A 57,671-nucleotide genomic window follows, 5' to 3' on the forward strand; every position below is an offset into this window, starting at 1 on the left:
GACCTCCATGATCTCTCCCGGTTTTCTTCGGATACGCAGAGTTGCCTTATATTTATCCGCATACCGGCTATAGTGCCGCAAAAAACTCCGATAAGAATAAGGGACCTTGTTGCTGGCCCTACACTTAGCCTCATATTCATGATGCAGAAGAGAAAGCGTCACATGGGGCTTGGACAACTCAGCATGAATCCAGTCAAAGTTCATGGGCTGGCGACCTGAAGCTTCCAAAGCCTTTTCAGGAAACAGAAAATCTTCGATCCATTGATCCGTCATTTCATCTTCCAAAGGGCAGAGTAGTCTTTTTTGCTCGGCCAACTGAATAATCTCCGTAACTTTTTGACGAGAGTTGTTAATGGCAATTAAGGAATGTAGCATTTGGCAATTAGCAGATTATAATAAGTTCAATGCACGGCTTTATATGGAGAGGCGGATGCAGTAGGCTGATAGGCCGTGCAAAACCAATGTGCCTGCAGCTTTTGCAGTAGCACTGTATCCGCAGAGGCTCCATGTCAAGCCATTTATGATATTTAACAAATGAGAATTATAAAATTAATTGAATTGCCGAAACATGCATTTTCTAATTGCCGAAAACAGAGAGTTACCGGTGCTTGCGGCAATGCTTCTAAAACTTATCCCTTCATCATGAAGTTCCAATATCCTCCGATAATAGATCATAAAAAAACACCTCCTATAAAAATGGATTTGTCACACCTGCGGTGTGCCCACTAATTATACAGGAGGTCTCGATTGGTAAATAGGCTTGTCATTTATTGGTACAATCGTTGGCATTCAGTGGTAAAAAACACGGCGTTAGTGGTACATTCTATTGGCGGTAATCAGAATTCAAATCGTTGACGCTTTTATCTGAACGAAGTGGGATATAAAGCGCGTTTTTCGCGGCCTTGGCTCGAGCCGCAAACTTGCTTTTATCTGAACGAAGTGGGATATAAAGAGGGGATATCCGACAGCGCATGGATAAATTGTCGGCTTTTATCTGAACGAAGTGGGATATAAAGGGGGAGGTGTATTGATCATGGCTGCACTGGCCGGTTATCCTTTTATCTGAACGAAGTGGGATATAAAGTCAATCAGCAAATTATGATCGTTGCCATCTTGGCACACTTTTATCTGAACGAAGTGGGATATAAAGAAAAATGGTTCAAGATACGTTTCATGGTCCGGAAAATACTTTTATCTGAACGAAGTGGGATATAAAGTCGCAAGGACAGACAGACAAACTCGGTGTCCCTGTCCCTTTTATCTGAACGAAGTGGGATATAAAGAATCTTTACGGTTACCTGGCTCTTTGCCTGTCCGCCTTTTATCTGAACGAAGTGGGATATAAAGGTTGTCCGACGTTAGATATATCGAGCTTCAGCGGGATCCTTTTATCTGAACGAAGTGGGATATAAAGGAAAAATTTACGGGCGATCCTTTGTCGGGTTGGGACTTTTATCTGAACGAAGTGGGATATAAAGACGCGAAAGAGCGGGGTGTCCAGACAGGTGAGGCATTCTTTTATCTGAACGAAGTGGGATATAAAGTAAGTCCGTGTCCTTAGGCTAAAACTATATATTTTCCTTTTATCTGAACGAAGTGGGATATAAAGGCGAAAATGCGGCCATCTTTGACCTCAACGGAACGATCTTTTATCTGAACGAAGTGGGATATAAAGTTATTTATGGACTGATGGGCGTACTGGGCACTTATCCTTTTATCTGAACGAAGTGGGATATGATGATAATCATTTATTGAAAATATCTGTCAATATTGTCGATAATTTTAGTGTGATTTTAGTCGGTTAGGCATGTGTAACGTGCAAAACAAAAGTCCACCTGCTATGCAGGTGGAACAGCAAACAAAACGTTATTGCAATTTAGCATTTATTTTTAGTCGTACAACTTTTTTTACAAATGGCATAATACTAAACGTGAAGTCTGCTTGGGTTCATCCAGGCCACTTTTCCTTTATGAATAGCTTTAACTACAAGAAATTCGTCTCAGTCCTGAATTTTCCCATTTCTTTTGTGAACCGAAGCCCTTGCTCTTCATCATAAGGAAAATCAATGATCTTGTAGAGCAAATAATCGCCGAGTTTAATATCATCAACAAAACGGTTAAGCTTTACAGCCTCCTTGCAACGATAAATTGGTATGTCCACAGTTAAATCCTGTATTTTATTTTGGATATCCATGCGCGCTTTCATTAATGTTTCACGATTTTCGGACATTTTTCCCTTGTGAAGTGTTTGCTTGTATTGCTCCTCCCACGTTTCAACATCAGTTTGATGGGCACGGTAAACTTGGTAGGGAATAATTGTTTGGTTAAAAATTTCACGCAAATTTTTAACGACGTGATCCTCTTCCTCGAAAGGAGCTTTGTTTTTTAAATGGGAAATATATTCTTTTAAATCTTTAAAATATCTGGATTCGCGAAGATTGGCAGTCGTATATGTTTCGGAAATCAGCCGCATCTTATCAGATTCTGTCATAATCTTTGGAGCGCAGTCTGTTGCAAATGCAATCAGTGCCTTTTTTGACAGCTTAAACATGTCAATATCGACGACACTGCGCTTTCCGGAATTTATCCCCGACGGATAATCTTCCCCGCCAGTAAAAATGATCACATTTGCTTTAGTTGCATCAGTAAGAACCCGATTTCGAAAAGTCCGTCCCATACGCTGAAACAGGCTGCTCAAGTCAGAAAGTTCGGTATAGAGTGCATCAAAATCTATATCGACACTGGCTTCAACGACCTGTGTTGTGATCCAGATGCAACGCGATTTAGTCGTCAACTTTCCATCGTTCAATATTCTTTCTTCCAGCTTCGAGCGATCGCTCTTTATGAAACGGCTGTGAAACAAATGAACCTCCCTGTTATTCAGTTCTTGTTTATTCATTTTCTTCAATTCCTGATACAACGCTTGTGCCCTTTTAACCGTATTAACGATCACTAATATTTTGTCCGCTGAGTGATCCTGCACAATCGTTTCGATACTGATCGGTTTATCAACTACCTGAATGCAGTGGCGGATCATAGGTTGGCCATCCTCTTGTTTATAAAAAGGCAGATCCGGCATCTTAAACGGTACTGCCAAAGCCTTGAGCTGATCTACCACAAACGGTGCAAGGGTCGCCGTCATAATCGTAAATTTGCCGCCCATCTCGCTGATCTCTTTCAAAGCTATCAAAAGACAAGCCAGCATTTTGGGCGAATACATCTGAATTTCATCGACAATAAGCTTTGAATAAGCCAGTATTGCTAATTTTTGCTCGAAACCTGGCTCCTTGAAAACAAAATCTAAGATTTGATCCAGAGTGCAAACTGTCAGCGGCATCGACCATTGTCTTGTTTGTTCATAATAATCTGTTGTATATACATTTTTTTCAATATATTCATGTCTTGTATCCGAGTGTAGCAAGCCAACCGCTGCATAATTCAATTGATCCTGACCTTTAATTCGCTGGTAGATGGCATTAATCGAAACACGCAGCGGCAATGTAAAAAAGCCTTTTGCCTCGCCAAGCCAGAGCAATGCTCCTTCGGTTTTACCAATCCCGGTTGATGCCACAATAATATTATTATCTTGTCGATGTGCCTGCATATAGTCTTGTAGCTGATTGGGATGGCTGTGAAGGACTCTATTGAAATAATCTTTCAAGTGCTTTTTAAGGCCTCCGGGTTTTTGCTCAACGGCAATTCCCGCACTTGCTGCATGATCAATTTTGTTTAATAAGCCTTTGACCATGATATATTCCTTATCCGCCATCCGATCATCTGTATAGTTACGAAAAAAAGCACTTGGTGAATTTATCGGGAACGGCTCTAGTCCCTGAACACTAAATTCCTGATTGATCGAGCGAGTCAATGCATCAATATACTGATACATATCTTCTTTAATTATTTTTGATAGATCCATGCCATTTGGTTCAAGGCGTGTGTGATGATAGAATACAGCCTGTGTCAATACCTTCCTTGCTCTCTCGTTTTCAATCTTCTTCAATGAAATCAGAGCGCAACTGAGATAACCATGATTTATTTCCTGCATATGTGGAAATTGATCTTTCAGTAATTGGTCATTTTTTCCAATCGCTTTTAAAATTTTGTTTTGAAATTTCGTGTTCATTTTGCCTAGATCGTGGTAGAAGCAGGCCATTTTCAGTAACGACCAATCTAAGTTGGGGATGTTGGGATAAATTTTTTTTAGACGGCCAAACTCATTGAGCAAATCGATCGTATGCGCTGCAATCGTTTGCTGCGGATTTGATTTAGCAAGAAATAGATTAGGCAAAAGGTATCATCTCCATAAAAAATAGGAGGCAAAAGCTGCCTCCTGGATTCATGCAATAAACACAGGGATCAGGTCCTGATCGACCAGCAATTCATTGCCTTCATAAAATTCTTTTCCGGCACTGGCATGCTCAACCGTCACCGTTTCCCAGCGGCGTTGGTAAACGTTTTTTCTGATTTTTGCTCTTTCATAACGGCGATTAATTTGGTATAAAGTTTTATTTTTGGACTCCCCCTCAAAAGGGATATAGGCGTCGTTTTTCAGGAAGAAACTATCTTCCAGTTCTTTTTTCTGAATAGTAACCCGTTTGACTTGATCGATCCGCACAATATCCTCCCGTCGCCCGAGTGAAAGGTATTCACCAGGTTTAAGAAAAGCCTGAAGAATAGTATCGAAATCCTCATCTGAAGGAATCAAATGAATAATCAAATAGACATCTGTCAGCAGTTCGGTAGTTGTTATCCCGCGTGTTATGCCATAGTCGCGATTATCCGCAGTTGAATGAAGGCGGTAAGTATGCCTGGGCGCCTCATAACTTGCACCCGCAAACTCATACCGCGTGTTGAGATCATTCACTTTTGAATAATAGTTACCTTGGACACTGATTCCCATATTGTGATATTCAGTAAATTCACAGATGCGGTGAACCATTCCCGAGATAGTTGAATAGGGGGGCAGCGGATACGTCTCTCTCAGTTGAAAACTGGCCGGTTGCATGTAATTTACAAGATTTTGATAAAGCTTGATTCGAATCCCTTCCATGCATATCACCTGTTATTCATAATAATGACGAACCGATTCATTGATGGTTCGAAAAAACTGACCGATATTACCAGCACCGAGTTGTTCTTTAATTTCATTGTCATTGGAGAAAATACCCTCCACAAAACCACAGACAGTTTCCGCTTTGATAGTATCGTCCAGAGCCAGTACATCCCGCAACGTGCTTACGTTCAGCCGATTTTTCTGCAGTTTTACACGATTTTCAAAAAAAGGATTTTTGATCTCATAAACACCACCGATGGCAAAAACAGGCGATAGATTTTCCCGTCGTCCTTTGATGTCCCGATAAAGAAATTTAAGAGTGTCGACAAGAAGTTGCACACGTCTTGATTTTTCCTCTACTGAAATCTCAACGTTGTCATTCCGGTCGATTCCGACTTGGTCCAGATCAACTGTCAGGGTATAGGTGTAAAAAGAATGATGAATTTCACTTTGAGCGATATTGCCGCCCTTTTTCTGATCTTCACTCTGATTAACGGATTGATTATACCGATCCAGCAGACCTTTATTCGTCAGAAAATCCGTATCGGCTTGAAAACTCTCCAGTGCAACGGCATTTGAAAGTCGGGCAATAGCCGCACGTGTTTTCGTTTCTTTGCTTGTCTTCATATAGCCGAACAAGTCAATTTCCGGATAATCGGCAATCGTCGCATCCGGTGCAAATTGTATAACGGAGCCGTCTAGGTTAAGCGGCGTATTGTCGGCCCCCATTTGCTGAATGATGTTGTAACGAAGGGCCTGACGGGAAATGTAGGTGTAGCTTTCTCCGGTTCCTCTTGTTAATTTTTTCAACGATGTCACATTACCGACACCTTCACCATAATTAGCGCTCTCGGCTTCAATGATAAAGGTCAGCGTTAATCCTTTTTTATCCATTTTCAGTCCTCCTCTTCTTTTAAGCCTCTCCCGGAGCGAAAACCGAGGATAAAGGCATATCCTAATGTTTGCAATTTATCTTCATCGTGCAGGGCATCAGACAATTCAAGCGGAATGATAAGTTCGGATCCCGGTTCGGTATTTTTAACATACAAGTAAGCATTGAAAAATGTATCCATGAAACGGCTCGTGTTCTTTGTTTTCAATGCATTAAGAAGTCGGTAAGTGATCCCTTGAAGTTTATTGACTGATTTGTCCTTAATGTAGACAGTGGCTAATTTCTGTCCAGCCTTGATCATTTGATTAATGACTGGTTTAGGCACATACGACGGTGAATAATCACTCATTTGTTCTCCCCCTCTTTTCCGAATGGAATAAATAAAATCGTTGTTAATATAAATCAGCTGTCGAATGATAAAAGCATTTTTCAATGGCGCAGCCGATTGTTCAGGAATACTGCTGCGATAAATTTTCTGAATTAAATCAAATTGATTTTTGTTGTCATAAAGCCGTTTAAACACTTGCTGATAAATATTGAGATAATCTCCGTCATCGGTTCTGACAACCGCTTTAATTAGCTTGTCCAAACTTTTTTTGTTCCGTTGGATAATCTCCAGCTTGTCTTTTGAAAGGACGTTGAAGGTATAAGGGCGAAGACTATCAGCTGAATTAAATTTGATAATCTGGATATTGTCAATTTCTCGCTTTTCCTGTTCAGCCTTTCCTTGCTCCATCAAATCGATCAGCTGATAATAGCTTCGCAATTCAAGCAGGTTTATCGTTTCATCATTCTGAGCGTTTAGTTCCTTTGCTGTGTCATTCAAACTTCTCATTTGAAATAAATCACTGCTGCTGTTAACCAGATAACCTTGACCTTTAAGAACGGAAAAACCGGCCGGAACGCAGGATAAGATAAAGTTGCAAACCGGGCAGATATAACTTGTACCCGCATTGAGATTCCAGAAATGCGAAGTTTTCCGTGTCATATCAACACCCATTTTATTCAGCCAGGTCAGATCAAAAGCTGCCGGTTTTGATAATTTCTTTATCGGCTGATTGCATGTGAGACAGCAATATTTGTCTTTCTGATGATCTTCTTTTAAATAATTTTTCAATGGATCGATAAAGTACGTTTCATACGCAACAATTGGATCTTGATCTGCAGCGTTTCGATTCAGCATTGATACATTGCTCCAAAACTGATTAATGATCGAATAGGAAACCTGTTTTGCCATTACGAGTTTCCATGTTGTCGAATCAGTCAGCAATTCCAGTATTCTGCCAATTGTTGACAACTCTTCGGAAATTGCCGGTTGAACATCCTCAACCGTTTGATTCTTTTTTAGATTGATTTTTTTTAAAGCCTTTGCAAGAGTCCTTATCTCGATTGCACCATTTACCGCGACCCGATAAGCCGCAACGTAACTGTTGCTGGTTAATTTGGATTTTGCCCAATCGATGTATTTATTCAGCTGATCAATGCCTTCTTTATCCCATTGCCGGCGCTCCAACAACAGATTGCCTTTTTGCTTAATGACATAAGGAGATAAAAAGACTTCGTACCGCTGTTTGAAACTATCAAAATATGCTGTACCAAAATGTTCTAAAACTACTGAATCAATAATCAGCCGATTAGCATTCAAATCAAACGGAAGATCAGCACGATCAAGGACATTGCAGACACCGATAATTCCTGCATTTTCCAACCATGTTCCTCGCGGTATCACGATTTCAGACATGAAATATCACCTCCTATCAATCAATCTTATCCAGAAGACCAAAAAATTGTGATCGTAGACCAATGGCTGTATGATAAAAGAAATTAAGATCGCACGGATCGCCGGACAGCAATAGCTTCCCTGCGTTGGCTGTAAAATAAAGAGGACCGTCAAAATTTTGATGAAAGTTCTCTTTTATCACTACTTTTCGAAGCGCGTGTTTTTCAACTACGAGCGGCTGATACAATGGTCGCCCTAATACAGATAAGACGACCTTGTTAGATATTGTGCTTAATTCTTCAGAAAATCGTGGATCATTTGCTAAAAGAGGTTGACCTTGTTTATCTTCAACTAAAATGGGTGAACAGGTTTTAAACCAAACAAGTGATTTATCGATTCGTTTCTCTCTCAGAAATTCGATTCGTCTCAGTTGCATTGTCGTTCCATTGTGACTATAAATTTGTCCAATGTGCAGAGCATTGAATAAATAAACAATAAAATTTGGATAACGTTCGGTATCCGCCGAAACTGTTAAGTACAGAGTATCGGATGTTATCTGATCATCAACAATACGGATGTTGGGGAAATAAGCAGCCAGTGAAAAGGGCTTTGTCTTTTTTTCCTGTACCACGAACAATTCTTCGTAAAAAGACGGATCTTCTTTTCGAATAGACTCTTTAATCAGAGAAAGCAAAAGCAAGCGATAGGTAATCGGGAAATTTTTAATTGAATAGATCAAACGAGCACGCATATTTTCACCTCTTTTTTATCCATGTATATTGCTTTTAAACAATACCTACACTTTTAATTATGTACAATTTCCAATAAAATGCAAGAGGAATTTAGATATTTCTAAATTATATTATGTTCTCTTTATTTGGAACCGCTTTCATATTTTCAAAACATCTACAGATGGTCAACAATCAGAAAGTCACTGATGGATAATTCGTGATGTCGCAATTTGAAAATTATAGACCCACTATGTTCAAATAAAAAAATAATTTTTTTAAAACAGAAAAAGCAAAATACACTTTATATCCCGCAATCGTTCAGATAACTGTACCTATTTTATTTTAGCAAAATTCGAACATAGATAAAAGATAGTTAAATATTTGATAAATCATATCAAGCTTTACAAGGGAAGTTAACACTTATCAAAGCTATCTTTATTCTGGCATTATTCGACAAATGATATTCACGTTAATCTGCAGCTAGGTGAATGTTTCCCCGAGGAACATCAGGGACTTATAATGAACTAGGGATATCTAAAGCAAAAGGATAGTAAACTTTATGTAGGGAATCAATTAAAGAAGAACTCTTCAAAAAATATTTGTTCGGCAAAAAAAACCCTAATGATAAATTTGATCCAGTAATAGCTCATCATTTCAATGCTGTGGCCAGAAAAATCGGCAACGGTAAGACGCCGGAAAATCATACAGACCTAAGAGAAGCATTCAGGCATCGATCGTCGATACTTTTTCTATATTCAGAAGGAGAGGGTGAAAAAAGAGATATTCCTCCGTTTGTCCGGCGACTGTACTTGGATCATCGCTTTGAAGCCTTTATGAATTGTTGAATCGACGGCCGTTCATGAATCATATGGATTATTTATCCATCCTAAAAAGGTGTTTTGGGAGATGAAGACACACTTTGATAATTAGAAAAGTGATCCGCTTCATATTTTACCAGCCAAAGTAATAGTTCTATTTTCGCACCTAAAAAGTAGAGACTTTAATCGTATTACATCTTATTTTACTGAGAGAAGACAACTTTTAGGCAATTAACTTCAGACAGGGAAAAATCACTGCCTACTTGTTATAATAGAACCTTGAAGCAGGTTATTCATGAAAATAGTTAAGCTCTCAAAAAAACGTTTTGAGATTATAAGAGCTAACCGCAAAGGATCTTGCAAATGGACAAAGAAAAACTTCAGCATTTGCTTTCCGCATACAAGCGACTTGAAAAAGAAAATGCCTATCTGAAACAGCTGAATGCACGATTAATGCACAATGCCGGAAACGCAGAATATGAACCTGCTGAACGCACGGCTGAATCTCTGTCTTCTGAAGCCGTAAAAGATTCAGAATGCATCTCAAGCTATGCATGTTCCAAGGACAAGATAACTCTTTTCAGAAGCCTTTTTCGTGGCAGAGATGATGTATATGCTCTTCGATGGGAATCAAAAAGGGGGCATTCCGGTTACACTCCGGCCTGCAAATATGAATGGCAGCGTCCTATTTGCCTGAAACCGGAAATAGATTGCAGCAAATGCAAAAATAGAACACTTCTTCCGCTGACAGACCAAACAATCTATGGACATCTGAGTGGAAAACAAGTGGTTGGTCTGTATCCGATGTTAAAAAATGAGACCTGCTGGTTTCTTGCAGTGGATTTTGATAAGAAAAATTGGCAGGATGATGTGCGTGCCTTTCTTCAAGCCAGCGGACAACTGGAGCTGCCGTTTTACGTTGAAAGATCGCGATCTGGAAACGGCGCTCATGTCTGGTTGTTCTTTTCTGGGCCTGTACCTGCGAAAACGGCTAGACGTTTGGGCACGCTGTTACTATCCAGAGCTTTAGAACAGAGATATGAGTTAGGACTTGACTCTTATGATCGATTGTTCCCCAATCAGGATACACTGCCAAAGGGAGGTTTCGGCAACTTGATTGCTCTGCCGCTGCAAAAAGAGGCAAGAATGCGGGGAAATAGTGTTTTCGTTGACGAAAATTGGATTCCTTACCCGGATCAATGGCTTTTCTTGTCTTCACTCCGAAAAATAAACGGAGAGGAGTTAGAAGGCTTGTTGTCCGGAAGCAGGCAAAGCAATCAGGAAATTAAACATGAGGCCTGGCCGAAACAATTAAATGTCGAATTTAAAAATGGAATTTATCTTGACATGGCATCCGTACCTTCTTATGTTATGACAGAGATTAGGAAGATTGCCTGCTTTTCAAATCCCGAATTCTTCCGGAGGCAGGCACGGAGAATGACTACCTCAGGAATTCCGCGGATCATTAATTGTACCGATGAAGTTGGGAATGCTCTGGTTATCCCGCGCGGTTGCTTGGAAAAGCTGAAAAGTCTTGCTGAAAAGCATTCGACGGCTTTAAAAATTGAAGATAAGAGGTACTCAGGATCCATGATTGATCCGGTATTCTATGGGAGCCTGACAGCGATTCAGCAGGATGCATTGGATACATTACTGAAAAATGATGATGGGATTCTGGTCGCTGTACCGGGATTCGGTAAGACCGTCGTAGCCTCTGCTTTAATCGCCCGTCAAAAAGTGAATACCTTAATCATCGTTCACCGCCTGCAATTACTGGAACAGTGGATTGAAAAGTTATCTCTGCTGCTGAAGATACCAAAACAGGAAATCGGACAAATAGGCGGAGGCAAGGACAGAATAACCGGAACTATTGATGTGGCGATGCTGCAATCGATAAACCGCAGCAACGGAATAAAATCGTTTGTCACTCAATACGGACAAGTGATCATAGATGAATGCCATCATATTGCAGCCTACAGCTTTGAACAGGTATTTCAGAAGATTCGAGCAAAATATATGCTCGGCCTTACGGCGACTCCTGTCAGAAAGGATGGACTCCACCCAATTATCGAGATGCAATGCGGCCCGATCAGATATAAAGTAAATGCGAGAATGCAGGCTAAGGTGCAATCATTCAGACATCTACTTGTTCCGCGCCAAACTGATTTTACTTCGAAGACAACGGATGCACAGCAACTTTTCAGCGAATTGACAGAAAATGAGAAAAGAAATGATCAGCTTTTTAACGATGTGCTTCAGGCCCTTGAAGAAAAAAGAAAACCGATGCTTATCACAGAGAGAGTTGCTCATGCCGATAGTCTCCGGAAGAGGCTGGATCCCTTTGTAAAGAATATCTTTGTCCTGTCGGGCCAGGGAAGGAAAAGCGAACGTCAACATGAGCTTGAGCTGTTGTCCGATCTGCCGGATGATCAGGAGTGCCTTGTTATTGCGACCGGAAAGTACATTGGCGAGGGGTTTGACGACCCCAGGCTGGATACACTTTTCCTTGCCATGCCGATTTCCTGGAAAGGGACACTTGAGCAATATGTCGGCAGACTTCATCGGGAACATTTGAATAAAAAGGAAGTACGCGTCTATGATTATGTCGACGGAAAAGTCCCGATGCTCCGAAAGATGTTTCAAAAACGTCTCAAGGGGTATCAAGCGATGGGATATATTCCAATGGATCACGCTGCGGACAATAATGAACAAATGAGGCTGTTTTAACAAAAAGAGGCTATTCTAAAGGGATGGCCGCCGATCAGATTCAGATTCGAGAAGTCGGCCGATCCATGTTTTAAGAAATGAGAAACTGCCTCATAGTCGGGAAATCAACGGATGATCTATCCCTTTTTTCTTCGCATGAATCGATCAGACATAAAAACTCCCCTTTAGATGAGCAGATTTTATGATTTCATCTGTCAATCTAGGGGGAGTCTATCACAGTTGAGTAATCAGCCTATGAGACAGCCTCATTTTTTATATATTTCCGATGTGCTTAGGATAGAAGTATCAGGGGCGACGTCTCTATGGCCGGATTACAAATTTTTATCCATATTGAACGTCAGTTTCGACAGCGACATGGCGTCTGTCGTTAATTTCTGCAGCAATTCGCGTGTTTTATTGAGAGCGAGTTCTGCGTTGCGGCTGCCGGCTTCGGTCAGAATGCCGGGGATGCGCTCCTGATCCGCTTGTGCGGCTTCTGCGTCAGTTTGGGCGAGATTGCCCAGGAACCGGCTGTGCAGGTCGTCTTTATAATCTTCTACCTGTTTCAGAAAGGCGTTGTAATGCGGTTCCACGATGACAGGGATCGTTTTGTAAAGCCAGTAGGCCGATGTCAGGCAGAGCTTCCGGGGTGCTGCCGCATAGGCTTCGGGAACGGATGTAATGTTTGTGTAGAAAGGTACATAGGGGCTGAATGTGCCCGCCAGCTGAACCCATTGAATACCGGCAAGATCATCCGGGACATCCGGCCGGATCTGCAGGATATGCGAATCCTGTGTCCGGTTGAGCGAGATAGGGCGGAATGCCGTTTTGTCCGCTTCGCTGCCGGTCCCGAGCGGATCGTAAGGGGTTTCCTGATAGTGGGAGCTCAGAATATAGGCGATATCTTCCACCCCGATTTTCCGGTTGGCTTTGCGGAGAAACGGCAGGTTGTCGGATATCGGATCCTGCTCAATCCCGGGATTTAAATATTTTTGGCCGTACCAAACGCGCGGAGTGTTGTAGTGATGGTCGAAGACGGTTTGCGTGCCGAAAATGTTTCTGAAATGGATTGTATCAAAGCCGGTATTCAGATGATGTTTTTCAATGAAATCGATGAGGGTCGCGGCCGTCATGAAGTTGTCTTTGTCATCAGGATCGATTTCCTGAATCGCCATCTGGTTGGCAACCACGGCGTACGCATCGTCCGGTATGCGCTGAGCGGCCCACTGGTGGCCAGTCGCAATTTCCATGTACCAGACTTCGTTCTTATCCGCGAACAGGATACCGTTTGATTCGGCGGCGCCGTAGGTTTCGACGATCTTTCCGAGCCTTGCGACGCCGTCTCTGGCTGATGTGATGTAAGGCAGGACGACGCTGACCATGCAGTCTTCGGCAATCCCGTTTTCGACGAGCGGGTCGTAACCCAGTACGCGCGGATTGCCATAGATGCTTTCTGTTGCGCTCATCGCCACGTTCTTTTCATTGATACCGGCATCCGGGTACGTCTCGAAACGGTCTTCGCCGTCCGGAATCGTCGTGTAGCGGAATCGCTCCTTCGGCAAGGTGATTTGAAAATGATTGCCGGGCGAGTCGTAGTGTTCCTCCTGATCCAGAATCTCATGCGGGTGGACGGTGAGACGCTTCGGTACAATCACGTCATAGCTGTCCCCGTTGCGGGCGATCATTGTTGAGCCGTCAAGTGTTGCCTTCTTTCCAACCAATACGGTCGTACACGCTCCATGTGTTTTCTGCTGCATAACGAACCCCTTCTATCCATTAGAATCTCGCAAAATCATCATTAAAATCATGAACCTGCTTCACAAATGAAGGATTGCTGAGCAATGCTTATCAGTTATAAGCGGATCATTTTAATAAAAAAAGGCGAATGAAACTCGGTCGCTTATCATTTTAGCACAGAATGGCCTGCCTGAACGAAACGGTCGGCTTACCGGGAAAAAAGTCACAGACGGCAGCCGCATGGATACGATCCGAACGGGGCGTCCTGTCTGGCGCAGAGCTTTTAACGAAGGTATTGCCCGGCGTACGGAACGGCCGTTGGACATTTTAAAACGCCCTTTGCTTCCAGATAAGAGGATCCTGGAATGGTATGACTATCCTCAATATTTCCTGTTTAAGACGCGGCTTTTTTAACACTGCGGAGAAAAAATTTAAAGGATTATCTATAAACGGCTGAACAAGGATACCGCATTCTTTGTCCGCTGCTGGAGATCCGTTCTGCGGCATCTTCAGTATGAACAGTCCCGGCCGTTACCATTCAGGCCGGCCGGTGCCGGTTTTTTACTCCGGAATAGTGGAAACGAATCAGAAAGGGCATGATGCTATTTTAATGAAAGAAACAAACGGCACTCTAAAAAAATGGGTGTGGCGGCTGGCGATGGCAGCGGTTTTAACATCTATACGATGAGCCGGCGGCAGATCGCTGTGCAGCGTGTTTCAACGCTGCAAAATGATTCAAGCGGACTTCAGACGCGATGAAAGCAAAGGCTGAGCATCGCACACGATGCAGCGGGCCTTTCAGGAGCTGTTGACGGGCTGAGGTAAAGGTCCGTACATCCATGAACATCGCACATGATGCAGCGGGCTTTTCAGGAGCTATTGATGTGCTGAAGCAAAGGTCCATGCGTGCGCCGATGTTCCGTGTTTTTCAGATTCCTGATCAATCTTTGAGGCGGAATATCCGACAGGAATCACGATAACTTGGGAAAGGCATGAAAATTTATCCATTATTTAATTGTTTTTTTAAACAGGTTATGACAAAATTTAATCGTACGATAAAAGAAAGGAGGTTCGTCGTCATGTCCAATGTTTCACTGGATAATGCGCTGCTCGCTCTTTTGGCGCAAACACAGGCACCGTCCGCGACTTCGTTGAGTTCGCAGTCCAATAGTACAGCCGGCACTTCTTCTGATTTTGCGAAATTGCTTGCTTCGGCATTAGTGAATGATTCGTCTTCATCCATGTTGAACAGCCTTTCAAGTACAGCCGATAGTACCGACAGTTCAGGCACGGACACCGGCCTGACGGGCGGATTGACTTCCGATTCACTTTCTTCCGGTTCTTCCGATAATCTGCTCTGGGACTTACTGGCTTCAACACTGTCCCAGCCGGCGAGCGGGACAACCGGCTCATCCAATGCGGTGCCTGCTGCCGCAGAAAGCGCATTGAACCTTTCCAATTCGATCGTGTGAGCGCACAGGCAGAAGCCTCTGGAGCAGTCATTGGACTGCCATTCCGGGGGCTTTTGCATTCCGCTCTTATCTCATTAGGCAGGCTTGAACGCCCGTATCTTGTTGTTCCCCTCCTGTGCTGCCTTGGTGAATGGCTTTTTTCGGATCTGCTTCCGGGTGGCGCCATAAACAGCAGCCCGGCCGTCATTGGATCTGTATCCTTTTAGCATGAAAAGATTTCCGGCACATCCACCGATTTTGCTTCTTCCATCTGTCAACTGGATCAGATCGATTTGAAATGCATTTTTAAAATGGGCATTTCCCGCCTGTTTTTATGGATTCAGCCATTTTTCGTTCTTTAAAGAAGATCCGGCTTTGCTGCAGGCGAGTTGTGACGCCCGGGAAGGTCTCCTGCCGGACATGGTGCAGCGTTCAGGCTCGGCCGCCGAAATGCTTTGCAGTAAAAAAATCCCGTCACATTCGAATGAGTGACGGGGCAGGCTGTGCTGAATCAAGGTGTTTCGGAATCGGCTCGTTTACATTTCTGCCGGCTTCAGTTCAGTTCCTGTCTGTCGGTTATTTTTTGCCCGACGATTTTCAGCTGTCCGGGAGCCGTTTCTTTAACCTGATAGTTGCTCTTGAGCGTAAAATCTTTGTTGACGAAGTTATCGTTTTGATCCGTATAGGATTCATTCCAGGCTTCCGACACGTCCATGCTGAATGTGTCCTTTCCGATGTACTGAATGTTCGTAATATCAAAGGACTGGTTCGATTCTGAAATGCCTTGGCTGTTGAATTTTTTCGCGTTGGCAATCTGCATGTTGGAAAAATCGGTGTCTGTTTCGAAATAAGAAGCAAACTCACTCGTGTCGCCGCTCGATACGGCGGTTCCCAGGGCATCGAAGAAGTTGCTGAAATAAGAATTCAGCGTGTTCCGGTTTGTGCCGCTGTCGTTTCTGTCCAGAACGTAAAAATTGTCGGAGCCGCTTTCGTCGAAAGTCAGATCGATGCCGTCGTTTTCCGCCTGGTCAAGCGTCAGACTACTGCCGTCGTAGCTGCTGTCTGAAATGTTTACGGAATCTGTCTGTATCGACTGGCCGTTCACTGTATACTTGGCATAGAATGAAGGACTGTCATTTTCTTTGAAAGGGCCCCACTCTGTAACCTGTGCCAGTGTCTTTCCTGTATCCTTTCCGTTGACGTAAAGTTCCGCATCACTGATATTGCTGCGGACGGGAATATAGATTCCGGAGAAATCCACCTTGACTCCCGCTGAATGAATCGCTTCCTGTACGGACGTGTTCATGCTTGAAGATTTTCCATAAATGGTATAGTAACCCGGAATCACTCCGGCCAGTGTCAGCGTTTCCGGCGAATTGGCCGACGCCTGAGCGGCGGTCTGCGCTTTGCCGACACCTTCAATGCCGACCTGCATCCCTTTTAAATTCGTGATTACCAATGGATGAATCAGATTCGCCCTAATCTGATAGTTATTGAAGATGAAAAATTTCTTCCCGCTCTTCTCAAGATAATAAGGAGAGGAGCTGCCGCTCTGAGTGTCGGCCGATTTAATCGATTGCTGGAATGAATGCAGTACATTAGTATATATGCCGGGCTGTTTCTGAAATAAAGCGAGCATCGCCTTGATTTGAGAATGATCGGCCGGCATATTTCCGTTTGTATGAACGAGTCCTGCCAGCGTATGTACATCCTGGTTCTGTACCGCATTTTTAAAAGCGTCGATGGTCCGCTGCGGATCGGCCATCGTTTTTCCAATGAAAAACAGAGCGCCGACGATCACGATGACGGCGATGATCGGAATATAGATTCTTTTTTTGAGTGTCAGTGATTTGGCTGTATAACGGGTCTGCGGTTCTGCCTCGGCAGCCGCCTGTTCCATGATTTGCGGCGGGGCCGGCTGAACGTGTTCGGCCGATTGGGCCGGGTTAACGGGGAACCCGCAGCCCGGACAAAATTTAGCGTCCTCTTTAAGCGGTGAACCGCAGTGCGCGCAATATTTTGCCATAGATAAGCTTCCTTTCCGTGCGGCTTGGCGAATGCCTGTTTAAAATGGATTAATCGAATTCATAATCTGCTGAATGATGACGATGAGATATTGTTTCAGTATGACAAAGAGAATGATATTATAGACAACCTGGCATGCCGTGATCAGATAAAAAGTATCAAAGCCCGACGGCTTGCAAAAAGAATACAGAGTCATAAAAAATGCGATCTGCAGGCCGATGAGAAGCAGAGAGAAAAGATAGATGTAACTGGATTCAAAGATAAAGGGAAGAATGATCATGGCTGCCGAGACCAGCAGCAGCGGGACGCACAAATGGCCTAAACGGGCAATGATCGACCGATACGTCACCGGAAATTTGGCGATCTTTAAGAATATGAAAATTAAAAGTGCATAAAGAGCAAGATAAGCTGCCATGATCAGCAGTCCCCTGATGAAAAAATTGAATCCGAGCGTCGGGGCGGAGGAAAGAAAGCTGAAATTCAATGTCTGGAAAAGCCGGTTGCCGATAATGACCAGAGACAGCGGGACAAATACGGACAGCAGCACGAGCGTGATTAATCCGTCCCTGAAGTTTTCCGAGAGCCGGCCGGGCGATTTTAACCCATTTTTGACATAGGACCAGTAATTTGAAAAAAGTTCGGTGTTGATCGTGATATCGCCCTTCGAAGCCGTTGCAGCGGTTTGCTCATGAGCCGCGCTTTCCTGATTGTCAAGCGGCCTGCCGCAATGCGTGCAGAACTTTGCCGACTCGTCATTTTCAGTCCCACAAAACTTGCAAATCAAATGAATCAATCCTCCCATCATATACTGTAAATGAATCAAAACTATTATACCATCACAGATCCGTCTCTCTTATAAATTAACAAGATTAAAATTTTATTCTTTTTCTGGAAAAATGATGAAGCGTGCAGATCGTATAAAATCCGTCTCTGAACTTCGGCGCTTTGCCGTTGCTGAGCTGTGTGTGGCCGGCTGGGAATCAGACAGCTTAACGGTGTTTTGACAGACTGAACGGCCGATTCTTCCGGATAACCGATCGTCCCGTTCGGCGGATACTCTGCGGCCTGTCCAGGAGCAGGCCCAATAAAAAAATCGGAGTGAACTTTTCCCGGAGAAAGCTCACTCCTGATTTCGGAACGGTACGCCATTAGCGGCCTTCAGACCCTCAGCCGATTTTCCGATTTTATTCTGCTTGTCTGTGCCCTTTAACCACATTTTAAAAAATTTGAGGACTTTTCAGTCTTGCCCGATCGGGGACCCATTCAGTGAATACCGTTAAGAAACCTTTTATTATTAATGAAGGTTTTCGTCGCCTGCTCCTTTTTCGAAAAGATCGGTTTTATTGTATCGGCGAAATGACTTCCAGGTCCCGCTTGTTCGTGCGCGGGCCGAAGACGCCGATGACGAAGGCGACGATCAGCATCGAAACTGAAATAAAAGCGAAAACGCCGATGACGCCGAAGTGAATGAGCAGCTGGGCGATAATAAGGCCTGAGAAGGCTGAACTCAATCTGCCCCAGCTGTAACTGAAACCGACGCCGGTTGCCCTGAGCCGTGTTGGAAACAGTTCGGCCTGATAGGAATGGTAGATTGCGCTGAACCAGTTATTGAGCAGAGTGATAATCAGGCCGATAACGATGATCCAGAACGGGATGCGCATGAATGAAAAGATTGTTCCCGCGACTGCGATGCCGAGCGAGAGAAGCACAATCAGCCATTTCCGCTCGAAGCGGTCGGAAGTCGCCATGCCGAGCAGCGGACCGAACGGATTGGCGAGCGCGATGATAAATGTGTAGAGCAGGGAATGAACGAGGGTGACGCCTTCGCTGACAAGCAGTGTCGGCACCCAGGATGCAAATCCGTAAAAACCGACGGTCTGAAAAACATTGAAAATAATCAAGGTGATGGTGCGTGAACGGTAGGGCGGTTTGAAGATTTCGGAGAACTTGCCCTTTTCCGTTTCCTTCACGTTGTCGATGATGACAGGAGGAAGGCTTCCTTTTTCCTTGGCAATCTGCCGCTCAATTTTTGCGATTTCTCTTTCAGCCTCTTCCGTTCTGCCGCGTTTTTCCAGCCAGCGCGGCGATTCCGGAATGCCGAGGCGGATCCACCAGATGAAAACGGAGCCGACTCCGCCGATGATCGCCACCCAGCGCCAGCCGTCGATCAGGAAATGCGTCGGCACGAGGAAATAGGAAAGCAAAGTGACGATCGGAACGGCCAGAAAGGTGATAAAATGGGCGAAAGCAACATAAAAGCCGCGATGTTTTGAAGGGGTCAGTTCGCTGATATAGGTATCGATGATGACCAGCTGGGCGCCGACACCCAATCCGGCACCGAAGCGCAGAAGATCGATCCAGAGCTGGTCGGGGGCAAAAGCCATCAGTATGGTAAACAGCGAATAGATGAGCAAAGAGTAGACATATCCGTTTTTCCTGCCGATCCGGTCGCTGATATGGCCGAAAATCGTGGTTCCGAGGAACATCCCGAAGAAACCGGAACCGATAAAATAGGCGAGGCCGGCCGTTGAGATCAGTCCCTGATTGACCAGAGTCACGCCGATGGCCCCGGCGAGAAACAGTTCGTAAAATTCAAACAGGCCTCCTGTTGCGATGCGTGAAATCATTTTCAGAAAAACATTGGAGGCGGGTAAGCGATTCATCCGGTCGGCAACAGTGGGCTGATTGTTAGTGACTGCCACAGTAAAATTCCTCCTTAAGAGCATTATTGTAGGCGCTTTATTGCTTGCACCACTCAATCCTGGATTATTTTCTTTTGATCTGTCCCGTCGGCCGATCATGTTTTCTCGGAATGCCGGCCTGCAGCAGAAAGCTGCCGCCGTCGTGTCCGACAACTTCTTTCATCTCCGCGGACGTCTTCAATAGTTTTTCTAGGTCGATTCCCGTTTCAATTCCTGTTTCGGACAGCATATAGACGAGATCTTCCGTGGCGATATTGCCGCTTGCTCCGGGCGCGTACGGACAGCCGCCGAGCCCGGCCACGGAGCTGTCGAACTCGGTGATGCCCTGCTGAAGCGCGGCGAGGACATTGGCCTGCGCCAGACCGCGTGTATTGTGAAAGTGGGCCGAGAAGACGGCGGCGGGGAAAAGGCTTTTCAATTCGCCGAAATAGGCAAAAACCTGCTGCGGATTCGCCATGCCCGTCGTATCGGCCAGCGTGATTTCCAGGATGCCCAATTCCAGATAAGCGCGGATCAGCCGCTCAACCTGCGCCAGCGGGACGCGGCCTTCGTAAGGGCACCCGAAGGCTACGGATAGCGATCCGCTCGCTTTGATCCCGTTTTTAATGGCAAATTCGGCGATCGCGCGGATCTTTGCCAGCGCCTCGTCGACCGTGCAGTTGGTGTTGGCAAGACTGTGCGCGTCCGATGCCGACAGGATGCATTTTACTTCTCTAATGCCGACGCTTACGGCGCGCGCTGCCCCTCTGACATTCGGGACAAGCGCACGCAGTGCGATCCCCGGCAGATCCCGGACGCGCTCGACAACTTCTTCCGCGTCTTTCAGCTGCGGAATGGCAAGCGGGTGGACGAAGGAAGTCACCTCCATCGCCGAAATGCCCGCTTCCTGCAGCAGATGAATCAGGCGGACTTTATCATCCGTTGCGATCCATTTATCCTCCGCCTGAAATCCGTCGCGTGTCGACACCTCGCAAAGTCGGACCTTCTTCGGCAATCGCATCCGGTTCATCAGATCACTCCTTTTTGGTGAAGCGCTTTCAATGTTTCCCGTGACAGGCCCAGTTCACCTGCAAAAATCTCTTCGTTGTGTTCGCCGAGTTCCGGTGCCCGGTGCCGGACGACGCCCGGCGTTTTGGAAAATTTGGGAACCACTCCGGGCACTTTGATTTTGCCCAGCCGCGGATGTTCCACTTCAACGATGTTTTCCCGGGCCTGGTACTGGGGATCGCGGAAAATGTCCGCAATGCTGTAAATCGGGCTGACCGGTACGCCGTGGCTGTCAAGCAGATCGACGAGTGTTTTCTGATCGTACTGCCGGATCCATTCCGATACGATTTTTTCTACATCGGGATCATGGGCGAGCCGGACCGAGTTTGTGCAGTAACGCGGATCGGCCAGCATGTCTTCGCGTCCCATGACTGCGGCCAGACGGGCAAATGTCGAATCGGTGCTGGTGACGAGCACGACGTATCTGCCGTCCTTCGTTTCAAAGGTCCCGGCCGGACTCGAATGGCCTTCGAGCCCCGGGCTTCGTTCCCGGACCGAGCCGGTCTGGTCATACTCGGCGATCAGAAATTCCATCATCCGGATCATCGGCTCATAAAGGCCGAACTCGGCAACCTGGCCTTCCGGATCGTGATTTTTTTCCTGATAAAAAAGGGCGCTGACTGCCGCAAAGGCTGCAAAGATACCAGCCAGATAATCAAGCAGTGAAAAGGACGGCGTGACCGGCGGCCGGTCTTTGTAGCCCTGCAGATAGGTATAGCCGCTGAAGGCCGTCGCCGGCGTTCCGAATCCGGCCTTATTCCTGTAAGGCCCGGTCTGCCCATAGCCCGACACGCGGACCATGATCAGCTTTGCATTGCTTTTTTTCAGTTCATCGTAGCCGAGCGACCATTTTTCGAGCGTCCCGGGCCGGAAATTCTCGATCAGCACATCCGCCGTTTCTGTCAGTTGTTTGAACAGCTGCTTGCCTTCCTCAGTGCGAATATCGAGCGTGATCGATTTTTTGTTGCGCGACATACCCGGCCAGCGCAGTGTTTCCTTACCGTTCCACGGGCCGACATTCCTCAGTGTATCGCCCCGGCCCGGCAGTTCGACTTTAATAATTTCGGCGCCGAGATCTCCGAGAAGCGACGCGCCGAACGGAGCGGCAATCATTGTTGAGACATCAAGCACACGGATGCCGGTCAAAGGGCCGTTATTTGGCTTCATTTTTCTTCATCCCTCCTTCATACACGAGAATAGAGCGGCGCAGGGCGCTCAAATGATTTTTAACCGCTTCGACGGACAAGGCCTTATTCCGTTTCATGAGAGCGTTCAGAATCGCTTCATGTTCCCGTAAATCTTCGGTCTGTCTTTTTTCTGAAAAAAGCGTCCATTTCCGGATCCGGCAGATCAGATTCGCGTTTGCTTCCATCATCGAGACGAGAATAAAATTGTGCGAGGCCCGCGCGAGAGACAGATGGAAGTTCAGGAACGCTTTTTTTTGTTTATCGGCCGATTCAAAATCGGCGGCCGGATTTTCCAGATCCTGTTTTATAACGGCAAGTTCCTGTTCCGTTGCCCGCGCGCAGGCGAGTTCGGCAACTTTCGGCTCCAGCGCTTCTCTTGCCTCAATGAATTGCAAAACCGCATTTTTTTCAACAATACCGGCTGAATTCAAATGATAGGACATGACAAGCTCCTGATCGCTGTTCTGAATGAACCGTCCGCCGCCCTGCCGTGAAATCACTAAACCGTCCGCTTCCAGTACGCGGAAGGCTTCGCGTACGGATGTCCGGCTGCATCCCAGATACGCGGCCATTTTTCTTTCACTCGGCAGCCGGTCGCCGGGTTTCAGTTTTTTCTCATCGATCAGCTCCTTAATCTGGAAGATGATGTTTTCGTAGACCCGCTGACATTCAACTTCAGAGAAAAACGGCATGTCGACGCTCCTTCCTGTGCCATTGGGCTGCTGGGCGGCCCAATTCAACGTCAATGTATGAGGCAGAACATCGCTTTATGAATGATTTGTGACAAGATGAAGAATGAGCAGGGGAAAATGATGGAGGAAAATTGATGCGGCCGGGCGAAAAAACGATCGGAGTTGTTGAAATAGAGCTCATTTATGCATGCGATATTTCTCGAGGGATGGGACGGCCGCTTTATTCTTAATGAAAAGGAATCCGGCCGGACACGGGAAAAAATGCACGATCGATGCTATAGTAAAAGATGCGAAATAAACCCGCCCGGAATAGCAAGACGGGCAGCCGCAGAAAAAATTTTGCCGGATGCTTCATCTGATTCTCAGGGATTTTCAGAGCAGAGAGCCTCCGATCCGGAGCGATCATGGCCGAATTCGCGCAAGCGCTTCTTGCCATGCTGCGGCCGTCAAGTGCCGTTCGGCTGTTTTTTTGCCTGGAGGCGGGCAGCCGCGGATGTTGAGCGCCCATCTTCGAAATGGGGATGGCGCTGTGCTCCGGTCCGGGAGATGGGCCGAGTCTGGTGGGACGCCCCGCTGTACTTCATACACAATAAGGTCTGAACGGAAAACGGGGATGGGCCTGCTTTGAGTGAGCGGCTGCGATGACGATGGATCTATCTGACGGTGCTGTAAAGCCGGATACCGATTAAGGAGTGATTCAATGGGCCGGATCATGAACGGCAAGACGATGGATAAATGGGCGAGCCGCTTTCCGCTCATCCGGAAGATTGCGGCGATGGATGAGTTGCTGTGGCTGAATCCGGGATATGGGAGGACGCCCGCTTCAATAGCCGTTACAGCGGCGGACGTGGCCGACGCCGAGCGGCGATGGGTCCGTTTTGCCCCATATATTAGAAAGGCTTTTCCCGAGACGGCGAGTGCGAACGGCCTGATTGAATCGCCGCTTTATTCAGTTCCGCGGATGAAGGAATTTTTGCAGGCTTCGTCGTCTGTACCGATTCCCGGACGGCTGATGATGAAGGCGGACAGCGAGCTGCCGATTTCCGGATCGATCAAGGCGCGCGGCGGGATTTATGAGGTGCTGAAAACGGCCGAACGGTTGGCGATCGGCTGCGGTTTGTTGAAAGAGTCGGATGATTACGCGGTTCTTGCAGATGATTCTTTCAAGGCATTTTTTTCAGACTATGCGATTGCTGTCGGTTCGACAGGCAATCTTGGCCTGAGCATCGGCATCATGGCGGCGAAACTCGGCTTTCATACGACCGTGCATATGTCGCGCGATGCCCGGCAGTGGAAAAAGGATCTGCTGCGTGAAAAGGGAGCGGAGGTCAGAGAGTATGAAGCCGATTACAGCACAGCCGTCGAAGCGGGGCGCAGACAGGCGGCAAGCAACCGCCGCTGTCATTTTATCGATGATGAGCATTCAAAAGATCTGTTTGTCGGCTACGCGACGGCCGGCGATCGGCTGAAGAAACAGTTTCAGAAGGCCGGAATTGCTGTTGACGGCGGGCATCCGCTGTTTGTTTTCCTTCCGTGCGGAGTCGGCGGTGCCCCGGGCGGAGTGACATTCGGCCTGAAGCAAGCATTCGGAGAAAACGTTCACGCCTTTTTTGTCGAGCCGACGCACTCGCCAAGCTTTCTGCTTGGGCTGCTGACCGGACTGTACGACCGGGTTTCGGTGATAGATTTCGGACTGGATAACCGTACGGCTGCGGACGGGCTCGCCGTGCCGAAAACGTCCGCGTTTGCCGGAAAAGCGGCGGGGCACCTGATATCGGGCTGCCTGACCGTCTGCGACCGCCGCCTTTTTCAGCTGCAGAAGGGGCTCGCCGATACGGAAAGGCATTGGATCGAACCGTCGGCCGCTGCCGGAATCGCCGGGCCAGATGCTTCTCGGTACGGAATTCGGGAAACATTATCTGCACATCCACCATCTGACTGAAAAGACCGCCGACGCAACTTTTCTCTTATGGGCAACAGGAGGGGGCATGGTCCCGCAAAAAATCCGGGCTGCCGATTATGAAAGGGCCTCCCGGATCTGACCGTTTCGAATAATCACTGCTTAATCCGGAATGTCAGTGTCCTCTTCTTTTTTGCTGACGTATTCATTGGGCACGCCGCTGCCGTCCGAATGATGATTTTTTTCCTGGGCAAGCCGGCCGTTCCGGTGTTCGCCGCTGTTTTCCCGGGATTTGAACTGGCGCTTGAATTCCTGCTCTTTATTAACCATGAGACCTCTCCTTTTTAAAGCTGTCGGATACGTTATTCTTTCATCGAAGAAGCGATTTTATGCATGATTCCATGGACAGAAAGCCGTCAGGCGTTGCCTGATTATATCATCATCGCCGGCGGCAGCCTGTCCTTAAAATTTGCTTGCCGGAATCTGCGTGCGACTGATATAATTGCCTGTATAAAGGAGATGATGGAAAATGAGCAGTGAATCGCAAATGCTGATGCAGGCGATTAAGGAACTGGATGGACATGTCAAGGAAATGAGCGAGGATGTTGACTCCATACGCAGCGACATTAACTCGATGCGCGGCGACATTGACTCGATGCGCGGCGACATTGACTCGATGCGCGGCGACATTGACTCGATGCGCAGCGATATGGATACGATGCGCGGTGACATTGACTCGATGCGCAGTGACATTGACTCGATGCGCGGTGACATTGACTCGATGCGCGGCGACATTGACTCAATGCGCAGCGATATGGATACGATGCGTGAGGAAATAGATTCGATGCACGGCGACATCGATTCCATACACAAGGAACTTGGACAGGTAAAGCTTGAACAAAAGAAAACGAACCAGAGAATCGATGATCTGCGCGACCGTCTGACCGACCAGATCGATCTGCTTCGCGAGGATACGTGGACGACACGCTCGGAAGTCCAGAAGATCAAGCGAAAGGCAAAAGTATAAATCTCTGCCTTCATCAATCCTGTATTCTCCATCCTTGGGTTTTCCCCGAACCCTCTGTTTTTTCGTCTGAATTTTCTCCCGCTTTTTATTTTGAATCTCAAATGCTTAAGGCTCTTAAATAACCGCTGTTTTAAAAAATAATTCAAAGGCAGATTGTATATGCTGCAATAGAAGCAAACAGTTAAACGGTAATCATTTTGATTTTTCGCCAGCGCCTTGTTTAAAATCCGGCCGGCCTCTTTGACGGCGCCGTGTTTTTACGGATGCCCGCATTGCCCGAGCCATAGTCAGGTGTCAACGAGAAAATCACGATACAATAAAAAGGTATCTGTCTCAGCGTCAGGCCGGGGCAGATGCCTTTTTGCAAGTTAGAGCCGATGTAAGTTTTAAAGCAGAAACGTGTCACGGAAGAGTGATAAAAGAATGGATGAACAGGAAAAAAGCTGAATGCTGGTTGCTTTTTTCGGGAGGCCGATCAGGATTTAATAAAATGCCTGCTTTTAACGGCAGCAATTGATCTCAAAATAGGAATAAATTTTCCGAAATCACCAGTCAATTCATTGAAATCTACAATAACGGCTGCAGAATCGGCAGTAACCTGCAAAGAATCAATAAGTGCGAATATGCAGAAAACAGGCAGGCGTTTTTCTCTGAAGGACGCTCTGCCCTCAGTGCCCAAAATAAAAAAGGGAACGTTTCCACTCCCTTTTTATTCCGTTTTCTCTTTTATTCTGCAGTTTCTCTGAATCGTACATTTTATCGAACCGCTTGTCTTGGATACGAAGCCGGACCCGTCAGATGGGCTGCCTGAGACAAGGCCGTTTATTCCGCGGCATCCGCTGTCTGCTCAATAGTGAGTGTTTCTGCGACTTCGATCGCTCCTTTGACTGACTGGGCGATGGTGCAGTTCGGATAAACATGGGTGAACAGTCTGCGAAGCAGCTTTTCATCGAGGCCGTTTCCCTTAATGGTGAAATGAACACCGACTTTTGTGATCGGCTCCGGCTTTTCCTTAGCGGTCTCGCGTTCGGTCTCGATCCTCAGTTCGCCGTAATCGATGCCGCGGTTTGCCAGCAGTCTCTTGAATACAAGGCCGCTGCACGCGCCGATCGCCGTTTCCAGCAGATCGCCCGGTGTGAAATCGCCTTCTTTATTAATATCCATTGTTCCGTGAGGATCCGTCAGTCGGAAACCTTGGCGATTGGCCAGCAGTGTCATGAGTGATTCCCCCTTCAATTTGAAAATATCAAGCCGCCGCCATTTTGTCAAAGGGCGTGCTCCAAATAAAAAAGCGGCGGCCTGTTTGCCAAATAGAACAGTACGACCGCTGTTCGTTCTATTAACTATATACCGTATATACCGTCCGACAATTGTGGCCGGAGATATGCCGGGATCCGGGGTTTCGCCGGACAGCGCCCGAATGGATCCCGGCCAGGCCCATCCATGTTTAATCGAGGCATACCGTTAACTTTTTCAGCTGGATCGCCGATAAAGTAAATGGGTAAAACCGGAATCGTGAAAGTATAGACAGATGAATCACGGTTCCGGCCGAGTTCGGAAAGGACGGATGAGTCATGGCTGTAAAAGACAAAAAGGCGGGATCCCGCCAGGGAAGAATGGATCTGGGCCTGCAGGCGAGGTTTGCGCTGCCGTTTTCAATGCTGATTATTTTGACGGTTATCTTTACTTATATCCTGGGACGCTCCTTCGGCGTGCTTCCGGTGGTCGTACTGCTGCTGATTGTGCTGGTGCTGGGATTTTTTTCTTCATACTTCATTGCGGCTTTCTATTCAAAAAGAATCGACCATCTGAGACAGGCTCTGGAAGAAGTGAAAAACGGCGATCTGAGCGTACGGGTTGATGATCAGGGAAGCGATGAGTTCAGCGCTCTTGCGGCCGGCATCAATCATATGATCGATGTGAACCGCCAGATGATTGAGAACATCACGCATGTTTCAGAAAAAGTGGGCGATGCATCGCAGACTTTAGTTGCCAGCGTTGAAGAGAATACGGCTTCTTCCAATGAAGTGGGTTCGACGATGTCGGAAATTGCGGCCGGAGCCTCCAATCAGGCTGAATTGATGAATAAAAATAAAGAGGCTGCCGATGTGATTGATCAGAAAATGGAAGATATCGCCGGACAAACCGAGCTGATGAAAAAGGGCGCGGAAGAGTTGATTGGGATATCGGAAAGCAACGTACAGTCCGTCGCCAAATTGCGGAGCCATTCGGAACGGACGACGGCTGCGACTGCCGATATTATTGATGCGATTTCTTCACTTGACGGCCGTACAAAAAATGTCGGCAAAATACTGGAAACGATTTCCGAAATAGCCTCTCAGACCAATCTGCTTGCGCTTAATGCGGCTATTGAAGCGGCCCGCGCAGGTGAGCAGGGAAAAGGATTCGCCGTTGTCGCCGACGAGGTCCGGAAGCTGTCCGATCAGACCGATAGCGCGCTGCAGGAGATTTCCGATCTGCTTGCAGGCATTCAGAAAGATACGGAGAATACAGTAACTTTTGCCGGAAATACGAGCAGGGTACTGGAGGAGCAGTATGTCGTTGTCAGCAATTTTGAAAAAGCGGCAAAAAACATTACGCAGGCAGTGAACAGCAACAATGAGCGGATTGCCAGCATCGTTGCATCGGTCGGCGATATGCTGAAAGAAAATAAGGTCGTGAAGAAAAATATCGACGGAATGACCGAGATCAGCGAGCAAACGGCTGCCGGTACCGAAGAAGTGACGGCTTCGATAGAGGAGCAGACGGCGGGCCTGGAACAGCTGTCCCGGCTGGCGGCGAATCTTGAGAACGATGCTGCGGCTCTTCGCAAGGATTTGAAGAAATATAAGCTTTCATGATCAATCAGTCTCAGCCTGTCTATGCGGCTGAGACAGTTACTTTATTTTCCGATATTTAAGAAAATACATAGAAGAAGCGGAGAAGAGTGGGGGAAAAAGCATGAAGAAAGACAGAGAACCCTTTAAAAAGAAGCAGCCGGAAAGTGCGGGAGGCGGGGAAACCCGATCCGAAAATGGGAAAAGAACAAGCGGGGGAGCCGCAGGCTTTTTATCAAAAGGCGGGAAGAATTCCGGGCATTCGTTTTTCGGAAAGCATGTGCCTTCCGGGCAGTTTCTCAATTTCAGCCTGAGAAAACAGCTGCTTTTTCCTTTTGTCACGGTCATTGTGATTTTCGGCCTTTCCGGAGCAGTGTTCAGTTATTTTTATGGGCTGACAACGACGACGAATGACCTGGCGCAATCGACGATGACCCAGCTGAAAACAGTCAATGCGAATTTTTCGACAATATTCAATGATGCCCAGGCGGTGACCGGCCAGGCTGCGCTGAGCGACAGACTGGCCGATCCCAAAGCCAATGCCGATGCGATTAATCAGGATTTTCAGAATGTCATTTCCTCCAACAAACTTTATCAAGCGCTTACATTTGCTTCGGCCGACAAAACGGTGATCCGTGCTCCGCTTTATTTTTACGATAAAAATTATGACCCGACCAAAGATTCCTGGTACAGGCTCGGGGCGCAGGGAAAGGGCCGGTTCGTCTGGACCAACCCCTATGCCGACAATGTCACGCAGCAGAGTATCGTCAGTGTCGCCGAGGCAGTCATGGATCACGGAAAGGTGAAGGGCGTCGTCAAACTTGATTTTTTCCTGCAGACGATCGTCAATCAGATCCGCGGGACGAAATTCGGGAATTCAGGTTATGCGGCTTTACTTGACAAGTCCGGTACATATATATCGGCCCCGAAGAATAATGAGATCGGTGCGAACGTCCGGAAACAGTCGTTTTATCAGAAAATGAATACGATGGGCCGGAGCGGCATGTTTTACGCGACAATCGACGGCAGGCAAAAACTGATCTGTTTTGAAAAAAATCAAACGACCGGTTGGACGCTCCTTGGTGTTATCGATAAGAGCGAAATTTCAAATAAGGCCAATCTGATCGCTCTGCCGTCGGCACTGATTGTGCTGATTATTTTGATCGTTGCCATTTGGCTTACGGATTATCTGTTGAAAAAAATGATCGCCCGCATCAGAAAAATCGAGGAAACTGCCAAACGGATTGAAAACGGAGATCTTACTGTATCCATTCCTGTAAAGGGAAGTGATGAACTGGCTGAACTGACAGGAAGCATAAATCAAATGGCCAGGGTGAACAGAGAAGCCTTCGAAAAGATGAATGAGGTGTCGCGCCGGATCATGGGTGCTTCGCAGACGCTGGTCGCGAGTGTGGAAGAGAATACGGCAGCGACGAATGAAATCAGTGCAACCGTCAATGAAATAGCAAGGGGCGCCTCCGATCAGTCGAAATCCATTGAAGGGAATCTGTCCTCTCTGCAGTCGCTCGTTGATGCGGTCAGAAAAATGGATGCAAGAAGCAAAGAAGTTCTTCTCGGAGCGAATCAGATGGCCGCGTCATCAAAGGAAGGCGAAGAGAAGCTGAAACATCTGTCGGTTCAGTCCAAGGCATCGTCCGATACAACCGGGCAGATCATTCAGGCTGTATCGCAGCTTGAGAAGCAGATCGCCGGCATTAACGAAATTGTCGATGTGCTCGGCGGCATCGCCAGAAGGACTAATCTGCTGTCGCTGAACGCCAGTATCGAGGCCGCGCACGCAGGCGAACATGGAAAAGGCTTTGCCGTTGTCGCCGGCGAAATCCGCCAACTCGCCCGGCAAACCAATCAGTCGCTGAAACACGTGACGGAAATGGTCAAAGAAATGAATGAGCAGACAAATCATGCCGTTGAACTGTGCGAGGAGACGGGCAGGATGGTACAGATGCAGAGTGCGGCGGTCGAGGAGACGAACCGGGCGTTCAGGGAAATCGATCGGACGATTGAAACGAACGTTAAAGGTATTCAGGCCATTGCGGGCGCCATCCGCAAGACGGAGGCCAATATTGAACAGATCAGCGAAGGATCGCAGATGATTGCCTCGACCAGTGAAGAAACGGCGGCCGGTACGGAAGAAGTCAGCGCTTCTGTTGAAGAGGAGAATGCTGCCATGGAAGAGCTCAATAAACTGGCGGGCGATCTGGATCAGCAGGCCGGACTGATGCGGAAAGCGATCGGACAGTTTAAGATCTGAAGGGATAGGGAAGACGGCCGTGTTTTGCCTGGAAAACAGGCATTCATTAAACAAGAACCGTTCTTAACGAATCAGGAATAGACTGAGTGCTCAAATCGATGGATGATCCGTATCACGTATCATGAAATTAAAGAGGGCGTCTTGAAATCGATGTTTCGGTTTCCGGACGTCCTCTTTCGTTATTGGTTGTTTTGAGATTCATCCTGTTCTAGATGGTCCAGTTTCCCTTCCTGAAAATAGGAATGCGCCGCCCGTCCGCTGTTTCGCCGTCGATATCCAGCTGATCGGAGCCGATCATGAAATCGACATGGGCCAGGCTGGCGTTGGCACCTGCTTCGGCAAGCGCTTCTTTGCTCATCTGCCGGCCGCCCCGATAGTTGAAGGGGAATGATGCCCCGATCGCCAGGTGGCAGGATGCATTTTCATCGAAAAGCGTATTGTAGAAAATCAGGTTGGTTTCCGAAATCGGCGAGTGATGAGGGACAAGTGAAACCTCGCCGAGATAATGAGAACCCTCGTCGGTTTCGATAATTTTTCTAAGTGCTTCGCCACCCCTTTCGGCAGCGGAATCAACGATTCGTCCGTTCCGGAATTTAAGAGAAAAATGATCGATCAGATTGCCGTCATTGTTCAGCGGTTTCGTGCTCGCCACCGTACCGTTGACCCCCGTTTTCAGCGGCATGGTAAATATTTCTTCGGTCGGAATGTTCGGCTGGAAGGGCGTCCCCCTGCCGTTTGTCATGCCGCCGCCCGCCCACAGGTGCCCGGAAGGAAGTTCAATGGTCAGATCCGTCCCCGGCGCCTTATAATACAGCTTTCGGAACCGCTTTTCATTAAAATAGTCCAGTTTGTCCGCCAGTGCCTGGATGTGCTCTTTCCAGGCCTGTTCCGGGTTGTCCCTGTCCGTGCGGGTGATTGTAAAAATCTGTTTCCAAAGTGCTTCAATCCGTTCCTTCCTGCCGAGATCGGGGAAGATTTTTGCGGACCAGGCCTCGGTCGGAACGGAGACGATTGTCCAGCTGACCGTCGCACTGATCTTGGCGTCGGTAAATTTTTTGTTTGCGGCGGAGGCTGTCTTCCGGCTCAGGGCCACGCGCTCCGGATCAATGCCCTTCAACAATTCCGGGTTAGGTGAATAGATATAAAGGAAAGCGGCATTGCTGTCTGCCAGTTCACGGTACGTATCGGCGCGCCATTCGGGATATTTTTCAAACGCCTGATCCGGTGCCAGGTCAAACATTGTTCGCGTCACTGCCTCGTCCGACCACTCGACGTAGACATTTTCTGCACCGGCCTCATAGGCCTTTCGCACCGCTTTCCGTGTGAAATCGGGAGCTTCGACGGGAGCAAAAATCATGACGTCCTGTCCCCTCTGAACATTCAGCCCGATCGTGACGGCGATAGCGGCGTAATTGTCAAGCAGTTTCTCGAAATGATCCATGTAAAACCCTCCCGGAAAATCAGTATTCCAAAATGTGTGCAAAAAGCCGCGAAAAAATCTTTTTATGCAGAGACCGTACGCTGCCTGAAACCGTCAGGAAGCATGCCTTCTGAAGAATTCCGGTCTCCTGTTCTGTTCTAAAAAAATATTTCCGCTCTTTTTAACACAAGCTGCCAAATTTCATTTTATCATAGCCAACTCGGGGAAACGACCCGCTCCCTCTTCAATGAAGGCGGCCATCCTTCGGAAAACAGCCTGCACATAGGGGACTTGCCGCCCATTCCCTGCTAAAAACGATCGGGAAAAAATGAAGCAAATTTAAAATTCGGGCGGTCCGAATCCAAGCGTTTGCATAGGATGATAGGGAAATTGACATGGAGGTGATGAAGCGCATGGGTGCCTCAGTTGGATATGGATACGGTTCAGGATTTGCGCTGATTGTTGTGCTTTTCATTCTCTTAATCATCATTGGCGCAGTCTGGGTATATTAATCGTTAAAAGATCCGGCGCGATACAATAAGTATTGCGCCGGTCTGTTTTTTTTTTGGCTGTTTCCCGGCCGGGCCGGTTGGGGGACAGGCCCGGCATGACCCGGACAAGTGCCGCATAGAGTGGAAAAGGGGCTTCGGAGCGGGCGGCGTGCATAAACGCGGACGATAAAGCCGACGAAATACGGAGTCAGGGAGTGTGCTGAATGATAAAAAAGATAATCCGTGTTCTCCAGGTGGCTTCTGCGTTTATTGGGACGATTGTCGGTGCGGGTTTTGCATCCGGCAAGGAAATCGTGCAGTTTTTTACCCAATATCAGGACAATGGGACGCTGGGTGCAGTTTTAAGCGGAATCGTGATCACGCTGGCAGGCACTAAGATGATGATCTATGCCCGGCGGATCGGTGCCTATTCTTTTAACGAATTGGTCATACATATCTTCGGCGATCGGCTGGGAACGGCTATACAGGCGCTTATCTTCTTTGTGATTCTCGGAATCACCGGTGTCATGCTTGCCGGTGCCGGTGCCGTCTTTCAGGAGCAGCTTGGCTGGCACAGGCAGATTGGCATTGTACTGGCATTGGCAGTCGGTTTTCTTTTCTTATCAAAAGGAATCCGCGGCCTCCTGCTGATCAATACACTCGTCGTACCGATGCTGGCGGCTTTTGTGCTGGCTGTTTTTCTCGGACGCGGTATGGTCCCGAATGCGGTCTGGCTGCCTGGAAATATCAGATGGGTCCCCGCCGCCGTCAGCTATGCTTCCTTCAATATATTGACTGCACTCGTCGTTCTTGTTCCGCTCGCCAAGGAAACTGAAGATGAGTCGGTACTCTGGTTCGGCGGCATACTTGGCGGGACGGGCCTCGGTCTGATCCTGATCCTGATCCATTTTCTTCTGCTCGGTTCCCCTGAGTCCCACGGATTCGAGATGCCGATGGCTGAAATCGTCAGGCATTTCGGTCCTCTCATTCATGCCGGATTTGCTGCAGTCGTCTTTGGTGAAATTCTGACCACATTTATTGGAAACATTTTTGGTCTGGCGCGTCAGCTGCGCAGCACATTCCCTTTAATTTCCAATATCCGCACGGCTATGCTGATTCTGTTTGCCGGTGCGTTCCTGATCAGCCAGGCAGGGTACGGATCCCTGATTCGGACGCTCTACCCGTTCTTCGGCATACTCTGTGTTGCTATTATTCTTTATATGCTTTGGATCCGGCTCCCGAAGAAAGGGGGCGGGCGACGTTGAACACGGTTTCCGGTCGGCGCTTTTGTTGGACAGGCAGGGAAAAGATATCGATCTTGGCCGGTGCATCTTGTCTTAGGGCTGATTCATGCCGGCGTGCTGCAAACGGGCGGCTTGCGTCATAAATGCCTTCCGTTTCGGTCCGCGTCCGCCGTTCCGGGTTATAAAATTAGCCGGTATCCCAAGAAAAATCGGCGTTCCTTTTCGCATCGGTTCTTTATTATTGTTCGGAAACTTTACCGCGGATCGCAAAAAATATGAAAGCGTTTTAATGTAAAAGTGAAATTAATTTTACAGTTTTTCAGTTGCAATTTATACATAAATAGCGTATGTTGTTTTTAGCGGATGTGTTGCATTAGGGAAACAAATATTCACCAAGCGAATAGGAGATGATTGAATGCCGGAACGAAGTGATGGGCGAATGCCCGTCCCGCTGGCAGAAGGAAGTAAGATTCTGAACGGCGCACCGCCGGATGGCGGAAACGACCGGTCGCAATCGCTGCAGAAAGTCATCGGGGATGCGAAAGGATGGAAAAAACTGCTGCCGTTTATTGGCCCGGCGTTCATCGCCGCCGTTGCCTATATCGATCCGGGCAACTATGCGACCAATATTCAGAGCGGTTCGCAGTATGGATACTTGCTTCTGTGGGTCGTGATCCTTTCTAATTTGATGGCCATTCTGATTCAGACGCTGTCGGCCAAGATCGGAATTGCCACCGGATATAATCTGCCTGAAATTCTGCGTGACCGCTGGCCGAGAGGCGTATCGATCTTTTACTGGATCCAGGGCGAAATTATGGTTATGGCAACTGATTTGGCCGAGTTCATCGGCGCCGCCGTCGGATTCAATCTTGTTTTCGGTATCCCGATCCTGCCGGCGGCGATCCTGACCGGCTTCTGTACCATTTTAATCCTTGCTTTTCAGGTCAGAGGTTACCGCTCTCTTGAAATGGCTATCGCATCCATGGTTTTCATCATTGTCATTGCTTTCAGCTGTGAAATCGTGTTCTCAGCGCCTGCACTGGCTCCGCTGATGGCCGGATTTGTGCCGCGTTTTCAGGGAACGAACAGTATTTTGCTTGCTGCCGGCATCCTGGGGGCAACCGTGATGCCCCACGCCATCTATATGCACTCGGGCTTGACATCGAAAAGAGTCATTGGCCGGACGCCGGAAGAAAGGAAAAGAATTTTTCACTTTGAACTGGTTGATATCCTGATTGCCATGGTGATAGCCGGTGTGATTAATGCGATTATGCTTGCCGTTGCCGCATCAACGTTTTACGGACACATCGTCATTTCCGACCTGAGTGTGGCCTATCAGCAATTCGGCGCTCTTATTGCACCGGGCGCGGCGATCCTGTTCGGTGTCGGCCTCCTTGCCGCCGGGCTGTCGAGCTCTTCGGTCGGCACGCTGGCCGGCGACATTATGATGCAGGGCTTTATTCACAAACGTATTCCGGTTTTTCTGCGCCGGGTTTGTTCGATGATTCCGCCGCTGGCCGTGATTATTTCCGGGGCAAATGCGACGAGCGCGCTGGTTATTAGCCAGGTTGTCCTGTCGTTCGGAATCGCGCTGGCAATTATTCCGCTTGTCATTTTTACAAACAATAAGCAGCTCATGGGGAATCTGGTTAACCGAAAGATCACGACCGTGCTCGCCTGGATGGTGGCCGCCGTCGTCATTGCGCTGAATATCTTTTTGCTCTATCAGACATTTACCGGCCAATGATCGCCTAATTCGCTGCATCGGCTTCGATTCGACTGTTCCGGCTTTCGGGGCGGATTCGCGCTTCTTTGTCGTTACTTAATAGAAATCAAAATGCAGATTGCGCCGTACGGCGTTTTTTTTTCGCCCGGCATGGGCAAATATTCTTTTCAAAAAGAAGCCGGAATGATAAATTTCCGACTTGTGTCATACGGGCTCCGAGAAGTATAATATAGGTGTGAAAGCGCTATCAATACACGAGGAGTGTGATCAAGATGATCGTAGGTGTGTTTGGTACAGCGTGTATCCTGATTACTGCGGCGGGTGCTGTTTGGTGGGATCGATATCACACAAAGCTACAACAAGAGAAGCGGTATAATTAATCGGATGCCGTGAGCGGCGCCGATTGAAATATCTGAAACTCATGTTCGCAAGGGGGGCATGAGTTTTTGTTATTTTCTGCGGCCGGGAGGCCCTGATAGTCAGGGCTTCCCGGCCATTTGTAGGTAAAGACCGCAGTGCCGGCCGAAACTGCGGGTGATCATTCCGTCATTATCATCATGAAATATTCCGAAGCATTCTTGTGAAACATCTTTGCCGATGAATCGGGGGCATTTGTTCCGTGTATGCCGGATCCTTTATGTGTTAGCGGGCTGATTTGACTATTTCAGCGAACGTATGTTTTATTTTCCAGTTCAATCAGAACAAATATTCGTATATAATAAGAAGAGGGAGGGATTAACGTGAAGACAGGCGATATTGTTGAAATTATCTACCAGGCGAGGAGCGGCGCACTGACCCAGCGGTATGTCCGAATCATCGAAGTGACTGAAACCTATATTAAAGCCTACTGTTTTACTCGCCGGCAAATTCGGATTTTCTCATCCATTCGCATCTTGGCCATGCAGAAAGTAAAAGACGCCTAGTTGCTTCATCTTTAATTTTGTAAACCATCTGATAAATGCCGTCATCGTCAAGCGCGCCAGCCGGTTCCAATGCATCCATTGCGAAGCGTCGGCAGCCTGCAAGTTCCCATTCCGTAAACAGGTCATTTTCCAGAACTTCATTCAGATTAAAATACTTCATTTTATCCAAAGAAACACCTCCTGCGCTTATTATATAAGGTTCCCTTTCGAAAAATGGTTCTAAAATAAAAAATTATTTCTAAATTGCAAAGAGCAAAGTCCGGTTCCATGACGGGTTGGCATGAAAAAAATATCATCTTTTTTTGGACAATATATGAAATAAATTCGACCCGTCTTTTGTCCTTCCGGCCCGTATAAAACCGGGCGCAAATGGGGAAACAGCCGTCCGGCCCGTCTTGAAGGGCGTTATTTTGAGACGGGATCCTGTGTGTTGTTCACAGTAATATCGCAAAGGGCAAATTGACTTTCTGACGGAATGTGACGTAAAATGAAAATTGTGAAGGAAAGACGGCAGGCGGCGGTCTCAACGGTTTAGGTGCGCTTGCCGATTGTACTGTAATGGGCCGTTTCATGTCCAAAATTCTAGCTTGGAGGAATAGGTAATGGTTAAACTGCAAAAGGGCAAGTTTCAGTTTCTTGAAAAGCTGTCCAACGACAAGGGTGTTATTGCCGCTCTTGCTATTGATCAACGTGGTTCTTTGAAAAGGATGATCGGTGCAGCGAAGGGTACCGACGCAACGACTGAAGAACTTCAGGATTTCAAAACGCTTGTATCTCAAGAACTGACTCCTTATACAAGTGCAATTCTGCTGGATCCGGAATACGGCATTCCGGCAGGCAAAAAACGTGATGCAAACTGCGGCTTGCTGACGTCTTATGAAAAGACAGGCTATGATGCAACCACTCCGGGCCGCATTCCCGATCTTCTTCCTAACTGGTCGGCAAAACGGATCAAGGAAAACGGCGGCGATGCGGTCAAGGTACTCCTTTACTTCGATCCGGATGAACCGGACGAAATCAATGACATCAAAAAAGCCTTTGTTGAACGGGTTGGTTCCGAATGCAAAGCGGAAGATATTCCGTTTTTCTTCGAAATTGTCACCTATGATGAAGCGATCAAGGACAAGGCTGAATTTGCAAAAGTTAAACCGCACAAAGTCCTGGAATCGATCAAAGTCTTCACGCAGGAACGGTACGGCATTGACGTACTGAAGCTTGAAGTGCCGGTAGACATGAGCCGTGTTGAAGGTGTCGGCGAAAACGAAGCCGTATATTCTGCGGAAGAAGCCCAAGCATACTTCCGTCAGGTTGACAAAGAAACGACAATTCCTTACATTTGGCTGAGCGCGGGCGTATCGACGGAACTGTTCCAGAAGACGCTTGTTTTCGCTCACGATGCAGGCTCAAAATATAACGGTGTTCTTTGCGGCCGCGCAACCTGGCGCGACGGCGTAGAAGCCTACGGTAAGAACGGCGAAAAGGGTGCCATCGAATGGCTCCAGTCCCAGGGCAAAAAGAATGTTGAAGAATTGAATGAGATTCTTGCTGAAAACGCGACACCTTGGTATGAAAAATTCGGCGGCAAAGACAAGATTGAAGTTATCGGCTGATCGGATGGATTTCTGAAGATATACAACATATGAAGTCAGGTCCGGCAGATCAATTTTCTGCCGGGCCTTTTAGATACAGGCGATCCGGGCCGGAAGAGTTTCCGAAATACAAAATAGATCCGGGTCCGGCATTCAGCGATTCAGGCGTTTCTTTTCCCCGCAGCCATATGTCTGGTCGGGATGTAACATGAATGCGTGAAAGACGCCCCATTTTTCCGAAGGGCGATATAGCCGGCTGAAAAGATCATTTCATATGTGGGCGGGTGTTAAATTCCGGAAGCGCCCGCTCTTTTTTTCCGGCCTGCCGCTTGTTCATCTGAATCATAGCGGGAAGCGGTAGTAGATTGCCGCTTATCATTAGGAAAGGTCGGAAACGCGACAAGTAATGGCCAAAGAATCGACAGTACGCGGGCTGAAATCAATAAGTGCGGATTGGGCAAGGTTTCCGGCCAGCTCCTGGCTCGAAACAGCCGGTGCGCAGCGCCGTGCTTGCCTCACGCGAACTGCTGATTACGGGATTGTGCCTGATTCATCCGCCGCTGCAGGAAGTTTATCGATCGCGGAAATGATAGCGCCTTTCAAGAGAATAGATTGCTGCAGGACGGGCCGATCATCAATGCACGGCACAAGTGACCAATGAGTCAAAGGAATATCTGTATTCTTTTATTCAATCACGAAGCAGGCGCCTTATTAACTGACGGCTGTTTTCGGAGAGCCGGGACGGGCCGATCATGAGCGCGGCGGCATGCGGAACCCGTTTCATGATAGTAAATTAAAAGCGTGGATTTCCTTTATAGAAAAGGGATCCGCGCAGCCATTCCGGATAGAAAAAGTCATTTTTTCTCCGGCCTTCACTTATAATACATTTTTTAACGGCTTGATCCTTATTGATTGCTCAGCTTTTTTTGCACCCTGCCGCCTTAAGCTGGAACAGCCTCCTTAAATTAACGACGAATTCGGAAAGATCGCTGCTGGTCATGATTCCGCGGATGGATATATCGTCGATCAGATGAGCCCCCGCTCCATGGACGAAAATAATGAGCTCCGGGTGCGCTTTTCTGAGCACATTCAGCATGTTGAACACCTTGAACATGTGTGCTTCTTCAGTCAGAGACACTGCAAGATAGCCTGCTTTTTTGCGCTCGATCAGATCGCCGATCATCGCAAGGTTCGCATTTTCTCCGATAAAATATGTTTTCCAGCCGTTAATGGCGAAAAGATCGTTAATCATCTTCATCGGCAGCTGTTCGTTGGCCGAGTCAAAATTGGCGGTAACGGCTTCGCCCATCTCCACTTTACGATCCTGCAGTAATTTGAGCATTTTCCAGTTGAGCAGCGACATAGTTGTCGTCCGGGCAATCGACAGATCGACAGGTTTTAAATCGGTACGTTTTTCAATCTCATTCATTGAACGTTCAAACAGATCAATAAAGACATTTTCAATCCGCTTACTGTCGGACAGTGCATCAAGCAGATCGAGTGCCTTCAGTGCATTGCCGTCAATGATATTTTGTATATAGTCGCTCCAGTTCTGCTTTTCCTGCATCAAGATTTCCTTGCTGTCCCAGCCGATCACGCTTTTTACGGTCAGCGACAAGTCGCTGGGAAGCTGGATCACGCGATTGCGCTCCTGAAGTTTGATTTTCGGCAGAATTTCCGAGCCGTTGCGGTTGAGCACCACTGTTCCGACCTTGCCGTTCGTAAGCAGGACCTGGGTTGCCGGCGGGAAAATGTGCACAAAATTAATGAAAGCGAAACAGCTCTTCAGGTCCAGATTATTGCGCATGCAGTCATTCAGAATAATCTGGATTGCACGGGTCGCCTGCATCGGGCTCCGATAGGATCTTTTCAGAGTCAGCGCGGAATAGACATCGGCTATTGCGATCGATTTCAGGTCGCGGTCCTGTTCAGCGACCGCATAATGATCCGGATAGCCGCTTCCGTTCAGCCGCTCGTGATGGGAACGGACGATTTTGCATGTTTCGGCCGAGAATCCAAGCTTGTTCAGCAGTTCGTACCCCTGCAGAGTATGTTCTTTTATTTGTTCATACTCCCGTTCCGTTAACTTGCCTGTTTTTAAGAGAATAGAACGCGGGGTATAAAGTTTGCCGACATCATGAAGGAGGCAGCCGAGGATGAAGCCCTTCGGCATTTTCATATGGAGGCGCCGGATGAACAGGCTGCAAAGCACGAAGACATCAACGGAATGGATGTAGCAAATCGGATCCCACTGCTTCAGGCTGTCCATCAGCAAGCCCACCGTAGGATTTGAAAAAGTGCGAAGATAAAATGAGCGGAGCCACTTATAGGATGCTTCCGCATGCAGGATCCGTCCGTAGCGCAGTTCATCGGCTATTTCGGACATATCGTTCTGAAACCGTTCAGTCAGCGCCTTCAATTGATGAGCGGTCATTTCCTGCTCTTCGAGAAAGTTTCTGTGAAAAACCGTCGTCTTCCCATTTTTAATTGAAACCTCCTGAACGCCTTTTTCGGAAAGGTCATCAGCAAGGGCGGGAGTGACATAAGTTCCGGAACGATAAAGCACGGATGAATTAATAAAGATATCTTTTGAAAGAATGCAGCCATCCGTTAAATCTGTCACATTAACAACTTTAGTCATGGTGTCGTTCACTCCCAACAAAAATTGTCCCAAATAAAGATTGGGAGGCTCTTCCGGCGGGTCACGAATAAGAGGCGGAAACAGTCTCATGGGTCCGGCCATTTTCGGCCGGAAGAGCAGATGGAAAGGAAGCTCCCGATATAAGGGAAAAGCGGCCTCAATTAATCTGATTTTCTAAAAAACAACGCCACACACATCAGTCATCTTAACAAATGTTGTTTAAAAGTGCACTGTGTATTAATCCACTAATTATCATATCGACAGGCCATAGAAAAAACTTCACAGCAAAAATGTAAAAAAAGTAATTTGCTAATAAAATAGGAAAAACGGCCTATTTTGTGTATGATGATTTTTTACCTTCTTAATTCGAGGGGTTCAATAAAAATAAAGAATAGCCGATAAAAGGGTTATAAGGTGCAAGAGCTGAAGGGATTGACCTACATGGAAATATCTACAGTCATCGGCTTGCTTTTTGGAGTGCTGTCATTATTAGCGGGATTTTTGCTTGAAGGCGGAACGTTCGTGGCATTATTTAAGGTGACCGCTCTGCTGATCGTCTTCGGCGGGACAATCGGTGCCGTGATCGTCAGTTTTCCCGGGAAAACGTTAAAAAAATTACCGTTCATCATAAAATATGCGTTCGTCAAACCGAAGGCGGATACGGGAGCCACGATTGAACAGCTGATCAGTCTGGCCAATATTTCCAGACGCGAAGGGCTGCTTGCCCTGGAAGGAGAACTGGATCAATTCAGCGAAGATTCGTTTATGTCCAACGGCATCCAGATGGTCGTCGACGGCGTTGATTCCGACGTGATCGATGATATCCTGAACCGCGATATCGAACTCTATGAACGGCAGATCCTATCAATGGGACGGATGTTCGAAGCCGCCGGGGGATTTTCGCCGACGATGGGCATTATCGGTACCGTCATGGGCCTGGTCCATGTGCTGGGCACTCTGAGCAACCCGGGCAGCCTCGGACCGGCGATCGCAGTTGCCTTTATTGCGACGCTCTACGGGGTTTCGGGAGCCAACGTTGTTTTCCTGCCGATTTTCAATAAGATTAAAGCAAATCTTGCCGCAGATGTGCTGATCCGGCAGATTAAGGCGGAGGGGATCCTGTCGATCCAGTTCGGAGAAAATACACTGATCCTCCGCAAAAAACTGTTTGCCTTTCTAAGCGAGGAAGATAAGGAGAAAGTGGAAGAGCGGCTCAGAGGCAACGCGAGTGAATCCGAGTGGTCGGAAGGCAATTATCAAGAGGCCGCGAACCATGAATAAACCGCACACACATAATACACATAAAAGAAGACATTTGAAACAAGTGGATGATCATGAAGATCTGGGAAGATGGATGATTACTTATTCCGATCTGATCACTTTGCTGCTTGTATTTTTTATCGTCATGTTTTCGATGAGCTCCATTGAAAATCAGCGTTTCAATGCGCTGGTCTCGTCGCTTAAAGCTTCTTTCCAGGGACAAACCATTCTTCAGAATATGGGCTATCCGGCCACCGATAAGGGACAGACCAGCCCGACGACGGCCGTTCAGCAAAAATCGAATGCCCTGACCGATAAGCAGCAGAAAAACGATAATCAGCAGCTGGACGCCCTTTATCTGAAGCTGAATCAATACATTAAAGCTAACCATCTGAGCCCGGATGTCTCACTGACCAATACGCCAAGAGGGATTCAGCTTACATTGCGCGAGAGCATCCTCTTTGATCTCGGCAAAGCGGACCTTAAGCCGAATGCCCTGCCGGTCCTGCAAAAAATCGGCGGTATACTGGGCGGGGTGCCGAACGACGTCTCGGTCGAGGGTTATACGGACACTACACCGTTTCGAAACAATCACTCGCCTCTCCACTCAAACTGGGAACTTTCGGGAGTACGTGCACAGACGGTCATGAATTATCTGATTCAGAAGGACAAGCTTCCGGCGGAACGGTTCCATTTTGTCGGCTATGGAGAATACAAACCGGTCGCTAAGAATGATACAGCGGCACATAAGGCGATGAACCGGCGCGTCAACATCGTGGTGATCAGGGAGCAGAATGCCAATACCGCCGAATAGAAAACATCCATGGCAAGGCGGTTCCATTGCGAGGTACCGGCGCTGCGGATCCGCTCCGTCATTTTTTTGATCATTTTAATATTTATTCAAAAAAACTATTGCATTTCCCATGAGTCATCTATATGCTTTTTTCAGGTGGACCGATAATAAATAGGCGGAAAATAGTGAAGGTGGATTATTTGAAAAAATTCTGGCTGGTTCTTGTCTCTATTGTTTGTATTGCTGCAATCGTCGGCGGAAATATTTACTGGAATCATAGGCTGGGCCGGATTGCCAAAGCCGATTCGGCGCTGATTGGGAGCGGATCTGTTTCGGCAGGCGACATGAGCGGCACAAACGGTATCGCTGCCAAAAAAGTGAAGGCTCAGATTGCGAAGCTGCCGCGAACGATGCAGGAGGCGGCACAGAAAGCATTGGCGAACAACGGACAGGTCCGGGTTGTAATGATCGGCAGCGAGAATGTCCAGGCTTTGTCCCTGCTTCTGCAGCAGCGGCTGGACAGTTCGTTCGGCAGCCTGTTTTTTAAAGTCACAGCGGTCGATTTGGGTAAGAGTACATCGCTGCAGCTGAACCAGGCAAAGATAGAAAGCCTGTTCCAAAGCAGCAACGGCAATCCGGATGCGGTTATCTATACGCCCCTGCTCTACAACGATGACGGCAAAGTCAGCACGGATGACACAAATTCCGTTACTGCTCTGCTTGAAGAGAAAATCAGGCTGAAGTATCCTCAGGCTGCATTCTTTATTTCTCTGCCCAATTATTCGGCGAATGCGCCGTACATAAATGATCGGATCGATCAGCTCAGCACATATGTCAAAAGTCAGAACCTCGCAACCCTCAATTATCTGCCGAACTGGCCGGGAGGTTCAAAACGGGCCGGTGTCGTTGCAGCGGACGGGCACACAATGAGCAAGGCGGGACAGGATATCTGGCTGAAGGCAATAGGCCGTGATCTCGGCCTGTCTAAATAATCGATTTCTCGGGCCGGCTTGCCTGCTCTTTCAGCGTTGAAAAGCTCGAGGCGGGAAGCCAAAGCAGCGGACGGACGGGCAACCAGTCTTGCGGCCCATTTGATCTGTGCAGATCTGAGGACCGGCCCGTCCGCGGGGTGAAGCGGACCTGAAGCAAAAAAAACGCCGCGGTTCCTTCGAACAGATTGGAAACAGTTTTCCCTTATAGTATCAGAGTCAGGCATGGCTTGATGTTCGCAGATCATGTCCGAAAGACTGTCTCCCTAAGCTGTCTGGGGGGGGGAAGCCGGGATTCACGCCTGCGGCTCCGGCGAACAGATCGGGAACAGCCTTTTTTAAAATGTCAGGCCGGGGAATCGCATGGCACGACGTTCATGAATCTTGCTCGAAAGACTGCCCTTCCATGGCTGCCTGGGGGGTGCAGATGATCTAATCAAACTGTAAAAATCTGTATCTGGCAAACGTCAAACCCCTGGCTGATTGGTTTTGAAAAAACTCGTTTAAAAAATTGCCTGACGGGTATTTTCAGCATAAAAAATACGGAAAAAAGGCCTTTTTTATAAGCAAAACCAATCCGCGTTCACCACCGAGCCGCTCTTTTTATGAGCAGCAGACAATTCAAGCGCTGGGGAAGTGCTGAGCGAGACGCCAAACAAGAGCAATGTTTTCCGCAGTCCGACTCAGATTGGTCTCGGCATGTGCAAGGGCGTCCTCAAGAGAAACAGCACCCGGAACAATGGAAAACAGCGCGTCAATGCCGCCGTGGCGGTAAACGTTTCGGCTGCCGTCCGCCAAGGATCCGGCCAGCGCAATGACAGGAATTTCCGACTTTTTTGCACATCGTGCTACACCGACCGGCGTTTTGCCGAAAAGCGTCTGACCGTCAATTTTTCCTTCTCCGGTAATGACCAGTGAGGCTCCCTGCATTTTTTCTTCCAGCCCGGCAGCCCGAATAACTGTATCAACTCCCGGACAGATCGTCCCTCCAAGAAAGCAGAGAGCGCCGGCCCCCAGTCCGCCCGCCGCGCCCGCGCCGGGCACCCGATCGATCTCGATATCGAGATCTTTCCTCACGATATGAGCAAAATGCACAAGTGCTTCATCAAGTATCCGCACATCTTCCGGCGAAGCCCCCTTTTGAGGAGCAAAGACAGCGGCAGCGCCTTTGCTGCCGGTCAGCGGATTGCTGACATCTGTGGCGATGTCAAACCGCACGTTGGCTATTCTGCTGTCCAGCTCCGATAAGTCGATGGAAACCAGTTCGGCGAGCGCCGCACCCCCCGGGCCGACTGTATAACCCTTGGAATCAAGAAGCTTCGCTCCGAGCGCCTGAGCCATACCGCAGCCGCCGTCGTTGGTTGCACTTCCGCCGAGCCCGAGAATAATGTGGCTAACCCCGCGGTCCAGTGCCACAAGAATGAGTTCTCCGACGCCGAAAGTGGTTGCTTTCAGCGGATTGCGCCGATTGCGAGGAACGCAATCCAACCCTGCCGCAGCGGCCATTTCAATGACCGCTGTATCTCCGCCGCCGAGCAGGCCGAAGAATCCGTTAACGGGTTTTCCCTCCGGGCCGGTTACCTGTTTTTTTATAATCTTTCCGCCCGTGGCGTCGACCAGAGAACGGACCGTTCCTTCACCGCCGTCCGCCATCGGTACTTTAACACATTCACTTTCCGGCCAGACCCGCAGCCATCCCGTTTCAATCGCATCCGCCGCTTGCAGCGCGGTCAGACATTCTTTAAAAGAGTCTGGCGCAATGACGACTTTCATTTTTTGTGTTTGCACATTTCTTCCTCTCTTTCGAAACATTTATCTTGATCTTAAATTGAGATGCTGCTGCTTTTTGCCAGTAAAAAGATAAACTTTTTCTGAATGAACCATCTGATTCAAATCTGAGCATTCAATTATAAAACGGATATCCGTTAGGCCCGCAAAAACCGTCAAACGAAGAGGCCGTTAAGTACTAAAATTGTCCGAATCCTTTCATCTGATAGAGACAGCTGCTCTTTACATGTTAGCATATCTCACAATATTCGTTATATTAATTTTATCGCTAAACAACTTAGTCAGCCGATTTTTCAAGGTTAAGAATATTTCCCGGAAAATAAAATGCTCGTTTTATTTCGGGTTTTGCAGGATTGTGGAAGATGATGTCGAATGCAATTCAGCATGAAGTATTGAATGCCGCTTCAAGAAGAAATGAACAGCGGATACAAGAGTTTGGCCAAATTGATACGAAGGGAAAGGAGGCGGAGTTATCCGGGCGGCCTGCACCAATCACGATAAAGATCTAGGTGCAGGTAAACGAAGGAAAAGGAGGCGGCACCGTGTGTATCTTAAGCCTATTCAGATCCCGTTTCAAGTGAAACAGTTTGAAATTCTGTTTCAGCGTTTAAATCCTGACAGTTCCAAAAAACAAGATGTGTACTTGCAAATGTCAAAATATCTGGCGGGGTTCAAAGGAGAAAAATCACTGGATTATCCTCTCAGTTTTCTTTCCGCGGATGAATATTCGATTTTTCATAATCTGAGACTGTATGACGGAATTCATTATTTTCAAATCGATTTTCTCGTTCTCTCTCCGTATTTTTTTCTCATTCTGGAAGTCAAAAATATAATGGGAAGAGTAACCATCAATAAACATCAGATGATTCGGAGTACAGACCGGACCGAGGAAGCTTTTCCGAATCCGATGATACAGAATGCCCGTCTCAAAGAGCAATTGAGTTCGTGGCTGCTTTTACGGGGATGCACAGGAATTCCCATTCAAACCCAGGTGGTATTCATTCCCTCAAAATCGATTCTGCATCTGGATCTCGCTGACCAGCAGAATCACATCTGCACTTCGGATTTTCTCCCGATTCGCATTTCCTCATTAAAAAAACAGTATCCGCGACCCGCAGTCGACCGCAGTACACTCCTGGATCTATCCAAAAAATTGCTAAGTGAGCACAAGGACCTCGAAATTGACGTTTTTAAACAAACAGGTACTGTCCCTGAAGAAATCCTTACCGGCGTACGATGCCCAAGATGTGAAAAATTAGCGATGAACAGGCATTCGGCTGTCTGGACCTGCCCTGCTTGCGGCTTTGAGTCCAGAACTGCTCAATTAATCGCAATTAATGATTATCGACATCTGTTTGGACCGATTGTCACTAACAGCTTCGGTCGTCAGAAAAATGCTTCATTCTTATAAATTTCCATATAGCGGGAATTTCAAACAGCGAACCTATTTTTTGGAAGATCAAATTCTTAAGCAGCTTGAAAAAAGTCATAAAAAAAATTAAATAGCAGCTCAGAAGTTGAATTCGGCCGGAAGGGGTCGCGATTTGGCCGATAGCCCCGCGAATTCGGCCGGAAGAAAGCGCAATTTGGCCGGTAGCCTCGCGAATTCGGGGCTGTAATTTTTTCGTTTACCGAATTACCGAAAAATCAGTCCGACCTGCTCTTGAAAAACCACATACAAAAAGGCCGGATCCCCTCAACCAGCTGAGGGAATCCGGCCTTTTTAAATCCTTTAATCCGCTAAAATGGCATCAATTTTGTCAATTATTTCTTTGTCAAGTGTTATATCGGCGGATTGGGCGTTGTCGATAATCTGTTCCGGTTTGCTGGCGCCGACGACCGTGCTCGCTACGTTATCCTGACGAAGAATCCAGGCGAGGGCGAGCTGAGCCATACTGATGTCCAGTTCTTCGGCTACTTTCTGGAGCTGAGCGACTTTATTCAGGTTGTCAGCCGTCAGAAAGCGGTGAACAGATCCGCTTTGTTCTGCCGCACGACTTCCGGCCGGGACATCATTGACCGACTTATATTTTCCTGTGAGGACGCCCTGGGCAAGCGGAGACCAGCAGACCTGGCTGACACCGTGGGCGGCGCTGACGGGGATAACCTCATTTTCAATCCTGCGGTAAAGCATGCTGTACTGCGACTGGTTGGCGACAAAATGATTCAGCAGCTTTTCGTCGGCGATGTGTGCGGCTTCCGTGATCTGAGCGGCCGTCCATTCACTGACGCCGATATAATTTACTTTGCCCTGGTGGATCAGATCGTCGAAGGCGCGCAGCGTTTCTTCAATCGGCGTCTCCGGATCAAAGCGGTGGCAGTAATAGAGATCGACGTAATCAACATCGAGCCGCTTCAGACTGGCTTCAGCCTGCTCCATGATATGTTTTCTGGACAGGCCGCGGTCGTTGGGACCGTCACCCATGGGAAAGAAGACCTTCGTCGAGAGGACGATTGATTCCCGCGGGAAAGCTTTAATCGCTTTGCCGACCACTTTTTCCGCTTCGCCGCGCATGTAGACATTGGCCGTGTCAAAAAAATTAATGCCGAGGTCATAGGCCTTCAGAATTGTGTTCACCGCATTTTCATTTGCCACATAGCCGCCATAGGTCAGCCAGCTTCCGAGGCTGACTGCACTGACCTTGAGTCCGGAATTTCCAAGATGACGATATTGCATTTAAAACTCCTCCTTTTTGGTGGTGCGTTGACCGTCACAAAGCCGCAACGCTATCTGATTGCGGCGGAAAGCATGGAACGAAAAGGAAAACGCTTGGGACCGTATGGATTTACTGCAGGTTTTTATTGTGCTCGGCCATGTAACTTTCAATTTCATCGACAGTCCGGGGAAGACCGCCAGTCAGTACCTCATAGCCGTCTTCGGTGACAAGAACGTCATCCTCTATCCGGACACCGATGCTTTCTTCCGGAATGTACAACCCCGGTTCGTTGGTGATGACTTCACCGGGCACGAGATTTATATCGCGGTAATTGCCGACGTCATGCGTGTCGAGTCCAAGCGAGTGGCTGACATGATGGAAGTAATATTTGCGCAGTTCTTCCGGTTTTTGGATCAGGCCGATTCTGAGCAGCTCTTCAGTAAGAAATCTGATTGTAAAATCGTTCAGATCTTCAAAAGCGATTCCCGGTTTGACCCTCTTTGTGACCTCCCGGTTGCAGCGCAGGACGATGTCGTAAATGGTTTTCTGGCGGTCGGTGAATTTTCCGTTAACCGGGAAAGTATAGCTGATATCGCCGTTATAATATTGATACTGGGCACCCAGATCCAGCAGGACGAGATTTCCGTCCGCGGCGGTGCCGGTATTGGCCGAATAATGAAGCACCGTGCCATTATAGCCGCTGGCAAGAATAGTCGGAAAAGCAAATTCGGTAATGCCGCGGCTCTTCAGGACAAAATTGAAATAAGCTTCCAGTTCATATTCCTTCATTCCCGGTTTTGCGTTGGCGAGGACATTTCTGATACCGTCCGCCGTGATTTGTCCGGCCCGGCGAAGCAGCTCGATCTCTTCCGGGGACTTGACCACGCGAAGATCACTGATGACGGGATAGAGATTATGGACCGACAGATAAGGATAAGTGACCGCCGCATCGGCAGCGAATTTATTTGCCGGCCTGGCCGGATATTCCCATGACTTGGTCTCAAGATCCGCGTAAAGATGCCTGTAGACACGGCCGTCGAACTGCGAGCGGATGAAACTGTCCAGCTTATCGAGCAGTTCAATATTTTCAACACCGGAAGCTTCCCTGGCTTCGTCCGGTGTGATGGTTTCTCCGTACCATCTGGCCATCCACGGGTCGGCCCGCTGGATAAAAAGTGTTTCGCTTACTTCTCCATTAAACTTGGCAGCGACGAAAACAACTTTCGGTTCAGTAATTCCGGTCATATAATAAAAGTTCCGGTTGGGGTAGAAGGGGTAGCTCTCATCCGCTGACTGATGCGCCGCCTCGCCGGCGAAAAGGATTGTCAGCGACTGATCTTCAAGTGTTTCATAGAGCTTGCTGCGATTGCGTATAAAAAATTTTTTGTCCATACGGATCCTTCCTTCATCATGATATCGTTCCTCTATCATTCTATCATTTTGCAGCAGAGAAGTCGTAGAAAGCCATATTGAATATAAACATGTTTACCCGCCGGAAAGATCGGACGGGGCTGCAAACCGACGGGGCCGGCTGAGTTCAAAAGCGTGTGCAATCTTATAATCTGAAGCTGTAAGCAGCGAAAAGATCATATCGGGGAGATTTGATGTCCGTTTTTGATAGGAACTGATCCGCAGAAGAAGCCTTTTTTCCGGCAATCATGCCGGACTTTACACGGCCTTCATGCCCATGTACGGAGTTCGGCAAAGAAAGCGGCTGTGCCGGGTCCATTGTTTTTTGCTTTGGTGCCCCTGCACGGCATCAGGCAGCAAGTATTTCAGCTTCAAAAGAGGACCGGCAGTACTCGTGTCATAGAAGACGAAGAGAACAGGGCCGCACAGCCGGCTGCACGATTTATCGGCTGCGGCCCGGAGACAAATTATATGAAACCGAGCCGGACGGGCTTTGCTCCTATGTCTCCTGCCGGCCGCCGATTTACAAACGTTTTTTCCTTTTTAATTGGATGACCTTGAAAAAAAACTGCAGATGGCCGACCACATTCCGCCGCCACATCCTTTTCGGCTCAAGTATCATCCGGAAAAGCCATTCGAGGTTCAGTTTTCGCATCACTTTCGGTGCGCGCGGCTTTTCTCCCGAAACGAAATCAATATAGCCTCCGGCAGCGATACGGATACGGGGTGCCAGCTCACGATCGTGGCGGTCGATAAATTTTTCCTGCAGAGGCATGCCCATGCCGACGATCAGCACGTCGGCCCCGGACTTATTGATGGCCCGGACGATTTCCTGCTCGCCGCGAAAATAGCCGTGGTGAGATCCGGCGACCTTCAGCCGGCGGTATTTTTCCCGGAGGTGCTGTGCCGCTTCGCCGGCAATGGTTTCGGTCGATCCCAGCAGATAAACGGACCAGTCTTTCTTTTCGCACTCACGAAGAAAGAGAGGGATCAGATCCGTGCCGTTCAAATTTTCGCCAACGTGAATACCCCATATTCTGGCGCCCAGTTTTATGCCGATCCCGTCGTTAAGCAGATAATCGGCCCGATTCAGGATTTTCCGATATTCTGCGTCCTTCTGGGCAATATTGAACCCGTGATCATTTAGAAAATAAAGATTCAGCTTTTCTTTTTCCTCAGCCTTGCAGGCAAGCGTTTCAACAAATTCTTCCTTTGAAAGGAACACGCTCATGTTTATATTTCCGATGGGCTGCTTGTTCGTCAAAATGAACCCCTTCTTATGAATCCGTATTCAGCATGTCTCATATTGTATCATTTTCATCGACGGAACCGTTCCTGTCAAGCTTTTCTTATACTCCGTATTTGTCTGTCTTTAAATGCTGAGACGCCCGTCTCGGGCGGAAAAGTCAAAAAAATGCCAAAGTCCGGCCGATGAGCCGAAAAAAATGTAAACTAGCAGTTAGGTCATATCACGTGGCGAGAGATCGCTTTTTGAATTTTACCTATAAAAATGCAGACTGCATGTCCAAGATATTGGCCTGTTGAAAGGTTTTCAAAGAGCTCTGTGGAATAAGCAGCCTGTGGGCCGCAAAGCATGATTCGGAAAGATTTGTCAAGGGAATCAACAAAAAAGTAAGTAAAGAGATTGTTAAGAAATTACTGGTATCCTCTTTACAATGTGATATAATATCGGTTGAACAAAACAAGACAAGATTATTTTTCTTTGAAAACCGTTTTAGCGTTTTACCGGACGGGAATTTTGGATACAAGGCAGGCTGACACTATGGTCTATTTGACGTTTGTCATATGTTTTCTGGCGGCAATCGGGTTGACGCCTCTTGTAAAAAAGCTTGCAATTCGCGCGGGTGCGACCGACGTTCCCAATGCCCGCAAGGTACACAAAAAAATTATGCCGCGCATGGGCGGGCTGGCAATCTATTTAGCTTTTCTGATTGGCATGGCGATTCTGTGGCCGGCCAGCAGCTATACAGTGCCGCTGCTTGCGGGCAGCGTGATCATTATTCTGACAGGTATTCTGGATGATTTGTACTCTTTGACGCCGCGGGTGAAACTGGTTGCTCATTTTCTTGCGGCCCTGGTTATTGTCGAGGGCGGAATCACGGTTACTTATATTAATCTGCCATTTAACGGCGTGCTTTACCTGCACTGGCTGAGCATCCCGCTGACCATTCTCTGGATTATGGGCATTACCAATGCGATCAATCTGATTGACGGACTGGACGGGCTGGCTGCCGGTGTTTCCAGCATTGTTCTCATGACGATTGCCGGTCTTGCGCTGACAGAAAATGATTTGTTTGTATTTACGGTCAGTGCGGTACTGCTTGGAAGCACGCTCGGTTTTCTTCCTTATAATTTTCATCCGGCAAAAATATTTATGGGAGATACCGGGAGTTATTTTCTCGGTTATGTCATTTCGGTTCTGGCTCTGCTCGGTTTTAAGAATGTAACGCTTTTCTCGCTCGTCGTTCCGGTCGTTATTCTTGCCGTTCCGATTTCCGATACACTATTCGCGATTATCCGAAGGCTGGTCAATAAGAGGCCGCTGACGGCTCCTGATCGGTCGCATCTCCATCACTGTCTGCTTCGCTATGGCTTTTCACAAAGCCAGACGGTGGTGCTGATGTACGGAATGAGCGCGATGTTCGCTCTTGCGGCGATTCTGCTCTCGACCTCTACGCTGCTCGGCTCGCTGATTATTATTATCGGCGTGATGCTGACGATTGAACTGGTGGTGGAAGGTGTCGGACTGGTGAGCGCGGGCTACAGGCCGCTGCTGAAGATCTATAAGCGGATTATCAGCCTGGCTAAGGCGATCAGTCTGGCCAAGGTGAAATAAACGGGAGGGCAGTTCTGTTCCGGGACCAGGCAAGGGGGTTCCGGCTTTTTTTATTATATGTTTTTAAGAATTGCAGTGTAAGTACCGAACATCAGCGCCGCGTCCCGCGGGCTGTCCGGCATCAGGCTGTCCCGGCCTCGTCTGCAGCAAAAGTTCGGCGGGGCCCGGTTTTCTAATAGGAGCGCGGCGCCGGTCTGCTCCGGAATTGCTGAAAAAGGGGAGGCGCAGCCGGGAAACCGGGCCGGTTGTTGAAAGGGCTTATCTGTCCGCGGGTTCCGGCAGCTTTTTATGAAGATAGAGTTCCTCTATCTTTTTATTGTCTGCCGTGCCGTTTGTCAGGTCCCTGATCCAGTTAGTGTAAACGGAACTCTCCTCCTGACGGGTAAAAACATCAAATGAAACTTTATCGGTATACTGCACGTTCTTAACAAGATAGGAAGATTCACGAAGCTTATTATCGATTGAACCGCTCAAATGGTAGTCGACGCTCGTGCGCCATAAATCCGCGGGAATCTGCTCGATCACCTCGGCAGCGGCGAGTCCTGAACCGGCAGCGTGGGCGTAAGCGCGGATCAGACCGCCTGCTCCCAGTTTGATTCCGCCGAAGTAGCGGGTGACGATGATTAATACATCGCAGAGTCCGCGCCGCTTCAGAACGTCGAGAATCGGTACGCCCGCCGTTCCGCTCGGTTCCCCGTCATCGCTTGCTTTCTGGATTTCCTGCTTCTTGCCGATGACATAGGCAAAACAATGATGGTTCGCCTTCCAATGTTCCTTGCGCTTAGCCTCGATCGCCGCGGCCGCATCGTTTTCCGAGACAACCGGGAAAACGCTGGCGATAAATCGGGAACGGCGAATCTCGATTTCTTTGATTGCGGGGTGCATAACTGTTATATAAGAAGATAATGTCATCAAAACCAGCTCCTTGGCCGTTATTTTGTCCGTTTCAGGACGTTTCCTTTGATCGGGACATCTTCTTCCAAAATCCGCTGCTTCGTATCGGAATTTCCGGGAGTGCGCGCCGATTTTTGAATGCTCGGTGCGGCTCTGTGAATCATTAGGGGAAACCAGTTATTCTCTGCGCATTTTGAAACAAACACGTGCAAAAAATCATTTCGTGCGGGATCAGCAAACAGTCATTATGAAAACAGGATCCGTCTATGAAAAAATGACAAGATCTGAGACGGATCATACAGATCGATTTTACAAAAACATACCATTCTTGCTTTGACAAATCAATCATCGGCCGGGCTTTTCCGAACTAATAAAAACGTATATTTTATGTTATTATAAAAATAATTGGTAACATTTACACTTGTAATACGTCTGATGCTATTAAAGAATGGAAATAGATTGTTTTAAAGTGAATTAGTTCTTTGGTACTATAGGGAGATAGGTACAAGGTGTCTAGCGGGTACGGCTCTGTTCCGCTACATTTGTTACTATGGAGGGAAAAAATGTCAGCCGACAAAAATGAACATGATGCGCATGACATCAAACACCTTGATAAAATCATCAACGATATGATTGAGAACGTCAGCGACAGCAAAACCCAGATTTTTGAAATAGGCGAACAATCCAGGAAAGAGCACGACGAGCTGGCTAAGGAACTTCACTTGTTAAAGCATGAGTTAACCGGAGTGATTGAGCGCAGCGACCGGCTGGAAATTGAGGCGAGAAAATCGCGGGGACGACTGGCCGAAATCAGCCAAGCGTTTGACCATTACGGAGAAAAAGATATTCGGACCGCCTATGAGCGGGCAAACAACATTCAGAATGAACTGTCGATTGTCCGCGAAATGGAAAAACAGATGAAGGCCCGACGCAACGAATTGGAACGCCGTCTCGTGCAGCTGTCGGCGACGATCAAGAAAGCGGACAGTCTGGTGGGGCAGGTAACGGTTGTCCTTAATTATCTGACGAGTGACTTGAAACAGGTGGGAGAAATGGTCGCCAACGCGCGTGAACAACGCGCGCTTGGTCTGAAGATCATCGAAGCCCTTGAAGAAGAACGGAAAAGGCTCTCCCGCGAAATTCATGACGGCCCGGCTCAGACGCTGGCCCAGGTCCTGCTCGGGCTCGATGTTGTGGAACGCGTCGGCAAAAAAGAAGGATCCGAAGCGGCCAGATATGAGCTGCAAAAGTACCGGGTCATGGTACAGGATGCTCTGGCCGAAGTCCGGCGGATTATTTACGATTTAAGGCCGATGAGTCTGGATGATCTGGGTTTGGCGCCGACACTTCAAAAATATTTTCATCGAGTCAACGGAGACTATCCTGCTATTGAAATCAACTTTCGCTGCCTGGGCAAGGAGAAACGTCTGCAGTCGCGGATGGAAGCTGCACTTTTCCGGCTGATGCAGGAAGCTGTTCAAAATGCCTGCAGCCACGCCCACCCGAAACACATTGCTGTCCGCCTGGAATTTCGCAACGACAGAGTGCAGATGCAGGTAAAGGACGACGGTATCGGTTTTGATCAGTCGGTCAAGAAAGAAGGAAGCTATGGTCTGATCGGGATGAAAGAACGAACCGAATTATTAAACGGAAAGCTGGTCATTCATTCAGCAATTGGCAAAGGGACTTCGATCTTAATTAATATTCCGATCCAGCATGGTGATGAACTGAAAGGGTAATTGATTTTATAAAAATGTCAGATGGGAGGGTGCCCCGCCGTCTCATATCTATTGGCTGACCGTTAAAAAGAGAGGTGAGGAGCCTGCTGCGGAAGGGGCGGCACGGATGATCCCGGATCCGGCCGGTTAAATGCGTGAAGGGTACGGTAAGAACAAGACCTGCCCCGGAGCGTGCGGCCGCTATCGGCCGTTATTTTCCGGACAGGCGGGAGGTTCATGTTTTCTGCAGCGGGTAGGATAGTGACAAACGTTCGTCCAAAGGTTACAAAAATTGTATTGATCGACGATCATCGCCTTTTTCGGGAAGGCGTTAAAAGAATATTGAATATGGAGCCGGATTTTGAAGTTGTCGCGGAAGGCGACGACGGCATCATTGCTGAAAAATTGATCGATGAATCCAAACCCGACGTGGTTCTGATGGACATCAATATGCCCAAACTGAACGGTGTTGAGGCGACAAGACAGCTGATTAACAATCATCCCGGCCTTAAGGTGATCATTCTTTCGATTCATGATGATGAAAGTTACGTCACCCATGTGCTGAAATCCGGAGCTCTGGGCTATCTGCTCAAAGAGATGGATGCGGATTCAATGATTGAGGCCGTCCGGATTGTTGCCCAGGGCGGAGCTTACATTCATCCGAAGGTGACGCACAATCTCGTCAATGAATTCAGAAGGCTTGCGTCACAGGGCTACTCAACCGAACCGTCCGGATTTCGCGATCTCGAATTCCGGCCGCCGCTTCATATTCTCACACACCGTGAATGTGAAGTGCTTCAGCTGATGGCTGAAGGGAAAAGCAACCGTGCAATCGGTGAAAATCTGTACATCAGTGAAAAAACGGTCAAAAACCACGTCAGTAACATTCTGCAGAAGATGAACGTCGACGACCGTACTCAGGCTGTGGTTGAGGCAATCAAAAACGGCTGGGTCAAGATTTACTGAACGTTTATCCGGAGAAAGGCATGCGGATTAAGAAAAAGAGTGGACGGCGACGTTGTCTCAAGCCGGTAAAAAACATCAGACGTACGGTCCGGCAGCAGTTTCTGTGCTCGGGCGCAATGGCGGGAATCGCGGAAAAATGGGCTGCGGTTCTTTTATTTTGGCCATTGGTTGGTGAGAAACCCTCCGCAGATGCGTCTGTAGAAAAACGGGCAGGAGGCTTTACCCGGGCAGATTCTGAAAAAAAGCCATGCTGGTTTTTACAAATGGGGTCAGGCACGGAGATGAACGGCTGGCTCACTATTCAGTGTAAAAACGAAAAAGAGAAAATCGAATGAACTTTTTCCTGACAAAACGGTGAAAAAGTTTAATCCGGATAAGCCGGCGGCTGCAAAATCAGCGGTAAATCCTTAGAAATTGACAGTTTCGTTCTTATCAGCAATGGCGGAAGAATCCGCAGTAAACCGTAAAGAATCTATGATAAGCTGCGGAGAATCAACAGTAATCGCAATAGAATCAACCAGTGAGAATATACGGAAAACATCCGGGTTTGCCCGCCGGGGAAAATTGGCTTTTCCGCCGCATCCGGCATCCGATTTTTCATTCAGATACTGCTCCTTATAAACCGCTGTGATAAAAAATTGTCGAAAAAGAAGGAGTACGCTTGCCGGTGTTGAATTTATAATTAAGAAAGGCAGGTCCGTTTTGCTCCCTTATTCCCAAAGATGCCTCATGGAATAGTTCATGCCGCGTATTTATCTCTTTTTTGCCAGCCGGCTTCATTTCCTCAGTTTCCCATTCTCCGAAAGAAGGTCTGTCCATCATGCTTTTATTCCGCGATGATTCGATTCGGTCTGACTTTAACCACGATTTACAGCGCTTTTTATATGGAAGGGAGTACAGAGTTGAGGAACTCCCTTTTTCTAAGGAAACGATTAAACAGCATGTTCGCAAAGGGTTCATTGCGCTTCAGCACGGAATCGAAACTGCCGATGGGGGACTGCTCCCCTTTTTGTCCGGCGGCCGAAGATGGGTGTGCCGGCGCTGCGGCAATACGGATCCCGAACTGTTCGGGACCTGTACGTGCGGACGCTGCAACCGCTCATGTGCCTATTGCCGCCGCTGCCTGAACATGGGAGTGATCCGATCGTGTACGGAGCTGGCGACGTGGATCGGCCCTGAACCCCGACGGCTTTCCGCAGCGCCCGGCGAAAACGGAAGACTCTGCCAATGGTCGGGAATCCTTTCAGAGGAGCAGGCCGCGGCGGCGGCCGAACTGGTCCGCTGTCAGAGTGAGGGGGAATCTTTTCTGATCTGGGCGGTGACGGGTTCCGGTAAGACAGAATTATTGTTTCCCGCTATCGAACGCGCACTGCTTCGAAATGAACGCGTAGTTCTGACGACGCCGCGAACGGATGTCGTCAGGGAACTTTTTCCAAGGATGAAAGCTGCGTTTCCCAATGTCCCGGTCAGTGCCCTCTATGCAGGAAGCGAGGACAGGATTCCGGA

At 47.9% G+C, this 57,671-nt stretch carries 40 protein-coding genes, 2 pseudogenes and 1 CRISPR repeat array (1 of these 43 running past the window's edge); of the genes and pseudogenes, 19 read left to right on the forward strand and 23 right to left on the reverse strand.

Translation table 11 applies throughout. The annotated features are described in order from the left end of the window. From Q6A92_RS18815 to Q6A92_RS18840, 6 genes and pseudogenes are all read right to left on the reverse strand, one after another. Positions 1 to 315 (reverse strand): annotated as a pseudogene (locus Q6A92_RS18815) (IS21 family transposase); the annotation flags it as partial. Between the two features lie 542 nt (positions 316 to 857). Next, a CRISPR array of direct repeats spans positions 858 to 1,740; the repeat unit is 29 nt; unit sequence CTTTTATCTGAACGAAGTGGGATATAAAG. 243 nt (positions 1,741 to 1,983) lie between these two features. Then, positions 1,984 to 4,290 carry a CRISPR-associated helicase Cas3' gene (gene cas3, locus Q6A92_RS18820; protein WP_332239035.1) on the reverse strand — a complete coding sequence of 769 codons (2,307 nt, stop codon included), beginning with the start codon at positions 4,288 to 4,290 and terminating at the stop codon, positions 1,984 to 1,986. Between the two features lie 48 nt (positions 4,291 to 4,338). Continuing rightward, complete coding sequence (cas5, locus tag Q6A92_RS18825) at positions 4,339 to 5,052, reverse strand: CRISPR-associated protein Cas5 (RefSeq protein ID WP_332239036.1); 714 nt, start codon at positions 5,050 to 5,052, stop codon at positions 4,339 to 4,341. Between the two features lie 12 nt (positions 5,053 to 5,064). Further along, complete coding sequence (gene cas7i / locus Q6A92_RS18830) at positions 5,065 to 5,949, reverse strand: type I-B CRISPR-associated protein Cas7/Cst2/DevR (RefSeq protein ID WP_332239037.1); 885 nt, start codon at positions 5,947 to 5,949, stop codon at positions 5,065 to 5,067. Between the two features lie 2 nt (positions 5,950 to 5,951). After that, positions 5,952 to 7,688, reverse strand: a complete 1,737-nt coding sequence (gene cas8a1 / locus Q6A92_RS18835; protein ID WP_332239038.1) for a type I-B CRISPR-associated protein Cas8b1/Cst1 — start codon at positions 7,686 to 7,688, stop codon at positions 5,952 to 5,954. A gap of 16 nt (positions 7,689 to 7,704) precedes the next feature. Continuing rightward, positions 7,705 to 8,418, reverse strand: a complete 714-nt coding sequence (locus Q6A92_RS18840; protein WP_332239039.1) for a CRISPR-associated endoribonuclease Cas6 — start codon at positions 8,416 to 8,418, stop codon at positions 7,705 to 7,707. 1,161 nt (positions 8,419 to 9,579) lie between these two features. On the opposite strand from Q6A92_RS18840, the gene Q6A92_RS18845 reads away from it, so the two are divergent. Then, positions 9,580 to 11,943: a TOTE conflict system archaeo-eukaryotic primase domain-containing protein gene (locus Q6A92_RS18845; RefSeq protein ID WP_332239040.1), complete on the forward strand. Its 2,364-nt coding sequence runs from the start codon at positions 9,580 to 9,582 to the stop codon at positions 11,941 to 11,943. Positions 11,944 to 12,254: 311 nt separating this feature from the next. Here the strand turns inward: Q6A92_RS18845 and Q6A92_RS18850 are convergent, their stop codons facing one another. Then, positions 12,255 to 13,679, reverse strand: coding sequence for a C69 family dipeptidase (locus tag Q6A92_RS18850; RefSeq protein ID WP_332239041.1), 1,425 nt, complete (start codon positions 13,677 to 13,679; stop codon positions 12,255 to 12,257). Between the two features lie 1,059 nt (positions 13,680 to 14,738). Between Q6A92_RS18850 and Q6A92_RS18855 the strand changes: the two genes are divergently transcribed. After that, positions 14,739 to 15,131 carry a hypothetical protein gene (locus Q6A92_RS18855; RefSeq protein WP_274398465.1) on the forward strand — a complete coding sequence of 131 codons (393 nt, stop codon included), beginning with the start codon at positions 14,739 to 14,741 and terminating at the stop codon, positions 15,129 to 15,131. A 532-nt stretch (positions 15,132 to 15,663) separates the two neighbouring features. On the opposite strand, the gene Q6A92_RS18860 is transcribed toward Q6A92_RS18855, so the two are convergent. The 6 genes from Q6A92_RS18860 to Q6A92_RS18885 form a co-directional block, all read right to left on the reverse strand. Next, on the reverse strand, positions 15,664 to 17,136 hold the full coding sequence (locus tag Q6A92_RS18860) for a zinc ribbon domain-containing protein (protein WP_332239042.1): 1,473 nt from the start codon (positions 17,134 to 17,136) through the stop codon (positions 15,664 to 15,666). Positions 17,137 to 17,175: 39 nt separating this feature from the next. Next, on the reverse strand, positions 17,176 to 17,919 hold the full coding sequence (locus tag Q6A92_RS18865) for a zinc ribbon domain-containing protein (RefSeq protein ID WP_332239043.1): 744 nt from the start codon (positions 17,917 to 17,919) through the stop codon (positions 17,176 to 17,178). A 556-nt stretch (positions 17,920 to 18,475) separates the two neighbouring features. Next, a complete protein-coding gene (locus Q6A92_RS18870) occupies positions 18,476 to 19,837 on the reverse strand; it encodes an MFS transporter (RefSeq protein ID WP_332239044.1) in 1,362 nt (453 codons plus the stop codon). Between the two features lie 64 nt (positions 19,838 to 19,901). Continuing rightward, the gene (locus tag Q6A92_RS18875; protein ID WP_332239045.1) at positions 19,902 to 20,846 is read right to left on the reverse strand and encodes a hydroxymethylglutaryl-CoA lyase; all 945 of its coding nucleotides are present in this window, start codon (positions 20,844 to 20,846) and stop codon (positions 19,902 to 19,904) included. Further along, positions 20,846 to 22,051, reverse strand: coding sequence for a CaiB/BaiF CoA transferase family protein (locus Q6A92_RS18880; protein WP_332239046.1), 1,206 nt, complete (start codon positions 22,049 to 22,051; stop codon positions 20,846 to 20,848). Before Q6A92_RS18880 ends, Q6A92_RS18875 begins: the two co-directional genes overlap by 1 nt. Next, positions 22,038 to 22,763 carry a FadR/GntR family transcriptional regulator gene (locus tag Q6A92_RS18885; protein WP_274398476.1) on the reverse strand — a complete coding sequence of 242 codons (726 nt, stop codon included), beginning with the start codon at positions 22,761 to 22,763 and terminating at the stop codon, positions 22,038 to 22,040. Before Q6A92_RS18885 ends, Q6A92_RS18880 begins: the two co-directional genes overlap by 14 nt. A 700-nt stretch (positions 22,764 to 23,463) precedes the next feature. On the opposite strand from Q6A92_RS18885, the pseudogene Q6A92_RS18890 reads away from it, so the two are divergent. Then, positions 23,464 to 24,805 (forward strand): annotated as a pseudogene (locus Q6A92_RS18890) (D-serine ammonia-lyase). 20 nt (positions 24,806 to 24,825) lie between these two features. Here the strand turns inward: Q6A92_RS18890 and Q6A92_RS18895 are convergent. Beyond that, positions 24,826 to 24,993, reverse strand: coding sequence for a hypothetical protein (locus tag Q6A92_RS18895; RefSeq protein ID WP_274398478.1), 168 nt, complete (start codon positions 24,991 to 24,993; stop codon positions 24,826 to 24,828). A gap of 199 nt (positions 24,994 to 25,192) precedes the next feature. Between Q6A92_RS18895 and Q6A92_RS18900 the strand changes: the two genes are divergently transcribed. Beyond that, positions 25,193 to 25,690, forward strand: coding sequence for a coiled-coil domain-containing protein (locus Q6A92_RS18900; protein WP_332239048.1), 498 nt, complete (start codon positions 25,193 to 25,195; stop codon positions 25,688 to 25,690). 822 nt (positions 25,691 to 26,512) lie between these two features. Here Q6A92_RS18900 and Q6A92_RS18905 read toward each other — a convergent pair. Further along, positions 26,513 to 26,908: an OsmC family protein gene (locus tag Q6A92_RS18905; RefSeq protein WP_274398481.1), complete on the reverse strand. Its 396-nt coding sequence runs from the start codon at positions 26,906 to 26,908 to the stop codon at positions 26,513 to 26,515. Positions 26,909 to 27,264: 356 nt separating this feature from the next. On the opposite strand from Q6A92_RS18905, the gene Q6A92_RS18910 reads away from it, so the two are divergent. Together Q6A92_RS18910 and Q6A92_RS18915 are read left to right on the forward strand one after the other, a co-directional pair. Continuing rightward, entirely contained in the window at positions 27,265 to 28,551 is a 1,287-nt protein-coding gene (locus Q6A92_RS18910) for a methyl-accepting chemotaxis protein (RefSeq protein WP_274398483.1), read from the forward strand. 100 nt (positions 28,552 to 28,651) lie between these two features. Beyond that, complete coding sequence (locus Q6A92_RS18915; RefSeq protein WP_332239049.1) at positions 28,652 to 30,799, forward strand: methyl-accepting chemotaxis protein; 2,148 nt, start codon at positions 28,652 to 28,654, stop codon at positions 30,797 to 30,799. Between the two features lie 208 nt (positions 30,800 to 31,007). On the opposite strand, the gene Q6A92_RS18920 is transcribed toward Q6A92_RS18915, so the two are convergent. Continuing rightward, positions 31,008 to 32,240, reverse strand: a complete 1,233-nt coding sequence (locus Q6A92_RS18920) for an aminopeptidase (protein WP_274398486.1) — start codon at positions 32,238 to 32,240, stop codon at positions 31,008 to 31,010. 392 nt (positions 32,241 to 32,632) lie between these two features. On the opposite strand from Q6A92_RS18920, the gene Q6A92_RS18925 reads away from it, so the two are divergent. From Q6A92_RS18925 to Q6A92_RS18935, 3 genes are all read left to right on the forward strand, one after another. After that, positions 32,633 to 32,731, forward strand: a complete 99-nt coding sequence (locus Q6A92_RS18925; RefSeq protein WP_274398488.1) for a YjcZ family sporulation protein — start codon at positions 32,633 to 32,635, stop codon at positions 32,729 to 32,731. 203 nt (positions 32,732 to 32,934) lie between these two features. Then, positions 32,935 to 33,975, forward strand: coding sequence for a YkvI family membrane protein (locus Q6A92_RS18930; RefSeq protein ID WP_332239050.1), 1,041 nt, complete (start codon positions 32,935 to 32,937; stop codon positions 33,973 to 33,975). A 418-nt stretch (positions 33,976 to 34,393) separates the two neighbouring features. Next, complete coding sequence (locus tag Q6A92_RS18935; RefSeq protein WP_332239093.1) at positions 34,394 to 35,701, forward strand: Nramp family divalent metal transporter; 1,308 nt, start codon at positions 34,394 to 34,396, stop codon at positions 35,699 to 35,701. Positions 35,702 to 36,532: 831 nt separating this feature from the next. On the opposite strand, the gene Q6A92_RS18940 is transcribed toward Q6A92_RS18935, so the two are convergent. Beyond that, the gene (locus Q6A92_RS18940) at positions 36,533 to 36,772 is read right to left on the reverse strand and encodes a hypothetical protein (RefSeq protein WP_274398491.1); all 240 of its coding nucleotides are present in this window, start codon (positions 36,770 to 36,772) and stop codon (positions 36,533 to 36,535) included. 433 nt (positions 36,773 to 37,205) lie between these two features. Here Q6A92_RS18940 and lacD point away from each other — a divergent pair, with 433 nt between their 5' ends. Continuing rightward, positions 37,206 to 38,213, forward strand: a complete 1,008-nt coding sequence (gene lacD, locus Q6A92_RS18945; protein WP_274398493.1) for a tagatose-bisphosphate aldolase — start codon at positions 37,206 to 37,208, stop codon at positions 38,211 to 38,213. Positions 38,214 to 39,108: 895 nt separating this feature from the next. On the opposite strand, the gene Q6A92_RS18950 is transcribed toward lacD, so the two are convergent. Beyond that, positions 39,109 to 40,833, reverse strand: coding sequence for an HD domain-containing phosphohydrolase (locus Q6A92_RS18950; protein WP_332239051.1), 1,725 nt, complete (start codon positions 40,831 to 40,833; stop codon positions 39,109 to 39,111). 414 nt (positions 40,834 to 41,247) lie between these two features. Here Q6A92_RS18950 and Q6A92_RS18955 point away from each other — a divergent pair, with 414 nt between their 5' ends. From Q6A92_RS18955 to Q6A92_RS18965, 3 genes are all read left to right on the forward strand, one after another. After that, entirely contained in the window at positions 41,248 to 42,114 is an 867-nt protein-coding gene (locus tag Q6A92_RS18955; RefSeq protein ID WP_332239052.1) for a flagellar motor protein, read from the forward strand. Continuing rightward, on the forward strand, positions 42,107 to 42,907 hold the full coding sequence (locus tag Q6A92_RS18960) for a flagellar motor protein MotB (protein ID WP_332239053.1): 801 nt from the start codon (positions 42,107 to 42,109) through the stop codon (positions 42,905 to 42,907). Before Q6A92_RS18955 ends, Q6A92_RS18960 begins: the two co-directional genes overlap by 8 nt. A gap of 170 nt (positions 42,908 to 43,077) precedes the next feature. Then, a complete protein-coding gene (locus Q6A92_RS18965; protein WP_443029761.1) occupies positions 43,078 to 43,878 on the forward strand; it encodes a hypothetical protein in 801 nt (266 codons plus the stop codon). 618 nt (positions 43,879 to 44,496) lie between these two features. Here the strand turns inward: Q6A92_RS18965 and Q6A92_RS18970 are convergent. Beyond that, positions 44,497 to 45,648, reverse strand: a complete 1,152-nt coding sequence (locus Q6A92_RS18970; protein ID WP_332239094.1) for a glycerate kinase family protein — start codon at positions 45,646 to 45,648, stop codon at positions 44,497 to 44,499. A 559-nt stretch (positions 45,649 to 46,207) separates the two neighbouring features. Here Q6A92_RS18970 and Q6A92_RS18975 point away from each other — a divergent pair. After that, the gene (locus tag Q6A92_RS18975; protein WP_332239055.1) at positions 46,208 to 47,074 is read left to right on the forward strand and encodes an NERD domain-containing protein; all 867 of its coding nucleotides are present in this window, start codon (positions 46,208 to 46,210) and stop codon (positions 47,072 to 47,074) included. A gap of 321 nt (positions 47,075 to 47,395) precedes the next feature. Here Q6A92_RS18975 and Q6A92_RS18980 read toward each other — a convergent pair whose 3' ends face one another. From Q6A92_RS18980 to Q6A92_RS18990, 3 genes are all read right to left on the reverse strand, one after another. After that, positions 47,396 to 48,340: an aldo/keto reductase family protein gene (locus tag Q6A92_RS18980; protein ID WP_332239056.1), complete on the reverse strand. Its 945-nt coding sequence runs from the start codon at positions 48,338 to 48,340 to the stop codon at positions 47,396 to 47,398. A 109-nt stretch (positions 48,341 to 48,449) separates the two neighbouring features. Next, entirely contained in the window at positions 48,450 to 49,712 is a 1,263-nt protein-coding gene (locus Q6A92_RS18985) for an aminopeptidase P family protein (protein ID WP_332239057.1), read from the reverse strand. A gap of 541 nt (positions 49,713 to 50,253) precedes the next feature. Beyond that, entirely contained in the window at positions 50,254 to 50,994 is a 741-nt protein-coding gene (locus Q6A92_RS18990; RefSeq protein WP_332239058.1) for a WecB/TagA/CpsF family glycosyltransferase, read from the reverse strand. 519 nt (positions 50,995 to 51,513) lie between these two features. Between Q6A92_RS18990 and Q6A92_RS18995 the strand changes: the two genes are divergently transcribed. Further along, positions 51,514 to 52,587: a glycosyltransferase family 4 protein gene (locus tag Q6A92_RS18995; protein ID WP_274398504.1), complete on the forward strand. Its 1,074-nt coding sequence runs from the start codon at positions 51,514 to 51,516 to the stop codon at positions 52,585 to 52,587. Between the two features lie 258 nt (positions 52,588 to 52,845). Here the strand turns inward: Q6A92_RS18995 and Q6A92_RS19000 are convergent, their stop codons facing one another. Further along, the gene (locus Q6A92_RS19000) at positions 52,846 to 53,499 is read right to left on the reverse strand and encodes a YigZ family protein (protein ID WP_274398505.1); all 654 of its coding nucleotides are present in this window, start codon (positions 53,497 to 53,499) and stop codon (positions 52,846 to 52,848) included. A 545-nt stretch (positions 53,500 to 54,044) separates the two neighbouring features. Between Q6A92_RS19000 and Q6A92_RS19005 the strand changes: the two genes are divergently transcribed. The 4 genes from Q6A92_RS19005 to Q6A92_RS19020 all read left to right on the forward strand — a co-directional run. Beyond that, positions 54,045 to 55,220: a sensor histidine kinase gene (locus Q6A92_RS19005; RefSeq protein ID WP_274398506.1), complete on the forward strand. Its 1,176-nt coding sequence runs from the start codon at positions 54,045 to 54,047 to the stop codon at positions 55,218 to 55,220. A 216-nt stretch (positions 55,221 to 55,436) separates the two neighbouring features. Continuing rightward, positions 55,437 to 56,165 (forward strand): response regulator, encoded by a 729-nt coding sequence (locus tag Q6A92_RS19010; protein ID WP_274398509.1) that lies wholly within the window; start codon positions 55,437 to 55,439, stop codon positions 56,163 to 56,165. Between the two features lie 20 nt (positions 56,166 to 56,185). Beyond that, positions 56,186 to 56,500, forward strand: coding sequence for a hypothetical protein (locus Q6A92_RS19015; RefSeq protein WP_274398510.1), 315 nt, complete (start codon positions 56,186 to 56,188; stop codon positions 56,498 to 56,500). 485 nt (positions 56,501 to 56,985) lie between these two features. Next, positions 56,986 to 57,671: the start of a DEAD/DEAH box helicase gene (locus Q6A92_RS19020; protein WP_332239059.1), read on the forward strand. 754 nt of this gene lie beyond the right edge of the window; 686 of the gene's 1,440 nt are visible here — the first part of the coding sequence; the start codon lies at positions 56,986 to 56,988; its stop codon lies off the right edge, out of view.

It is taken from the genome of Sporolactobacillus sp. KGMB 08714, from assembly GCF_036598985.1.
Lineage (GTDB): Bacteria > Bacillota > Bacilli > Bacillales > Sporolactobacillaceae > Sporolactobacillus.

Excerpts from the sequence above, each read along its gene's own strand:
- cas5 (WP_332239036.1), bottom strand. The coding sequence starts at position 5,052 with ATGGAAGGGATTCGAATCAAGCTTTATCAAAATCTTGTAAATTACATG.
- cas7i (WP_332239037.1), bottom strand. The coding sequence starts at position 5,949 with ATGGATAAAAAAGGATTAACGCTGACCTTTATCATTGAAGCCGAGAGC.
- cas8a1 (WP_332239038.1), bottom strand. The coding sequence starts at position 7,688 with ATGTCTGAAATCGTGATACCGCGAGGAACATGGTTGGAAAATGCAGGA.
- Q6A92_RS18840 (WP_332239039.1), bottom strand. The coding sequence starts at position 8,418 with ATGCGTGCTCGTTTGATCTATTCAATTAAAAATTTCCCGATTACCTAT.
- Q6A92_RS18845 (WP_332239040.1), top strand. The coding sequence starts at position 9,580 with ATGGACAAAGAAAAACTTCAGCATTTGCTTTCCGCATACAAGCGACTT.
- Q6A92_RS18850 (WP_332239041.1), bottom strand. The coding sequence starts at position 13,679 with ATGCAGCAGAAAACACATGGAGCGTGTACGACCGTATTGGTTGGAAAG.
- Q6A92_RS18855 (WP_274398465.1), top strand. The coding sequence starts at position 14,739 with ATGTCCAATGTTTCACTGGATAATGCGCTGCTCGCTCTTTTGGCGCAA.
- Q6A92_RS18860 (WP_332239042.1), bottom strand. The coding sequence starts at position 17,136 with ATGGCAAAATATTGCGCGCACTGCGGTTCACCGCTTAAAGAGGACGCT.
- Q6A92_RS18875 (WP_332239045.1), bottom strand. The coding sequence starts at position 20,846 with ATGAACCGGATGCGATTGCCGAAGAAGGTCCGACTTTGCGAGGTGTCG.
- Q6A92_RS18880 (WP_332239046.1), bottom strand. The coding sequence starts at position 22,051 with ATGAAGCCAAATAACGGCCCTTTGACCGGCATCCGTGTGCTTGATGTC.
- Q6A92_RS18885 (WP_274398476.1), bottom strand. The coding sequence starts at position 22,763 with ATGCCGTTTTTCTCTGAAGTTGAATGTCAGCGGGTCTACGAAAACATC.
- Q6A92_RS18895 (WP_274398478.1), bottom strand. The coding sequence starts at position 24,993 with ATGGTTAATAAAGAGCAGGAATTCAAGCGCCAGTTCAAATCCCGGGAA.
- Q6A92_RS18900 (WP_332239048.1), top strand. The coding sequence starts at position 25,193 with ATGAGCAGTGAATCGCAAATGCTGATGCAGGCGATTAAGGAACTGGAT.
- Q6A92_RS18905 (WP_274398481.1), bottom strand. The coding sequence starts at position 26,908 with ATGACACTGCTGGCCAATCGCCAAGGTTTCCGACTGACGGATCCTCAC.
- Q6A92_RS18910 (WP_274398483.1), top strand. The coding sequence starts at position 27,265 with ATGGCTGTAAAAGACAAAAAGGCGGGATCCCGCCAGGGAAGAATGGAT.
- Q6A92_RS18915 (WP_332239049.1), top strand. The coding sequence starts at position 28,652 with ATGAAGAAAGACAGAGAACCCTTTAAAAAGAAGCAGCCGGAAAGTGCG.
- Q6A92_RS18920 (WP_274398486.1), bottom strand. The coding sequence starts at position 32,240 with ATGGATCATTTCGAGAAACTGCTTGACAATTACGCCGCTATCGCCGTC.
- Q6A92_RS18925 (WP_274398488.1), top strand. The coding sequence starts at position 32,633 with ATGGGTGCCTCAGTTGGATATGGATACGGTTCAGGATTTGCGCTGATT.
- Q6A92_RS18930 (WP_332239050.1), top strand. The coding sequence starts at position 32,935 with ATGATAAAAAAGATAATCCGTGTTCTCCAGGTGGCTTCTGCGTTTATT.
- Q6A92_RS18935 (WP_332239093.1), top strand. The coding sequence starts at position 34,394 with ATGCCCGTCCCGCTGGCAGAAGGAAGTAAGATTCTGAACGGCGCACCG.
- lacD (WP_274398493.1), top strand. The coding sequence starts at position 37,206 with ATGGTTAAACTGCAAAAGGGCAAGTTTCAGTTTCTTGAAAAGCTGTCC.
- Q6A92_RS18950 (WP_332239051.1), bottom strand. The coding sequence starts at position 40,833 with ATGACTAAAGTTGTTAATGTGACAGATTTAACGGATGGCTGCATTCTT.
- Q6A92_RS18960 (WP_332239053.1), top strand. The coding sequence starts at position 42,107 with ATGAATAAACCGCACACACATAATACACATAAAAGAAGACATTTGAAA.
- Q6A92_RS18970 (WP_332239094.1), bottom strand. The coding sequence starts at position 45,648 with ATGAAAGTCGTCATTGCGCCAGACTCTTTTAAAGAATGTCTGACCGCG.
- Q6A92_RS18980 (WP_332239056.1), bottom strand. The coding sequence starts at position 48,340 with ATGCAATATCGTCATCTTGGAAATTCCGGACTCAAGGTCAGTGCAGTC.
- Q6A92_RS18985 (WP_332239057.1), bottom strand. The coding sequence starts at position 49,712 with ATGGACAAAAAATTTTTTATACGCAATCGCAGCAAGCTCTATGAAACA.
- Q6A92_RS18995 (WP_274398504.1), top strand. The coding sequence starts at position 51,514 with ATGGTCTATTTGACGTTTGTCATATGTTTTCTGGCGGCAATCGGGTTG.
- Q6A92_RS19000 (WP_274398505.1), bottom strand. The coding sequence starts at position 53,499 with ATGACATTATCTTCTTATATAACAGTTATGCACCCCGCAATCAAAGAA.
- Q6A92_RS19005 (WP_274398506.1), top strand. The coding sequence starts at position 54,045 with ATGTCAGCCGACAAAAATGAACATGATGCGCATGACATCAAACACCTT.
- Q6A92_RS19010 (WP_274398509.1), top strand. The coding sequence starts at position 55,437 with ATGTTTTCTGCAGCGGGTAGGATAGTGACAAACGTTCGTCCAAAGGTT.
- Q6A92_RS19015 (WP_274398510.1), top strand. The coding sequence starts at position 56,186 with ATGCGGATTAAGAAAAAGAGTGGACGGCGACGTTGTCTCAAGCCGGTA.